We start from the raw sequence: 55,885 nt of genomic DNA on the forward strand, positions 1-55,885 counted from the left end.
AAGGCTGCCAATCGGCAGCCTTATTACTTTTAACTCTGTGCTTGATGAGCGATAAGCAAATTAAGCGAATACGTATTTATCCATCATATTCACCATACGACCAATTTCTGGCTTGGTAATGGTGTCATTAGCGCCAAGCGACAGCGCTTTTGCTCGGTTATCTTCACTCATTAGTGACGAGAACATGATAATTGGCATTTGGCGGAACGCTTCGGTTTCACGCAACCTTTTCACTAAATGCATTCCATCCATTCGAGGCATTTCTACGTCCGTCACAACCGCATCCAGCAGTTCTCGTACTGGTAGCTGTTCTTCTTTCGCAACTTCAATCAGGCTCATCAATTTCTCATGCGCTTCACCACCATCTTTACAGGTGATAACGTTGTAACCTGACGACGCCAAAGTATCTTGAATCAGAGAACGGATGAACGCGGAGTCGTCCACAACCATGATGGTTTTCGCGTTACGCTTACCAACCATGCGCTGGTTCAAATCAACAGATTTATCCACTTTCACGTCGTATTTTTCCATACTCAGCTCAGGGTTAATGTCTGCAATGATCTTTTCAAAGTCGAGGATCATAATCAGGTTGCCATCTTTGCGAACGACCGCCACAACACAATCCTGCTCACCGGCTTCTAAAAACTGACTTGGCGATTCCACATCATTCCATGAAATACGGTGAATACGTGAAATGCTGTCGATTAGGAAGCCATTGGTCATCTTGTTGAAATCGGTAACGATAACAAACTTGCGCTCAAGGTCTTGTCGCGTAGGGACACCTAACCAACCAGCCAAATCGACTAAAGGCGTTAGGACATCGCGAGATGAGAACACACCAATCATATGAGGTTGCGCGTTCGGATAATCTGTCGTCTCTGGCACGCGAATCACTTCACGTACTTTGGCAACGTTAATACCGTAATAACAGGTTTTGGTGCTGCCGTCTGGCAATTGTTTTTCTAGGTGAAACTCAATAATTTCGAGCTCATTGGTACCACTTTCAGTCAAAATGGTGCTGGTTACGTTACTCATAGACCCAATATCCAAAAAACGCGTCAAGAAAAGGCTTGATGCAATACCGTAAAGAACTTCTTCCTACGGCAAAAAATCCAAGCGTCCTTTTTAGTCTTTACGACTGTGTTTGTAAACCTTCAAAAGGACGATTACTGCACACTTCCATCTCAAACAGTGAAAATATATCTCAATTTTGAACAAGACTTCGGTAGAGATTACACTCTCCCGCCTTCGTTACGTTCTATAGCGGCCATAACACTGAAAAGTTTAGGAATAATTTGAGCGAATGCTTTATGCCACAAGCAAAGTTACAACTCAGAAGATAGCAATAAAATGCCACTCATTTCTAACATGAAGAAATTTGAAACGTAGCTATCGAGTGTAGTGCAGCAACCTCTCCCTTATTGGCTTCCTATTTTGATGTAGGAAAAGCCTCACAACCACAACAAAACATTAGATATCAATAATTTAGAATTAGTTTAAAAACAGTCCTATACTTGACCCGTTTCTTAAAATTAATAACTATTTATCTGTTCTTAATCAATAACAAACGATGCTCCACTTATATGAATTCAGACTCTTCTCTACATACTCAATGGTTAACTCACTTTCCAGCCGATATGCAACACCACATGGCAACGGTGTATCTGGAAACCATGACAGAAGATCTCGAAGCGTTAAAAGCGCATCTACACGAACCAAAACATTTACTCCAGACCGTGCACAAGATTAAAGGCGGGCTCGCACAAATAGGCTTGGAGCATATTCATCAATCCGCTTTATTGACCGAACAATTGGGCCGATCTGATTCCCCCCTTTATCAAACGGCGTTAGAGAAACTCATCACCGATCTAGAGCTAAGCATTGAAGACGTTCATCATTGGGTTAGTCAACATACGTAAAGCGATTCTCTTCCCTCAAAATAACCTCAAGAGAAGCATTTAAGCTTCCGCTGCATTGAATTTTCTTACACGCTTTGACTGCACAAGGATTGACCCATGAGTTTTGACCGTAATCTGTGTAGAGTTCTGGTCGCTGACGATTCCAGACTGGTTACGAGCAGCGTGACCGCGATACTTCGACAACTCGATTTAAGTGACATCTATTACGCTTATAAACCTTTTGAGGTCATCAATCTTTGTAAGCAAATGCATTTTGATTTGGTGATTTGTGACTACAACTTTCAAACTCAGCTCAATGGCTTTCAGTTGTTAGAAGAGTTAAAGCACGCGCAAATTCTGCCTGCACATACAACGTTCGTCTTTTTGACCAGAGAAAATGATCACAAAATCGTTCGTTCAATAGTGGACTGCGACCCTGATGACTACTTGCTAAAACCGTTTAATCACACCTTTTTTCGCAACCGACTGCTGTCAGCCATGAAACGCAGAAGCGTGCTACTACCGATTTACGAAAAACTGCGTGAGATGGACTTTGAAGGCGTGATTGAAGCCACTGATACCCTTCTTCCCTTTCATCCCGAATATTCAAAACTGATCAGACGTTACCGTGCGCATGCAATGGTGCAAAACAAACAGTTTTCTAGCGCCCGTAGCGAATACGAAAAGCTACTCAAAGAAGACAATTTTGACTGGATTAAAACTGCACTCGCCAACACGCTAATTGAGACCGATAACTTAGAAAAAGCACAAGAAGTTCTGGAAAGCTTGAGCAGTAAAAAAGAGAACCCCTACTATCACGATGAAATGTCTAACATGGCGGTGCTCAGTGAAGACATTCCTAAAGCGATCAAACACCTTAAGCAATCGACTATGTTGTTGGATGCTGGTTCTGAGCGTGAACTGGTGATCACCAACCTCTCTTTAGCCAGCGAATCTTACGATGACGCGGTCACTTACATTAAGCGCTACTACGAAAAGAACGAAAATACCTTCCGAGGTGGCATCTTCACCAAACTGAATTTTGTACGCTGCCACTTATATAGAGCGCTCAATACACCTTCAAATCAATGCTTTGAAAACCTTCTGTTTGGATTAAACCCACTGATTGGTGAAATAGAGAAGAGCTCACAATTCAAAGCCCAATTTGCATTGATTGACGCGCACATCGCGCTGATTCGTGGTGATTTAAAAGCCGCTATTTCTCAAGTCAGAGCGGTACTAGCCAGCAATCAACTGTCACACTTCTATGATCTTTACCATCTGTGCGTACTGCTCGAACGTTGTTCATTTTTAAGTGAAATGAAATCGATGTTGCCACGTGCTCGCCGAGCCATTGCCGAGGCGCAACATCCAAGTATTTTCCGAAGCCAAGTGCACATGCTCAAAAGCCTTGAAGTGCGCTTGCAAGAATCGCAGACCAAAATCGAGCAAATCAGAAGACAAATTACCGCTCAGAAATCGATTTCTACCTCTGCAATCACACCGCACTTTGATCGCTACTTTCAACTGCACGACCTTCTTCCTCACTCCAAGAAAATCTGTTTAGCGATTGTGAGGTTAGCGTCACTTCGCCCATTTGAGTATCGCGGCGAATACGCGATTTATCGTAAGCTCGAGCATTGTGACCGCGTAATACGAAACTTGTGTGATAACCGAGAATTACAATCCATTAAATACAACAACATGTATCAATATGCGAAACAGAACATCACGGTCAGCAATGGATGAATTAACGTTTTCTGTTTGTTAGTTTTCTGTCAGAGCGTGTTTTTACACAATTTTCTCATCGTTAAGTGTTTCAATGGCTGCCGCCAACATTCCAAAAAATAAGACACTGATTTTCATTTTTGGAAAGAGTCATTTTCCTTCCTCTCAGCAAGGTTTTTCCTACAATCCTACTCATCCAATCGAGCTGTTGCCTGACAGCGTACTAGTTGAAATATTAGATGAGGTTCACTTTGAATAACGTTCTTATTATCGACGACCAGCCATTGTACAGCGAAGCGCTTGCTTCTCTTGTTGAAAATGCAATCAACACAGCTGAAGTAATCCAAACCACTGACAGTGCGGAAGTAATGGAGCTCGTTCGAAGTCAAAGGATTGATTTGATTATATTAGACGTAGTGCTTGGCGACCGAGATGGTATGCGTTTAGCCAAAAACATTTTAGCGACGGGCTATCGTGGACGACTGTTGTTTGTCTCTTCACGAGACTACTCTAGCCTTTCTAAAGCCGCTTACGAAATGGGCGCTAACGGCTTCTTAAACAAGAATGAAGCAAGAGAAACTATCACCGATGCGATTGTGAGTGTGTCTCGCGGTTACTCGATGTTTAAGTCGACTCACACGCCATCATCGGGTGATGTGACGCTATCAAACCGCGAAGCTATGGTGTTCCATTACTTAGCGCAAGGCTACTCAAATAAGAAGATTTCTGAGCAGCTTTCACTGAGCGCTAAAACGATCAGTACCTACAAAACACGTATCTTGAAGAAGTACCACGCAGACTCATTGATTGAGCTGCTGCATACTATCCCTCAGTCAGAAAACATTCAGTTTTGCCGCTAAGCACTGAGAATTAAGCACTCATGTATTTTGCAATGGCGCCAGTTAACAGCTGGTGCATTGCATCATGCCGGTGACTTTGCTTCATTTGCACCACAATCTTGGGCCAACCATTCGGGTAGTAAGATTCCGGTACTCGTATAAAGTTGTATCCTTCTATTGGCGCTTGATACTCAAGCAACACCGTTGCCGCACTCTTTTTCTTAATTAGCTTCAACACGCTGCTGACATTATCTAACGCTGCAATTCGGTTGATCACCATACCGTGACTCTCCATTGCGCGCTTGGCAAGCTGCTCTTTCTCTTTCCAGCCGATGATTTCTAACATGATGAATGGTAATTGTGCAGCTTCTTCAAGAGTTGTAATCCCCAACTCTTCAGGAACCACAACCACTGCGGGTGCATAACCAATGAATTTCTGATGGACAGATTTCGGTAAGTCATCGTTAAAGTAATGAAGCTGCGCATCCACCTTGCCTAGGATGATCTCTTCAACCGTGTACTCAGTAATGGTGGCCACTGAAATGTGCGCTTTAGGGAACAGCTCCATCAAATCCATTGCGAGCAAGTGACCAAATGAGTATTGAGCGGTTTGCGGTAAACAGACTGTGATGTCTTTTTCGTAGTTTTCTGGCTCAAACTCACCACTGATTAAGCAGGTTTCAAGCTTTTCCAACGCGTCGGCAATTTTGGGCAGTTGACGCTTTAAATAGTCTGTCGGCTCCATGTGGTGAGGATGTCGGATAAACAGCTCATCGTTAAGCTGAAGTCGTAATCGGGCAAGGTATTTACTGATGGACGCTTCACTTTTCCCCATCGCTTTTGCAACGGGCTTGAGTTGGCGGTGCTTATCCAATAAGACAAGAATTTTGAGTAGGTTTAAGTCGAGATCTTTGTTCACACGCGACACCAGATGTAAGGTCAGAAAATAATTAGAGCAGCCATTGTTTGCTGGCTGCTCTAATATAAAAGACCACTCTTTCTGTTTGGTCAAATTAATCAAACAGTTATGTCATGGTTATGTCCAATCACTTGGCATTTTCATCAATAAAACTATTACTTACTGTGATTGTTGTCTGCGTTTTTTCATCTCATAGAGATCTTCATCCGCTCGAACGATAACATCTTGCAGTGATTCGTGTGATTCGTTTGCCGCAACGCCAGTGCTTACGCTGACTTCAATGTCTAACGTTTTAAGTCGGTTGTCTTTGACAACGCTACGTAACTTTTTCGCCAACATCGAAGACTGACTGATGCTGCACCCCGGCAAGATTGCGATAAACTCATCGCCCCCAGTTCGGACGAGATAATCGCTGGTTCTGAACACTTTACGCATCGCATCGGCAATGATCTCGATAACCTCGTCCCCAACGTGATGACCATAGCGATCATTGATTCGCTTGATCCTGTCGCCATCAATGGCAATGACGGAATAAGGGGCCGTTTTCAATCGGCGTTTGAATTCGCTATCTTTGAAGACCCTGCGGTTAAGTAACCCAGTTAAATCGTCTTTTGTCACATTCGTCAGTGCCGTCGCCAGACGAAGTTTGCTCTCTTTGGATTCATGCGCTTTGTTGTAATACGCCAAGGTTGCCAAAAAGAAAATAACAAACAGAAAGCTGTAATCCACCATCACTTTACTAAACGGGTACATGTAGACAATCAAGTTATTGTTGTCTGCCACAAAAGATTGGGTGTACGCGAATGATGGCCACGGATAACCTGAAAAATAGATCACCATTTGTTTGTTACCATTGGAGATCTGTACGTCGACGGCTTTCCCTTCGTTATAAAGTGATGAAAGATAGAGCTGTTCTGAAAACTCGCCGACTAACTCACCTTGGAAATAAACCGGGCTCATGATGCTTATTGCCATGTCATCCGAGTAGGTGGTTTTAAACGGCAGAGAAAACAACACGCGATCAGTCAATTGTTCTTTCCACGCAGCCAGAACGCAAGAGTAGTTGCTCTTGCACCAATCGACATCGAATGTGGCCTTCACACCTTCTAACGCTTTGATTGGGCACTCTAAAATCAACTTGCTCCCAGTATAAGAGCGAAAATACATAATGGCACTTTGTCGATTAAACGCATTCGACAAATACGCTTCGGCTTGATGCAGCGATTTACGCGCGACGGCTTCAACGTAATTCAGCTTTTCGTACGGTGACAGCGAGTAAATAGCGTCTTGGAAGCTGAACTCGGTTTGAGCTTCCACTTCATCCACGCTCAAGCCTTTGTATTGTTCGAGCTGCGCTTCCGTCAGCAGCCCCATTAAAATGACTTTTTGCTTTATTTTGGATAAGTTATTTGCGTAGGTGTTGAACTGCTTTACTTCATAAGAAATCAACACAGCGCTAATCATCATTGTTGAAGTCACAAACAGTAACGTCGCCACAAAGAAAGACAGCGCGATGCTTTTAAATGTCATGGTGTCTCCTTAAGTCCCTGCTACTCTCGTTAGCTCGATAATGTTCTTTACGTTAAATTTATCCAGTACGCGGCGTTTATAAGTGCTGACAGTTTTATCGCTAATCGACAACACAGACGCGATATCTCGATTGGACTTGCCTTGCAGCAAATACTTCATCACGGCACTTTCTCTGCTTGAAAGTTGCGGCATTTCTCTGACTTCGTTCGCGACTTGCTTAAATTTAAAGAAGGTATAACCCTTCACCACCGCTTCTATAGCGTCTTTCAGAATGTCGTGATTTTCCGATTTGCACACATAGCCATCTGCGCCAGATCGAAACGCCATTTGACTGTACATTTGGCTGGTTTCCGCCGAGAAGAAAATGACCTTGCCTTCATAACCGTGGGATTTGATGCGTTTGTAGAAATCAAAGCCGTCGCAATCGGCTAAGTTCACATCCAAAATCAGCAGTTCAATGTTGCTCTCTTTTAATGTCTTAAATGCAGACTTTGCAGACGTTGCGGTAAACACTTCATTGGTCATCCCCAGCTCTTTCAGTAAGGATTTGATTGCAACGCAAACAAGAGGGTGATCATCAAAGATCAAACAATTCATTTTATTCATATCTTTCATTCAGTATGGTTATTGCTTCTAAAGGCATGGGTTTGTCGATGTAGAAACCTTGGCAAAGGTCAATTCCGTATTCACGCATCACTTGAAGCGTGACTTCATCTTCAATTCCTTCCGCGACAAGCCGTATGTTCAAACTTTTCGCCAGCGCACAGATGGCGACAACGATGTTGCGTTTTTTCATATCGCTCTCGACACCTTGCACAAACGAGCGATCTATTTTGAGCTCGTTGAACGGCAGTTGAGCCAGTTTTTCAAACGTCGACGAGCCGGTGCCAAAGTCATCAATTGAGACGGTGACACCGTTCATTCTTAGCTTGAGTAAGTTCTTGTACAGAGATGCACTGGTTTGGAACGTGTCGCGCTCTGTAATTTCAATGGTGATTTGAGAGGGTTCAATCTCGTTCTCAAGGCATTGCTGCAAAAAACGATGTGAAAATTCCGGATCTTCCAAGTTTTCATGATCAACATTGATGGATACTTTTTGCGTCAAACCACGATGCTTGATGTCATAAATCGCGTTATTCAAGACGGCTTGGAACAACTCGGCAGAGAGATGACAACGTTCAACAATCGGCAGAAAGTGGTAAGGCGACAACACGCCATAAATCGGATGACTCCAACGCGCGAGCGCTTCATACCCAAGCACCTCTCCACTTTGCGCATCCACCAGCGGTTGGTAATAGTTTTTCACTCGCCCTTCACCCAACGCGAATAAGAACTCTTGATCTTGCACTTCGATGGGTTGAATAAACGTCGCCTTTTTGGTTTTTTCACCTTTCATTAGGCTCAGCAGTTCAACCACTTCGTTTTCGTCATACGGCTTAGGCAGCTTCCCTAACACCTCAAAGCTAAACCCTTCGCACATGGCTCGCACCGCAGAGATGATGGTCAGCTCCATCGCACTGACTAACACAACTTGTCCTTGGTATTGAATCTGATCGAGCATTTCCATCATGTCGATGCCGTCTTTTCCTGGCATCTGGATATCGCAAAAAATCACATCAAAATGCTGACGTTGCGCACATTGAATCGCATCATCGACACCGTTGAAGGACGTTACTTGCGCGCAATAGCGATTCAATATCTGCGTAAGTATTGTGGTTTGTAGTGGATGGTCATCAATCACCATCACATTAAGCTGTGTATTCATTCATCTCTGCCCAATAGTCTATATTGTCGATCTCCTGCTCGATTCGTAAAATTAACTCCGCGGCTCGCCTGTCAAACTCCGCCGCGGTGACTCGCTCTGCCTCAATGCAAAGCTCAGTCAGCATGCTGATTCCAATTGCCCCAACTGCACCTTTGATGCCGTGGATAACCCGTTTTTTATCTCGCTCAGTCGAGGCAGCTTGTAGGTTTTCAATATCCGTTGCCATAGATTGGCTAAACACACGCGCAATTTCTTTTGCGTCTTGCGTTTTAAAACGCTTAATCCAATCCGGTAATCGGGTCTTTTCTTTCTTGCCAATAAATGGCACCAAAACGGTTTTCAATTTGTTGAGGTCGTAAGGCTTGTAAAGTACATCATCAATACCGATGTCTTGTGTTCGCTCATTGGCAAGGCGAGCATCCTCTGCCGTCACACCGATGATTGGCAGCGATTTGAAACCAGACGCCCTCACATGTTTGATCAGTTCATAGCCATCCATTTCTGGCATGTGAAAATCGGTCAGCAGCAACACGACGTTTTCATCTTGGTTGATGTACTCCCAAGCCTCACGGCCGTTGTTCACAATCACAGGTTCGATACCAAGCTCACGCAGCTGCATTGAAATCACGCTTTGGTTGATTGGGTTATCTTCCGCAACTAATACCGTTCCGAGAATCCACGAAACTTCTTCGGACTTAAGATCGTCCAACTTCGTCTCTTGCTGCGTCTGGCTAAGCAAATTGAACAGCGCGTCTGGGTATTGAAGCTCTCGCAACGTGAGGCTACCGAGAATTTCTCGATCATCGCGCAGCATCACACCATCAAAGCCCGCTTCCTTGTCTTGTGCGGCGTAAAGGTTCGCCATGCTTATTGCGAGTGTTGCTGGCTGCATTTTCCATGCGTCACACCACTGACGAATGCTGAGTGGCAATGCCTCGCTGTAAGTCCAGTTCAAACACACTTCTGGTTCTGAATCACAACGCTCAATTGGCAATTTGACGGTGATCGTCGTACCCAAGCCGAATTGTGAATCGATGCAGAGCACGCCGCCCATACAGTCGATCAATCGGTCAACGATGCTCAGCCCTAACCCTGTGCCGCCATATTTGCGCGTAATGCTGTCATCCGCTTGAACAAACGGGTTGAGAATGCCTTCGAGTTGGCCATCCGTCATGCCAATGCCCGTATCTGCAACTTTCAAAATAAGCTGCTTTTCGTGCAGGATGACACTGATTCCGATCTCGCCTTCTGCTGTGAATTTCACGGCATTTGAGAGCAGATTGGTGGTGATTTGCACTAATCTCAGTGCATCGATTTCAATGAACGCATCCGAAAACGGCTTGATCGTAACTTTGTAATCCAAACCTTTCGCAAGCGCTCTTGGCTCGAAGCTTCTAAACACATCGCACAAGGTTTTGAGTAAGTCGGTTTTAGCGGGAGCAACGGTTAACTGCCCTGCTTCCAGCTTTGAGTAATCCAACACTTCGTCTACTAACACATTCAAATGATTGAGTGATCGCATGGCCTGAGCGATCAACTCGCGATTTGAATCGGCCGTCACTTGGCGATTCAGCAAATCGAGGATGCCGTGCGCCGCCGATAATGGGGTTCTTAACTCGTGACTCATGGTCGCTAAAAAGTTTTCACGGGCGCGCACTGCAGTTTGTGCTTCTTTTTGCGCATCAATTAACGCCTGCTCACGCTCTTTTTGCTGAGTAATGTCTTGGATCACAGTCAGCACAAACTTCTTCTTCCCACTTGGAGACGCGATGGTTTTTCGCTCACGATACACATGTTTAATACCGAGTTCGCACCCCGCAGACGCGACCTCTTCCGAGATGCGTTGTCCGCCAACTACAGTGGCCAATTCATCCGAGTTGTTCACGAGAGGCGCATTAGTCGAGCAGCTTTTCAGCTTACATTCTTGGCATTGCTTGCTCTTGTAGTTGGCACAGTTGCTCATTTCCAACTGGTTATCTTCACCGTGAATAAACACCAAGCTGTTAATTTCTTGAATGATGCCCATCAGCCATTGTTTTTCCGCTTCTTCATTGTTGGCATTCAGCTCAGCTAATTTCACCTTTAGACGTAGGTGCGCAAGAATGAAATACGCGGCAGCAAACATCAGAGAAAAAGCGACCGCACCTGCCAAGAAAAATTTTGCCATTTGCTCATCGTCGTAGCCATAAACTAGATTGAAGCTTCGGTGCGAGCGCAGAAGTTTTTCTATCTCATTTGAGTCAATGGTTTCGATGATGCTGTTGAGCATGTGTTGGAGCTGCGTATTGTGTTTTGCAACTGCAAACGCATTCGAGAACGTCAGAACGTCTTGCTCATTGATCACCAAACCATCGACCTGATCTTGCGCAATCATGCTATGAACAACGTCATCAGGAATGTAAGCCACGTCCAAAGCGCCCGATTTCAAATCCGCAAGCAACTGTTTTAAATCGTCATAACGTTCAAAACGGTCCTGTTGCCACACACCTAAGTGCACCAACCCTTGCTTCTTTAAACTCAGTAGAATGCCCGCTTTTTCTGGCGAAGACTTGTCGCGTTCGCTCTCTTCTGCTTGGATAGAAACGTAATTGCTGTGCATGAATGGTTTAGTAATCAGCCAGTCTGACTTAGGCACTGGGCCCACATAAGATACCGGGACAATATCGGCATCAAACGCCGTCAACCCATTAGAAAGACTCGACGTCGGTTTCACATAACTAAAGGCCAAACCCGTACGCGACTGAATTAAGTCGATAAAGTCTGGGAAGAATCCGTCCAGCTTACCCGTGTGCGAATCTCGATAGAGAAATGGATACGCTTCATCACTGCTGCTGTACGTGATCGTTAAGTTACTTTTATGATTACGACGGTACGCCACCAGCAACTTGTCGTTGATGTGATACGGGTTTTTTGATGCCACAGAACGAACGTTTTTACCGCTCTGCTCCCATTCAAGAATTTTGTCGATGTTGTCGATCAGTTTCTGGTTGTCTAGTGAGGCGATAAAACTCACCTCTTCTTCCTGCAGCCAATTCGGAATATCGACAATTCCTTTCACAATATCATTAGCATCAAGGTATTCGGTAATGCCCACATAGGTGTAAATCAACGCGTTAGCTTTACCACGTCGAACGTCATCAAAGGCTTCTAAACGCGTTTTCACATAGATAATGTTGTCGATGCCCTGCGAGGTTAGATTGTCGCAGTACACGCTACCTTCCACACACACCCATTTGATATCGCGAATACCACGATCTTTATAGCTAGCATCGCGATACCAAGCAGCGATGGTGCTGAAGAAAAAGGGTTTCGAAAACAGAAAACGCTTCTCTCTTTCTGGCGTTTTGCTAAAACCCACAGCGCCATCAATCACACCGTTTTCAACATCGTCAAGCAATGGCGGAATGTGTTGATAAGCGCGCAGTTCTAGGTTGAGCCCAAGAACCTTCGCGATGTTAGAGAGATAATCGAGGTTGATGCCGTAAAATGGACCGACACTGTCTACAACGGAATTTGAAGAGTCGTTTTGTGTGATAACGCCGACTACGATGCTATCTTTTGTATTTTCTTTCGCAAGCGCATTAAAGGAAACCGCAAGACTGGTTACGGTTGCGGTAAGTATGATTATTTTTCTTAGAATGCTGAACATAAATGCTTCCTCTAATTGGAAAGCCAGACTAAATTGATCAGCAAAAATGTCAAATTTCGAACTTTAACGAAATGACAATTAACTATATGTTTTTAATTGACTAATTGAAAATAAGTAAGGACATTCTGACAAGACATTCCACCTTTGACTACACGATATTTGCGTTCAATATCTCAACAGTAAATGTTCTGTGTTTCAGCCAATAAACAACTGGAAAGTTGGAAAACGCGCCATCAGATTATTCTCAAGACTTAGCCAGTTGATAAGTCTTGTTTATTTAGTAAAAAGCTCAGCCACAGGAAAAAACAGTCCTGTAGCCGAGCTTAATTTTACAACAGACAATCTCAGTTTTGAGGTGCCGTGTTATAACTCAGGGAGACGCGTGTTTCCCTATATTCATACCAACGTTCTTATTTGACGAGTTCGATATCACCCATCGTCCAGCTCTTATCGAACATTTTCTCTGTTGGGCCGTAGAAGCGGAAATACGTAAACCAACCTTCTCCTGGGTTCGTTTGTACCCAGTTGTTCTCATAACCTTTCAGTGGCTTTGGACCGTAGTAAACGTCAATCGAACCGTCAGAGTTAACTTTTAAATTCTTACGAGAAGAAATGTCTGGTGAGCCTGCATCGTTGATGATCATCAGACGATTGTTTTCATCGTAAACCGTCGTCGACCAGAAGTTTTACGCAGGGATATTCGCTGGAACATGCAGTTTGTAGGTATGTTCACCTGAAAGCCAATTACCATCACTATCTTGATACGTTACTAAGTAACGCTAACCAAAGCCTGGAATACGACCCACTATTTGTGCGAACGAGGTATGGATTAAAGCCGACGGACAAAGGACAACTTTTATCCGATAGCTTACCTAAAATAATGGATGATTTATCGAATCTCATTTTAGAGCTTGATGAATTTTCGCCAGAAAGCAGTTCCGCGAATATAAAAATCGCAATTAATGGATTTTTTGGCGTCTCTTTCCCTGCGAAATTACATTTAAAGTTATTAGATATCGCTCCTAATATCACAATAGAAACAGAAAGCTGGAGCTCAAATACCATTAGTAAACTGATTAATGGTGAGTTAGATTTGGGAATCAACTACCCTCTAAACAATGTCCCAAAAGAACTACAAACCAAGCACCTTGCCACCGATGAATTTCAGATATTAGCGAGAGATGCACACCCTTTATCGAATCAAGCGATCGATTGCAATGACTTAAGTCTATATCCAATTGTCACTGCCATCGTCCCAGATTGGAATGAGAACAGAACGCTTATTGAGTGCTGGGCAGAGCGTGAAAACATTGAAACCGAAACCGCTTTTAGGTCCAGTTCCATTTTGTCTCTATTAGAAGTGATTTCGGAGACAGATGCTCTATTCCCCACATCTGCGTTTCTGTCAAGAAAGCATCTTTCCGGACTCAAAAGTTTGTCACTCTCTCCACAACTAAAAGCCTCCTTCAAAGGCGAGTCTCAAGATATTTACCTATACATGCACTATCGCCATCGCAATAGTCCTATTTATAAATGGCTGATTCCAATAATTGAAAGCACACTTTCATCTATTAACGATAACTAGTTGTTTTTTAAAGCCTTTTGATTCTTCTCAATGGTAACGTTTCATTTACCGGTGAGATATTAATATTTGATATATTCTGTATAACATCAACGAAGTTAATTGATCTTTGTTTTAGAGGTATATTGATTAAGCAATCAATATTAAAATAACAACAGACCATAACTTTAATGACTAATAAAAAACTGGATTTAAACTTAATCCAAACATTTTTAATTGCTGCAGAATATCAATCATACACCAAAGCGGCTGAGCACCTTGGCGTGACGCAACCAGCAGTAAGCGCTTCCATTAGGCGCTTGGAAGCACTAATTGAATACCAACTCTTCACCAAGGTAGGACGTTCAATTTCCCTGACTTCTAGAAGGCAGAACTTGCTCCCCAAACTAAGGCAAGCACTGTGTATGGTAGAGAATGCATTGTCCATTTCGCCTCAATTTAAGGTTTACTGCTCAGAGGTATTTTCGGGTAGTTTCTCGTCGATTAACAACGTTTCTGTTCACGAAGCTGCCGCGACAAAAAACTTGTTACTGGAACTGCTTCATCAGCAGAAAATTGCGTTAGTCATTGATTCAATCAAGTCTGATGATTCTACACTGGTCAATGAGGTGATTCACGAAGAGCCAAATGTCGTCGTATGCCGCAAAACACATCCGAGAATTAATGGACAACTCAATACCAAGCAGTTTTTTTAAAGAGAAACACTGCGTGCTGACTGATGAATGGGCTGTGAGCCAAACGACCAATCACAACCAATACCTAAATAACGTACAAGTCGAAACCGTGGCATCTTCTCTTTCTGGCGTCGTGTTAAATGTGATTAAGAGTGACAATATCGCGATAATCCCCCAGTCTTTTGCAATGAAATGGAAGGAACAACTAGACTTACAAGTGATTGACTTGCCCATTGAGTCAAACCTTGTCACCTACCATTTCATTTATCACAAAAGAGAAAAAAACAACCTGCACCACAAGCGTATTCGAAACAACATCAAAGAAACGCTAAAACCATTTTACAAATCTTAGCTCTTTGCTTGTTCCCGATGCCAAGAACCATACAGTTGTATCGGTAAGCTAGGCGCGGGTATCTAGCGGCTTTACCTCATGTACTGATAATAATTGTATAGACAGAACAAAAGCGATGGTGGCTAAATTCGTTTTTAAATAACAGAGCTTTTTAAATGGCAAAGATATCTCGATTAAACTTGATGATATTTTTTGTTTTTACAATCATAGCTTAGCAACTCGTATGTATTTCTAATATCCAAATACTTTTCATAATGTAGATAGGCAATGATTCTAGCGTCTGTATTGAACATCAATACGTTTAATGCATTTATTGAATCATATAAATCTTTACCATCAACACCTGACTCTTTATAGCAGCTATTTATATAATTGAGTTCTTTGTAGAGTTCGCTAGCAATCAGCGGATTTTCTAACCTATCTTTTGCGAAATCATAACTTAATATACTTGTTGCATATTGGATATAACGTAACATAAACTCTTTATCAGCTTCTGTTACTTCTAGGTGGTTAACGACTTTATCGACATCATCTCTGATATTATTTTTATTTAAGTCGATGCCTAATAAAGTGTCAGAAACATCTTTGAGTATACGAGGGTTATATACATATTCCTCTAGTTGGGCGCTCATCGCTGGTTTTTCTACTTCAGCATAGGAATGGCAAGCGTTACCAAAAAACAAAAATATCGACACGAAAATATGTTTACATTTCATTGATTGAGACAACTAATTTATACATTACAGAAATAATATTCACAAAAATAAAAGCTTAGTAAAAACTAAGCTTTTAAATACCACATAAGATTGAGCACATGAATATTAAAATTACAACAGCAAATAGTGGATTGCTCATTACTCTATAGTTAATACAACTCGACGGTTACAGCCTGACAGCTTATTCTCGTTCACCTTACATATAGGCGCAGACTCCCCAAAGGCCTTTTCCACGATTCTGTTGCCAAGCCCCAGATCTTTCTTTAAATACTTTGAGGCAGTGCTTGCACGTCGAAGGGATAAACTTTTGTTGTAAGCCTGGCTTCCGACATCATCCGTGTGCCCTTCAACGAGAATACGTTTGTCTTCGTTAACCAGTTCTAAATACTTTGATATAGCTTGTTTATGTACGTTTGTTAGATAGTGCTCATTAGTATCATAGTGTAGAACTAACGACATTGAGTTCTTATCAAATGTGCAACTTTCCGTGACGTTTGTCGCTTCAACCTTTTCAATTTTTTCATCTTGCACAATGGAAAGATCCTCATTAATTACTGATGCGAGTTTTCCATCCACCTGAGTAATTTTTGTATCAGAGCTTTTCAAAACTTTTGAAGTAACATAGTTTTCAGTTTGGTTGATACAATTAGCGAGCGCGACATTTGAAGTAAAAATAATCGCAAATGGTATTAACTTTTTCATTTTAATCTTTTAATCGTCCTGTTTCTTCGTTAATCAGATTTAATATATATTTGTAAACGTCTTTACCACTTTTCGCATGATAAATGTTTTTCTCACCAACGCACTCACCGAAACCATCATCTTTTTGTACGTTGTAGTTAACACCTATTACGCCCATGGTGACCTTGGTTTTTTCACCCTCTAGCTTCGCATGTTCACTTTGAAACTTATTTTCTTTACTAGATATTCTTTTCTTAAGGCTTTCACACAAACCATGCTCACCCACTAATGACTTTAAGAATTTGTCATAAACCTGATAATAATAAGTTCGCCCATCATACTGGTCTACGTAATATTTAGTCACGACGTCATACTTATCTCTATAATATCTATTTCTATTCAGTCCCATCGGAAATTGCACATCTGTATCTGCACCATCAGAAAGAATAATAAACACTTGCTCTGGGTTTCGATCTTCCTTTTTAACTTTATCCGCTTCTTTCGCCGCAGCAATTAAACCGAGCCATGATTGAGTACCACCACCTCTTGCTGGCATCACTTTGTGGGAGTTTAGAATATCAATAAATTCCTGATATTTATCAGTCAGAGGGATATCCTGCGACTTATTATAATCACTAGCATAGTGCGGCTTTTGCTCTACTACAGACTTATCAAACATCTTATCGACGATGCTTTCAAATGACGCTTCAGTGTGAGAAAACTCACTTGCATAATCGTATAACTTCACTCGACCAGCGCCTTTATCGAACTTTGCGTTGTAGGCGTTATACGTTAAAAGCGCAACTCGACTTTTCTTATCCGGACCGGTTTTGAAGTTCTCCAACTCTTTAACGACTCTGGTAATCGTATCTTTTACGACCTGCATTTGAGTCTTGTTTCTTTCACCATACCATGGGTTACTCATCGATTGACTGGTATCCAATATGAAGTAGATATCAACGGGCTGAGGTAGGTATTTTCTCGTAATCGAGTCACCAGAGACCTTGAACTTGGGTTCTACACCAATTTCGTTGTGTGAGATCCACGAGTCATGCTCCGCAGTCGCGACAACGGTGAAGTCAGCAAATGGTGATAGCTCATTATTCCGTTGAACACAGCCATCTTTGTATTCACACTTTTTAGTGGATACGCTGATTTCGATATCGCTGATGTTGTCAGTAATGTATAAATCAACAATTCTCTGCGCATAGTCCTGATCGTCTTTATTGTCTTTACCAGGGCTTGCGATCAAAGCAAGACTTGCTACTTCCGCCGCTTCTTCGATTTTTGAGTGCGCAAGTAAACGTTGTGTGTAACCGACAGAAAATGAGAAAGTGATGATTAATATAGGGAGAAACGAAACAAATATGATTCCAGCCACTCCTTTCTGCTTAGTGAAGCCCTTCATATTAAATCCTTGCAAATGAGTATGAACTGGTCACAACCTTGATCGGCTCACCACGCATTACACCGATGATATTGAAAGGTGTTTTGTAGCATAGAGATACGTGATAAAGCGGAAGACGTCGGTTCTGTGTCGTCAGTGGTAATAGCTTCTTCGCTTCTGCCACCGTGATTTCCTTCAGATCTGGAAAATTACAATCTTCTGTTTTGCCTTTGAAGTGGGTAAACGTAACGAGCTTAGTGTCCTTTTCTTCTAACGAGAGCTCCGTGATTCTCATGCCTAATTCGCTGGCATCAAAATCTGGTAACGTACGTTTCAGCATGCCTTTCGCCATGTAAAACGCGTTATTTACTTGTGCCTCACAATGTCTACCGTTCTCACCACATATATTGAGTTCGTTGGCGAACAACTGTCGACGCTCGCTTATGACGCTTACGATGGAATAAACCACTCTATCCAACTGCCCTTTCTTGTTTACTGCGATCGTGTAGTTGATATGCATGGCAATGATTGAACCAAAAAAGAGTAATACCAATGCAAGTTCAACGATAAAGGCTCCGGTTTGTTTCGACTTAGCCACCACAAGTGATCTCCTCACCTAATTTGAAAGTGCATCGTTCATATTCTTGAACTGCGACCATCTCTCGATTAATGCTCATGCTTGGCATAACAAAGTTAAACAAAGGGTGATAAGTGAAACTCAATTGATAGATGGCTATCGGCATATTGACTGAGTTCGCCACTGCATCGCCTTTTTTAACATTGGGGCAATCATCTAAGGCTTGGCCACTACGGTTACATTGAACAAAATCAGACAAATTTTTAAAGTAATAGACCGATGCAGATACCGATGAATGGTCGACAACCTTCGACCATAAGGCACCACCGCTAGATTCTAGTTTGGTTTTGACCACATCTTGATAGTCCACTTTTTCCGAGTTGCTAGAACTACCTTGTTTTTTACTACTCATCACAGCTGTCGTCAGCGCATGGTCGGTTACCCCCATCGAATACGTAAGTACAGACAAGTCAAACCAGGTAAATAGCACCATGATCAAAACGGGTAAGCCCATCGCAACTTCGACCGTCAAACTTCCTTTTTGAAACTTGATCATAATTCAACGTACCTTTTCTTCGTGTAATCAACGACAAAAGCACCTTTGATATTCATGTTTTCAAGAAACTTCTTTGCATCATCTATATCGCTAAACTCACCAACGCAATAACGCTTCCATAAGCCGTGAGTGTAGGAATACACTTTGCCATAGTTGCCTTTCAGATAATTTAGGTAATCTGACGGAATGACTTTATAGGTTGCTAATACTTGAATTCGATAAATTGACGGCGCTTTAGGACGTAAGTTTTGCGGGTCTAATACTGAGCGCGCTACGTACTTTGGTTTCAAATCGACAGATTTCGTATCCATTTCCATATTTTTCTTTTCCTTTGACTTCGCGACCTGTTTGGGTGGAACTTTTGTATCTATTTTTTTATTCAGAGGTTTAACGCTCTTCATGAGCTTTTTCAGTTTGACTCGTGCGTCTTGCTCGCTACTGTCGTGTTTCAAAACCTCTAACGCCACATCCGGACGATTCGACCGAGTCGACGCCAAAAGGAGATTTGAACGTACCTTTTCATCATTTGGATTGGCAGCAAACAAGCCATAGAGCAGTTCCATTGCGGGCTCTGGTCTGCCTTGCAACATCATCACTACCGCAATATTGTTGTTTGCCTCACGGTCTGATGCGCCATTCTTCTTACTGTCATTGAAGTGAGAAATTGCACCGTCGTAGTCTTTTTTACGCGCAAGTATTTTGCCTTTTAGAAGGTAGTAATCACCCTCTGGACCGCCATTATCTAAATACTCTTCTAAGTAACGTTCACTCGCATCGTAATTGGATTTTAAATATTCAAGCTTAGCTAAGATATAAATAATATCTGGGTCTTTAAGATCCTTTTTCTCTAGAGTGTTTATGTATAACTCAGCAGATTTTTGGTCTTTATTATCCAAATATAAATTGATCAGTTTTATCTTATAACTCGGGACTTCGACTAAGTTCGCTTTATAAAATTCAATAAGCTGTTCAGTTTGCCCAGAGTTAGTCAGTAATTTTTCTTTTGTTACTAATTCTTGATTGATAGTTGAACAACCACTTAAAAAAAGTAACACCAAAAGAGAGAAATAGTTTTTTATATTCATTATCCTAGCATCCTCATTATCCCTGGCGCTGCGATTAGAACAACAATAGGAATCATGATAAAAGCGATCATTGGGATCGACATTTTTGCCCCCATCTTGCCGATTTTCTCTTCCAGTTCGAGCATGTTTATTTCTCGAATATCAGAAGCAAGAGAGGCTAACACTGCACCCACGGATGACCCGTACTTTAAGCTTTGAGTAAGCGTCATGACGAAGCTTTGTGCTTCCGTCGTTGGGACTAAGTCGTAAAACTCGGTGAGAGCTCGGTCTAACCCAACAATTTTGGCCCGTTCTGACGTTTTCTTAACGACATAAGCAAGGTTTTCATCGACCGTTTTTAGCTCGTTCGACAAGTAATCCAAGCTCGCTTCTAACGTCATCCCCGTGTGTACACAAACGTTCATCAAATCCAGTAAGAAAGGCAGCCGACTACTTACATGTCTCACGTTTGCATTCCCTCGCGATGAGATATACATATCCGGCGCGATCAAACAAACAAGCATAGAAAGCGAGAATGAAATAAACGCGGAGGAAAACTCCATCTCTCCTTGAATGTAGGAGTAGCCAATAAACGCCAAACAAAAAACCAAGGGTATAATTTTCAACAGATAATAGGCTTGAGCAATAAACTCGCTATGAATACCTGCTCTAACTAGATTATTTTTTGTTTCTTCTTTATTAAAAGATAATCGAGAAAGATGTAACGATAATTTGTCAACAAAAGGCGTTTTTTCTTGGGTTGAATCAATAATCTTTTTTGTTGAAATATTTGCTTTGGTTTTATCAAACACCTTTAACGAGTAATACGCGGTAGATAACGAGATAATTAAACCAAGCGCTAAGAAGATTAACTTAATATCAACCATTACCTAACTCCTCTTAATATCATGTAGATAAAGAAAAACCCAATAGCTTCACTAACCAAGACATAATAAAAGATGGGTTTTCCCCCTTCTTCAAACATTACGAAGTTATAGTTTTCCGGGCTGGTCACTTTCAAAATCATGATAAAGATAACTGGCAACGCCGCGATGATTTTTGCTGATGCACGCGCTTCCGACGTCAACGCATTTTTCTTTTTCTCGATTGCCCTCGCTTCAAACATGATTCGGTTGATGCGGTTAATCACGTCTTTTAGCTGCCCACCTCGACTCAAGTTGATTCGAATTGTTGCGGCAAAGAAAAAGTACTCAACGTAAGGAAACGAAGCTGCACTTCGTGCCAATACATCGTCTGGGTCTTCACCAATCAGAAGTCGTTCTGACATCTTTTTGAACTCTTCGCCAACTTCATTATCAAGCTGAGTTCCTACGTATTCGAAGGCATGAACAATACTTTGTCCCGAAGAGAGTGCACCCGACAATATGTTTAGTGCATCTGGAAAGTTGTCCTTGAATCGCTGCGCTTGGATACCACTTAATTTGAGGATAAACATCACAAATAATATTGGTTCTAACGCCAGCAGCACTTTCCAGTACTCAAACATAAAAAACCAATCATTAACGCAGTAAACCGCTATCGAAGACGCAGCGAAAAAGCCGATCAGTTTTAGTCCTGCATTTGGGCTCAGCAGCTTTTTCAGCTGCTTAAATTTGTCCTTTACTTTCTTTTTATAGCTAACATCAAAACTCTCCGAGTCGATAACCGCCCGGGAGCCAGTAACGCCCTCGAATGTATTGGACTGTTCAATGATAGACGTGATTTCTTTTTGTCTTTTCACATGACCAATAAACAGGAATAACGCGACAGCAACCCATAGTGAAATGATGATCAGCATCATGAGAACAACTCCTGAAGTGCCCCATCTAAGCCGAAGAACTTAGCTCTCTCATAAATCACAGAACGCTTAGAAAGACCTGGCGTTCGGAACTCACCTGAGATTTTTCCTTCATCGCCTACGCCATTGTTCTCAAAGCGGAAAATATCTTCCATCACCACGCTGTCCCCTTCGAGGCCAACGATCTCACTGATGAACAATATTTTACGACTACCATCATGCAGTCTTCGTACTTGGACGATAAGATCGACCGCACTTACAATAGTGCGACGAATCGCCTCAAGCGGCAGGCTTGCTGTAGCCATCATTACCATACTCTCGACACGCGCAATTGCATCACGAGGGGTGTTCGCGTGCAGTGTTGACATAGATCCATCGTGACCGGTGTTCATCGCTTGAAGCATTTCAAATGCCTCACCGCCACGACACTCACCGACGATGATTCTGTCTGGTCGCATACGAAGGGCGTTAATCACCAAATCTCGGGCGGTAATTTCACCAGTACCTTCGACACTTGCTTGGCGCGTTTCCAAACGCACAATGTGCGGCTGCTGCAACTGAAGTTCGGCAGCATCTTCAATGGTGACAATACGTTCACCACTGCCGATAAAGCCTGACAAAGCGTTCAGTAGTGTTGTCTTACCAGAACCAGTACCACCTGAAATAAGAATGTTGCACTTGCAGTGGCTCGCAATGGAAAGTAGCTTCGCCATTTCAACGGACAGCGCGCCAAACTGAACCAAGTTTTCCAACTTAATTTTTTGCTCTTTAAACTTACGAATTGAGATTGAAGTACCATCAATCGCAAGAGGTGGTATTACGATGTTTACACGACTACCATCTTCTAAACGTGCATCACAAAGCGGTTTCGATTCATCAATTCGACGCCCTACATTGGATGCAATGCGCTTGGCGATAGTATTGAGCTGCTTTTCATTGACGAACTGGATTGGCGACTTCTCTACCTTGCCGTTGATTTCGATGAAAATATCTGACGGGCCATTGATCATAATGTCCGAGATATCATCGTTATCAACCAACGCTTGAAGCGGTCCTAAACCTTTAAGTTCATCCAGTAGTGCTTTGACGAGATCTAAACGCTTCAAACTGCTGATTTGCAGTTGCTTTTTCTCGATAAGAATATTGACGGAATCTTTTAGTTGGCTTTCAAGCTCCAATGGCTCGACATCGACTAAAGAAGCGGCATCAAGCGCGTCAAAGATTTCGTCTCTTATGTCAATATAAACTTCTTTTAGGTGATTCATTTCTTAAACCACGCGAACTTTTTCTGCACTTTGACTTTTTTACCAGTCAGCGAATTCACCATATTTGCAATAGCTGGGGTGAACTTAATTTTCGCCGTATTGTGAATGCCCTGTTGGATGATCAACTTTTCCAAATTGGCTTCATAAACGAAATCAATGGTGTCTTTCGCTTTAATTTTTTCTTTGGCGCCTTGGAGAGGCATCATGTAATCCTTCTGCGATCGAGTCATAGAAAAAATGATTCGATGCTCGGCCTTTCCTAATTTTTTCTTTATCGAGTGGTAAGCGCGTAACGAGGCAACAGAAGGTTCACAAACAACAAAAATGCGGTTGTATCTTTCATTGATGTCTTCTGAAGTCAGTTCGTTTATCGCATTTAAAGGCAATGAATCTATGATGAAGTTGTACTGATCCACCAGCTCATTAGAAATTCTAAATAGAGAGTCTGCATGGTCACTAATGCATGCAATGTTCTTTTCAAGGGCAAGGAAATCAAGCTTGTCTTTGATCGGGTGTACATAACTCCCAGCAATTGCGGCATCGAGCTCAGATTGGTTTAAATCGATACTATTTTGTTGCGCCTTTAGTCCTTTTAAACCCAAAAAAATATCCGAATTTAATGCCAGCGTATCGTGTTCAACAAGCAACGTTTTTAAGCTCGCTTGCTGGCTCAAGCTATGGGATAAAAAAGCACTGATGGTTGACACGCCAACACCGCCTTTACTACCAAGCATCAAGACTCTTTTAGCGATTCGCGACTTTTTCTTCACCGTTGGCGAAAATGTGTCTTTACCAGACTCTTTTAATGCCCCCAACAAGCCATCAAGTTCCGGATCCCAAAGAATGTAGTTCGCACCTAACGACAGCACTTTGTCACGCATCAAGATTGAGTCCGTGTTGCTCAACACAATCAGAGAAATGCTCACATCTAATCTTGAAGATATTTCCGCCACTTCCGAAACAAGCTCGCCACAATCTCGCAAATCAAGAACGACATGCTTTATTTCTGCGCTTGTTTTGTGCCAACTCTCATCATCGATATCATCTACTTTAAGAGGTGATGCGAAACCTTCGATCGCATAGAGCTCATCGATCGCTTGCAGAAAAGCCATATCATCTGAAACAACCAGATCAATGGTGTTATTCTTTTTGTCTTTACTCGATGAAGTCGTTTTGAATAGGTTATCTAAATCCATTTTTTACTCCACGACAGGATTCGTCATACTCAAACGTCTGTTGTATTCCAAGCTGCATCCAAATGGATGATTTTTAAGAGTATTGAATGAAACAGCACCACAGGTTTGTTCTTGAATCTTGTGATACTTCGCGACGATTTTTACACCTTTGCCCTCACTGTTTGCGTTCAGTGTGTATCGCAGTTTATTTACGCCTTTGGCTTTGATTTCTTTTACAAAACCATCAACAAATTGACTCTCTTCGGTGTCGTAATTGATTGCAAACGTAGACTTTGGGTATTGGCTATTGATTTGATTAACAAAGTTAACCGACTTATCCATTGCCACGTCTTTGTTGGTGACTCGAAACTCAAAGGTTTCCACAATGGTGTCTACCGTCGTTTTATTTGGGGTTACCGATACCGAGCAACCGGTCAGTAAAACGGAAACGACCAATAATAGGTTTGCCTTCATTAGTTAAAGCCTCCCGCCTTTATCGTATTTTCCAACTCTTCGTCATCAACTTTCGAAAGATCGAGCTTCAGCAAGCGCTCAAGGTCACTCGTTCGCTTGAACTTCGGCAGCTTGATGTCGGTTTCTTTGACAGGGTCAACAAGATTAACTGTCGCGACGATGATCAGCTCCGTCTTTCTTCTTTCGGTATTGGTCTTACTGAATAACGCACCAAGAATTGGGATGTCGCCTAGATAAGGAATTTTTGCCAATGACTCCTGCTCTTCCGACGTTAAAAGACCAGCTAACACGAAGCTTTGGCCGTCTTTCAGTTGAACCGTTGTCTGAGCTTTTCGAGTTCGTAGCGAAGGGACGCTAACTAGACCGGAGTTCACACCATTGGTTTTATCAATCGAGCTCACTTCTGGTAGCAGTGACAGGCGGATGTTTTCTGAATCTGTCACCTTAGCAACCATAGACAGCTTTACCCCGTATTCTTTATAAGTCACGGAAATACCATCGTTGTCTCGGACGGTGATTGGGATTTCACCACCGACAAGAAAGCTCGCCGATTCGCCAGAAATTACCGACAAGTTTGGCTCAGCCAGCACTTGGCCGATACTGTCGTTGCCACTCGCTGAGATAACCGCGACGATATCTTCTGCCGTAAAGTCCAGAATTTTGTTGACGAACTGACCAGCACCGCCAATCGACTTACCATTCGTCTCTGCGTATGACACGCCGAGTTCTGTTAAGAATGAGCTCGAAACCTCTGCAACCGTCAACTTCACATTGATTTGATCGGTAGTGAGCACTTTTAGGTTGTTGATGATATCTTCGAAAACGTAAGTAGCTGTATAGTCAAGCGGATCAACGGATTCTCCATTTGCGCCAGACAGCTCAAAAGTGTTTCTTTGCTTACTCTTTTTCAGCATCTCGCCAACATGGCGGTAAACTTTGTCTTTGATCTCTTCGCTGCTAACAACACCATCAATGACTATTTGCTCACCAATATTGGTCAGCTTAATGTCTTCATCTGGATATCTCGCAATAATGGTTTGCTTTAAAAGTCTTAGACTCTTGTTGACTACCACTTCTGCGTTATAAATTTCGTTTCCGGCTCGGTCATAAGCAATGATCGACGTTGCACCACGACCGATACCGTAAATCACGAGCTTCCCATTTGCGATTACCTTGTAGTCCGCAATTTGAGTGTCTGCGACAAATACGGTGTCGATGTTACGTTTTACGTTAATGGTTTTTGCTGCGCCTTTATCTAAGCTCAATAGCTCCCCTGCAGAGACTGAAGCTGGGAGTAATAGCGCCACTCCTAATGTGACTAATAGTATATTTTTATTGAACACCCTTAATTCCCTCTCAGCTGTCGAACGCCAAATCGATGCTCAATTAAATCGCTACTTTTCACAGATAAGTATTTATGAACCATCTTTGCAGGAACCAACGTAATAGCTCCGATCTTTTGTGCCATTTCAAGCTTAAGTACTTGTTTAACGGTCAACGCGATGATCAAGCCATAGTCTTCGTTTGACGAATCATCATCTTCAGACACATTCATCGCCTGTAAAACTAATGCACCATCAATAATGACGTTGCTTGTTAAGCTATCGATATCGGAATAACCGCTTTCTAATAAATTCGATTGAGATGAGGTTGTAGCGACAAAGCTGACGCGGTCGCCAGGTTGTATTGGTAACGCCTCAACAATGCTACTGCCTTGAGAAAGGTAGTAATAAGGGACCTGATCTTTTTTAAGCGAAAGATACATGTAATCTTTTTCGCCTGGGTTAGAAACCAAGTTTGACGTTAGTTGAGTTCCTTCGGTGACATCTTTTGCCCATAGAGCGCCAGATTCAATCTTGATACTCGTATAAGGGGTATAAGAATGCTGTTTTGCTTCTGACTCTGAGAACTCACGAATATCAATTGCATCAATATTGACGGGATCAGCTTTGTTCACAGTTCGATTAACAAATGCGACTTGTACAAACACTTCATTTTCCACGACGGCTACAGGCTCTGGCTGGTCAAAGAAATCACTGACGTAAAAAAAGGCCAAAAACATAGTGATGGCAACAAATACAAAAATTAATGCTCTACTCATAGAATAAAAACCTTAAAAGAGAGGGTTTCCCCTCTCTCTAAATTTATAACGGGTTAACTTATCCTTGTTTACCGTCGGCAGTACCGCCTTTACTACCACTGCCACCGGCTGAATTAGCACTATCCATCGACGTAGAGATCTTACCCATTGCATCATTTAACGTTGTTTTCAAAGTGCCATCTTTGAATACAAATAGAATAATTGAAGACATTGCTACAGCGATGATTGCGTATTCCACAGCAGTCACACCACGTTTGTCAGACTTAAATTTGTTGCGGATATTACGAAGTTTAGAATTGATATTTAAAAGCATGTTTACCTCTATTTCCCTTGAATTAATCACTCATTTCGTGAACGAATAAAATTTACATCAACAGAAACAATCACACCAATTAAGCTTTTTTATTTACATATAAGATGTTGTTATAAAAATAATGAAATCCATTACATAATTTTTTATTATCCAAAAAGATTTGAATTTAGAAGCAACACATTTAAAATGGGAAAATGAATTATATAAATTTTGCTTTGTGGCTAACTTGCCTGATCAACGTCTTGCTCATATTTTATGATGACATTCGTTATAGAATTGTAAAACATCGATTTCTTCTTATTATCTTTATTACTTCTCTACTTAGTTTGTTCTTTACTCCAGAACCACTGACTCAGCTCGCAGTGAGTACCTCTGTTTTTATTTGTTTCTTTATACTTTGGTTGATAAATATTGTAGGCGGCGGAGATGTAAAACTCATTGGCGCACTTTTCTTAGGAGTGAACGATGAATATATGTTAGCGGCAATAGTAGCGATAGGATTACTGGGTGGGATTCAAATATTGGTTATGTGGTTAATGTCTGTTTATCGAAAAAAAACACCTTTTGAGAATGGTATCCCTTACACAATACCAATTGGTATAAGTGGGCTCATTTTCTTCTACATGTCATTAATTTAATCATTATTAAAACAAACGCCATGTCTATTTATTCAATAGCCATGGCGTTTTTCTACATCACTTCACAACTGGTTAGCAAGCGACCCGTAGGTGGTCTACCAACCACGCCTTTAGAAGTAAGTCGGAATGTTTCGGTAATCAAACTTCTCAAACGTTCTTGGTCAATTTTCTTCGCAGCAGAGTCATTACACCATACGTACATCTCGATATACTTGGATAGCGGATATTGGCTACACTTGTAATCACCTAATGTCCAACTTGGACAGATAACAAAAGTATTTGCCGCTTGCAGTTCATTGATCATCAATCGAGAGGAAGAAGTGGTAAGCCAATGTTTTACCTTAGAAATATCCACTCCAGAAGAATCGAGCAATACCTCGGCATCTCGCCTAGTCAAAGTATTACAAAAGACGATTCGCTCAGGGTAGCACTCCTCAGGTTTGACGGCACAGTCGCAAGCTAAAATGTATTGCTCTCTATTTAGGGGGAAAACGCGACCTTCCACGGAAGTGGTGTCACCAATAGCGAAGACTAAATCGTGGTTATCTTTATCAACACAGTTCATGTCGCTATAACTTGTAATAGCCAACTCGACGTCGTTATACACTCTAAAAGAGCTAATTACCTTCGCGACCAATTCAGGGGCAAATGAATCAGATATCGCAATAGAGTACCGATCAAACATATCTACTTGAGCCAATTCGTCAAATAATTGGTCATATAAAGACATTGTTCTGTCTGTATAACTAAGCAATATTTGGCCATGTTTAGTCAGATTGAATCCATCTTTTCGATCGAAGACTTCAGCCCCTATAGTACATTCAAGTTTTTTAATATGTTGTGAAACGGCTGGTTGGGTTAAATATAGACTTTCTGCTGCCGCAGTAAAACTTCTATGCCTTGCAACATGTGAAAAAGTGCGCAAGTACTTTACATCGATGGTACGTTTATTAGCTTTCATTTAAATAACACCAAGACCCAATAATTTTCCGATAGTTATAATTTTTATAAATCCATAAAGCTACAGATGAAGCCAGTTAATAAATAGCTCCCCTCTATAACTCAGTGTCTTATTTTACGTCTAAGCATTAAACAGTTGTATAAGAAACCAATTGCTTACCCATTGAGTTTGCCACTGATCCGACAAGATAAAAAACATTGTAAATATCTGTTTTAACTATTATTTCATGTTGCAAAATAATTAATTAAAAAAAGATAACTTTATAATATTGTGTCTTAATCACCCCCTTTATAAGGTCTAAATCCCCCTTTAATTTTAAGTAATTACTTAATAATATTCATATTGTTTTATTTCATAACAAACAGTATACATTATATGAACGACAATATTATTAATAGAAATTAAGTAATTATAAGAATACGTATATATAAGTATAAGTTACCGTTATTAAAAATCAATTCAAGACTAACTCATTTATACTCGAACGAAAATAGCAAACGTTTGCCATTTTCGTTCGAACCATAATATGGATTTAAAACGAATGTAAATGCGACTATTCAATTAATAATGTTGCATATCTCATGATTCTGGCCATGAGATATGCTTATCATTAAGCTTTAATTTGGTTTCTTTTGCGATATTCAAGCGGAGAACAATCATTTTCTCGTTTGAATATCTGCCTGAAAAACTGTGTATCAACATAACCAGATCGACTTGCAACTTCATCTATTGACAACTTTGTTGACCTCAACAGTTCTTTTGCAAAAGATAAACGCCCTAACTGAATAAACTTTAGCGGACTGATGGATGTTGCCTCTTTAAATCGGCGTTTTAACTGCCGTTCTGATAAGCAAGCTTCATTCGCTAAATCACTGATAGATACGATGTCTAGATCCGTGGTGAGAATCCATTTTTGGATTTTTAGAATCAGCTCATCTCTGTGTTGCATGTAACGGAAAACATCACAGTATGAATGAGAGTTTCCACTGCTCTCTATTGTACTTAAAAACTGGTTACCAAGGTTTCGAGTGTGCTTTCCAAAATACTCTTCTACTATTTCCAGCATCACACTTGAGTGAGAGTAAGGTCCAGACGAAAGATAGACGTTTCCGTCAATGAGTGCTTTCTGCTCAGTCATGAGCATTATCTCAGGGAACAGTTCGCCAAAGAGGTGGGCGAAGTAAGAATGCATTACAGCTTTGTTTTGCTGCAAAAGACCGGCTTTCGCGACGACAAAAATACCAGTGTCAATTGCAACTATTTTGCTGCCTTTTAGGTGTAACTCTCTGATCCAATCGAACAATGCAGGATCGATATTATCTAACGATTCTAAAGGATCGCCAATTGAGCCAATGATTAATATGTTTGTAAAATCAAATGATTGCCATTGTGCGGTGGGTTGAACGCTGACCCCCCCTCGACCAATTAACGGCCGATTGTTTGGCGTAACGACGTGTGTCATGAAACCTTGGAACTCTGCAAATTCAGCTGCTGTTTCCAAGATCTCTAATGAGCTTATTATTGATGCAAAATACCTCCCTGTCGGAGCAAGCGCTACGACACGGAGGTTTTTCTTATTGGTTTCCTTCAATCTTCATTCATCCTGCGAATATAAGACGATGAATTATAATATCTTTCTACCAAATATCATTTCTTATTACGAATCTATACAAATTATTAACCTTTGTTCTTAGGCTAATCAGCATCATACATAGAGTGACCCACAGCCCCATAGAGCCGCCTTCTTCACTCTTGCCAGGATCATTTTCCACAACGACTTCTTGCTTAACGACCATAACAACGCTCTTAGTAATAATTGCACCATCGTTGTCGTTTACCGTCACTTCAAACGTCAGCTTTTCACTTTTCTCACTCACTTTTGGTAACGTCACTTCTACACTTGCCGTATCCGTGGTGGCAAACTGAGCTTTAGTCCCAGAAACTTGACGCCATTTGAATGAGTGATCCGTTGAATCAACGTCTTTTAAGCCAAGTACAGATAGTGTGACTTTTTCGTTTGATAGGCCTTCTTTACGACTCGCTTCAACAGCGAAGATCGGCTCATCATTAACCGCTTCGACCGTAATTACAGCCATAGCTGTATTAGATTCACGTCCGTTTTCTTTCACAATAGAAAACTCAAACTGGTCATTACCAAAGTAGTTTTCCTTACTTTGGTAGGTATTCCCATCAATCTTGCCGTGCATCGGCGGCTTTTTAATGACGATGGTGTCCCCTTTCTCTAGTCCTTGTTGCTGATGTAAGTTAAGTTCCAGTGGCGTATCTTCTAGCGCTTTGTATTGAAGACTATTGGCGGTGATTACTGGAGAATTGATCGTGATGACCACCTCACCTTCTGCTGTCGTCCCAAAATCGTCAGACACTTGATACTTCATTACTGCTCGTTGTTCTGGAATGTCCGAAACAGGAACAGAATAGTGGATTTTTTGTCCTGAGATTTCAGCGCTACCAATCGAAGGCTTTGATGTAATCTTATCTAGCTTCAATGTGCTATTCGCATCCGATGAGTGGTCATTCGCCAGTACATCAATCGTAATACTTTCACCGCTTAATACGGTGACGGAATCCGTTTCAACCGTAATACTAGGTTTCGCCTGAGGTTTTTCTAACAAAGCAGCAAAAGGATAATTACGGCCACGCCCTTCGCTTAATCCGCTCGTCTTGTACGAACTGGCATTTCCATAGAACTGCTTCTTTTTCTCTCCGTTAGACAAATAAGCGTCCAAGAATGAATAGCTGTATTCTGGCTTAGCGTTTTCTAGCTCAATGACCAACAACTGCTCACCTTCATCGATATCAAATGGCGATGCAAACATAACTCGACCACCAAACATAGGAATCACCCCCGATGACACTTCAACTTGAGTGTCAACGTTAATAGACGCATTCCCCCAACGGTTTGTAGTCAGGTCATATTTAAACATGCGATAACGCATCTCGGAGTTTGGTAGGATTGGCTTAGCAAATAAGTAGAAACCAACCAAAGATTGGTAACCGTCGTTGTTTTCTAACCCAAACCCTATCGTATTGTTGCGGCTGTCTTCATACACGTACGTTCTTGAAAGTGACGTTATCCAAGCCGATTTATTCGTCGATGAAGGAATAGACGCTCGTAACGTGCCGCTTTGATCTGTACTGGCGATATCATTAATCGAGATATTGGTTTCCCGGCCACCGGTGATGAGTTTCAAAGAAGGAGTTGTATCATCCGAAATAGTTACCACATTGCTTGAACCCGGGAACACATCACCTTGATCTGACCAGCCACGAGTTTGTAGTTCATCCAGACCGTCCGCTTGGAATACCTGAACTTGCATTGGCCCTGTGTCATTAAAACGGTTGTCGATACTTACGGCCGTGATCAAAAGACCTTCACCTGACAACGCACGGTCGTATTCCGTTTTTCTTCTGTTTTCGAAGTAAGCTCTTGGACCTTGCTGTTTCAAGTACGGATCGAGATACACCACACCCTCGCCTTGACGAGTCTCGATTGTGCTAGAACCAGACGCTTCAATCACTTTCGGCTTGATGAAACCAGCAGCTTCCTTACTCCATGCCAACATATTGACCGGCGTTTCCCCTGCATACGTATCACCTTGTTTACTTGCCCAGCTTCCGCCACCCATTAATCCCCATTGGCCAACAGAGCCGGAATGTTTGTAGGAGTACAAATCAGGTAGACCAAGCATCAAGTGTCCAAGTTCATGGGCAATCACGCCCATCGTAGATTGATGGTCACCTTGGAAGTCAGCAAACAAACAGTAATCTCGAATGGTCTTTCCATCGATCTCAATCGCATTATGACTATAACGATGAGGCCAAATGTACGGCGTATTTACCGAACCGGCAGATTTGTCATACCCCGCAAATACAAACATCACAGACAATTCGTCAGGTGTGATTTTGTCGTCGTTATTCAAATCGTAAGTAGACAAATCCACATAACGGTCTAACTTGTCGTAAGCAGCTTTAAAAGCCTCATTTAGCTTACTGTCACAAGTCGCATCATTTTTTGAGTGGCAGTTCGGGTGAGCGATATCCAACGTAAGGTCGATGACACCATCGTTCGCCGTACCTTCCGTTTCTTTCGCAGGCTCTACAATGTAACGTCCGTAACTATTCTTACTGAAGTAGTCTTTTACACTTTGCTGATTATCACCAAAAATCACATTGGTGAAGTCATTCACAAAATCTTGGTTGTTAAAGCTCACCTGAACAACGAGCAAAGGTTGGTGCGTGGGCTCATTTGTTGCGTTTAGTGCTCGGATGGGAGTTTGCTCAAGATATGGCTCATTCATTGGATAAACGTGCTCAGAAGGCAATAAAGAAGACGTCGGGGTGACGCGCTCTTTTAACAACTCTCTCACTGCTTGTGGCATTTCTAATTTGGCTTCAACCCCAAGAGAAGTGACGACAAAACGCCCATCAACAATTTCATGATTACCATAAAACCACCCTGTCTCTTCATCGTAGACATAAATAATGCCTTCTCTATCTTGATACCAGAAAGATTCTTGATCGCCATAAAGTTTTAATTCTTTCTTTGAACCATCATTTAACTGAAATTGATGCCAAGTTGGCGCAGGCAGCGTATTGGCATGAGCAAAGGAAACCATCAAAGTGCTGATGATTGGAAAATATATTTTTTTCATATACCCGTCGACTAAAATAAAAACCAAGCGTTATGTATATCAAAATCAATTTTTCCTTCCCAATTAACATTTCTACTGAATTTATAAATAATAGTTATTTGTTCAATATCACATAAAAATAGGCGTGTTGAGCATAATACACTTTTATCTAGCCATTAAATTCTATTATTTAACTATGCATCAGTAAAAATATATATTTGACTCCCATTTCAAATACAATACTAATTCTATGAAAAATATTAAAACTGCATGTCTTCTATTATCCATGCTTGGTGTTTTAACTGGATGTGGTGGTGATGATTCTTCCGGTGGAGTCAAGACTGTTCCCGTCGCTGGCGTAGATTCTGGCGACAAAAACGATGACAACGCTGACAACGCTGACGTAGATTCAACTGTGGATGACGATACAGATACAGATACAGATGATGACAGTACCGTCGATGATGATTCCACGAAAGATGACGATACCGAGCTTTTCCCACACAAAGGAAAATGTACTGTTGAAGATTTTACGGTTGACCGAGTCAATATCGAATCAAGAGTCGCAAACAGTGACTACGAGTGCATGAGAACGTGGTTTTCTCCATCGTTAGAGCAAGCAGACGTCGTCTTCAGTACCATGAGCGTGAGTCGAATTACTGGCGGATTAAAAAAGGCAATTGAAGCTTATAAAGGAACAAAAGAGCAAGCTCAGCAAATATACTATTTAGGTGAGTTCATTAAGGCAGCTTATAAAAACCGACACGATACCTTTGCCAAAAAGTTACAACCTTTCCCATCTGAATTAAGCGTAGATATTGCCAATACCATTCAACAATTTTTGCGCTCGCCATACGCTCTAACTGAAGGTCGCGAACAACAAGAAGCGCTCGCATCCATGTTGATTGTTGTTGATAGTATTCGTCAACTCGCCATCGCCGCACCCGATGTTTTCGCTATTCTTGATAGCTTTTCAGCGGACAAAAGCGACAGCTATTACTACCGTAAAGCCATCAACAATATCTTTGTCGCTATGGCTGGACACTCACAAACCAAAGCGTTTTACGATGTGATTGAATCTGACTCAAGTTATATCCATCGTTTGAGTAGTTTTATTACCAACAACGAATGGGCGATAGGCACGGATTCTGAACAACTACTTGGCAATGCCGCACGAGAGCTCGCTAGGCTGGTAAAAACTGAAGATGCAGAGACAAAAAAAGTCGTTGTCGACACTTTAGATTCTTTGTTAAAGCGCTACCCGCTAGGCGGTAAGTCAGACAGAATTTGGGTTGGCATCGCCGAAATGGTTGACGCTTATGCATCAGATTATCTTGAGCAGCTAGGGCTAAGTAACTCAAAATCCGTATTAAAACAGCGAATAATGACATTCAGTTATGATTGTCGCGGACCCGCGCGAATTCTTGCTCAAGAGATAACAGAAGCTCAAGCAATTACAAGCTGCGAAACATTAAACCTCAAAGAAGATGACTTCCACCAAACTGTTAACACCGGATATCAGCCTGTCGCTGATGATCATAGCGATAGTGTCGATGTTATTGTTTTTAAAACCAAAAGTGACTACTCGACCTACTCCAGCTTCCTTTTTGATAACACAACCAACAACGGCGGACAGTTCCTTGAGCGAGATCCATCAAAACAAGGAAATGTGCCTCGATTCGTCGCTTATCAAAACGGATGGGACGACGACTTTTCGATTCTAAACTTAGAGCACGAATATGTGCATTATTTAGATGGTCGATTCAACCAATACGGTGACTTCCACGACACAATGCGCGAAGGCAGTATCGTGTGGTGGTTGGAAGGTTTTGCTGAATACATGCATTACAAAGAGGGCTACAATGCTGCTCTAGTACTTGGCAAAGAAAAGACGCACACATTGGCAGACGTGTTCAGTACGAATTACAGCGACGGTTTAAACCGTGTGTATCGCTGGGGCTACTTAGCTGTGCGCTTCATGATAGAGAAGCATCCTGAAGACGTTACTGAACTGTTAGGTTACTCGCGTACCGGCCAATACAAAGAGTGGGTAAAACTGCTTGAACGATTAGGGCCTGCTTACAATACTGAGTTTCATTCGTGGCTGGATGAGGTGACGAAAGACATTGACGATTCGGATATTTCTCAACCAAAACCGAAAGAGAAGCCAAAGAAAATCGAACTCAATACCAGCATCCAAGTAAACGGTAAAAAGTTCTCTGAAACGCTCTTCTTTGTCGATGTTTCAGAAAGTTATAATCAACTAGAAGTGTCTATCTCCGGCACTGGTGATGCCGATCTATACGCTTGTTACGACAAAGTATGCCACTACTTCGAGTACGAATGGTCGAACTACACCCATGGCAGTAACGAAACGATTTCAATCCCAAAAAATGAAGACGGGTCGATCAAAATGGGACAATACTATTTCAGCATCAGTGGTCGTGAAGAATTCGACGTAGAACTGTCTGTTGTTGCGAAATAAATTTCTATCATCGTTCATTAGGCACCTGTTTTCTCGATGGTGCTTAATGAACATTAAATATTATTTATAAAGGTATTATAATTCTTAATTTCCTGACGTAATAACTTTAGATATAGAATATGAAACGATGTTTAAGTGTGAGTCAAACATAGTAATAGTAAACGGATAAAGTGGATAATATGAAAAGGAATATGCCTTACCTACCTAGCTTCAAATTGACTGACTTTGACATAAAAACGTTAGTACAACCTATCCTCTGTCCTAGAAGCCAAGAGATTCAATATTACGAAACTTTGTCTAAGATAAGCACTTTTGCTCAAAGCAACATAAACAACGACGTATTCTTTTCCATTATAGACAACACGTTTATTCAAACTCTCGCTTTACAACAAATTCGATTTTCTCTTGAAAAATACCCTCACCAACTACACTCTTTTAATATTAAACTCTCTTGCTTAGCTGACGAAGATTTTGTCCGTGAGCTTTTAAGCTTCAATGGTGCTAAGTTTGCTCTTGAGATAAGCGAGCTTGATTGTTATACCGAATCAAAAGAAATACGCGAAAACTTATCAGTGTTACAAGCGAACAATATCGAGATTTGGCTGGATGACTATCACCGTAACAACAAGCTGGCTAACATGTCACTTGGCAAAATACTTTGGGATCGTATCAAGATTGACAAAAGCTTTCTAAAACACGCCGACCAAGAGTCTATACAAGCACTAGAGTACTTCTTAGCCCCTTTCTGCTTACACGGATTGATCTTCGAGGGTGCTGAGTACATCGAACATCATAAGATGTTAAAGACAAGCCACTCATTAACTCAAGGTTACTATTACTTTAGACCGTCCCCAATAAACTCTCTCGACTCAAAACCGCGCGTTGCCGAGTCAATCAAGCTCTCCTATGCGGGTTAAATAAAGCAAAGCAATTTGAACAGTGATCCGCACCACCAGTTTTGGACACCGAGTTAAGTGAGTACAATCACTAACGAGGTGAACCATGACAAACAAAAAGAAACGTATTATTCATTCTCCTGAATTTAAAGCCGAAGCCCTGAAGCTAGCAGAGAAAGTGGGAGTGGCTGCGGCAGCAAGACAGCTCTCCTTGCATGAATCTCAGATCTACGGTTGGCGTAAGGCTGTAAAGAAAGACACCACGACCAGTCAGCGAGAGCAAGAGCTAGCCGCTGAAGTAGCCAAGCTCAAAAGGCAGTTAGCAGAACAAGCAGAAGAGCTAGATATCGTAAAAAAGGCCGCCACCTACTTCGCGAAAAATCTAAAATAGATTGCTATGAATTTATGCTCGAACACCTGCTGTACTTCAGTGTTGTCCGTATGGCTAAGGTGTTCAGGGTTTCTCTAAGTGGGTTTTATTATTGGATTAAGCATCGTCACAAGGCCATCCAGCGCGAGACAATTCGTCAAGAGCTTGATACAAAGGTCAAAGATGCTTTTGACAACAGTAAAGGTCGAGATGGTTCAAGACCTATCCAGAAAGAACTCGCTGAGAACGGTAATAGCCATAATGTAAAAACCATTGCAGCCAGCATGAAGCGTCAGGATTTAACGCCGAAAGCGGCACGCAAGTTTAAGTGTACAACGGACAGCAAGCATAAGATGCCTGTAGCTCCGAACTTGCTAGCTCAGGACTTTAATGCAACGGCCCCGAATCAGAAATGGGCGGGAGATATCACGTATCTTGCCACAAGTGAAGGCTGGTTGTATTTGGCTGTGATCATTGACCTTTACTCACGGTAAGTAATTGGTTGGTCAATGGATACGAAGATGATGGCAACACTGGTCTGCGATGCATTATCAATGGCTTTGTTCCGTCGAGGGTTCCCTGAGCAGGTTATTCTTCATAGTGATAGAGGTAGCCAGTATTGCTCGAAAGATTATCGAGACCTCATAACTGCTTATAATCTAAAGCAAAGTATGAGTAGAAAAGGAAACTGCTGGGATAATGCGTGTGTTGAGAGCTTCTTCCATTCGATGAATGGTTGAAGCGATCCAGTACGAACCGATCATGACCAGAGATGAGATGCACCAAACAGTCTTCGAGTACATTGAGGTTGATTATAATCGGACGAGAAGGCACAGTGCTCTTGGGTATCTAAGCCCAGTTAACTTTGAACAGAAAAATGTCGCTTAATGAAGTGTCCAGTCTGGCTGGAGCAGATCATCAAGACTCTTTGGGTGAAAGAACGGATTGTATTAAGTTATGTAGATGCTGCGTAAATGGTTCTCGACTATAACTTTGTTTAAAAAAAGACGAGAGCGAGTAATCAATATTGTCATCTAATTTTATGGCTTTCACTTTTGAACTGTCATAGATAAACTCAGGTAGAAATGAAACCGACGGCACGGTTTGAACAACTTCGTAAGCCGTAGATAATGAATCAACATAGGCAACTTTTTTAGGTTTAAGCTTTAGCTTCTCTAAAAGGCGATAACGATGTTCATTCCAAGAAGGTAACCTAGACATAATCAGTAAATTATCATGCACATCATCTAATTGGGTAATTTGCACATCGGGATGGCACGCTAAGTAGACATGGTATTTGCAAATATGCCTTTGAGTGATGCTTTTATTGGTTTCAAAGTCGCTAAAGTGCACACCAATATCTATATCTCCCGCAGTAATCGCATCGACGGTGTTCTTCCCCCAGCGCTGAACATAAAATGTCGCCTGAGGAAAGTGTTGCAGCAGCACACTGGTCAATTTTGCCGCTGCATACTGATAAATATAAGAGTTAAGCGCAATAACAATGGGCTGTGTATATTGTGAAAAATCAGTACGCGAAGTTGTGGCTTTCTTCAATATATTCGCAATTTGATTGTAGTTCTGCTCTATCTGTGGGGCGAGTTGATGTACTAAAGGGGTTAGTTCCATTCCTTGAGCGCTGCGAATGAAAATTGGATCATTCAACCTTTCACGCAGCTTGGTTATATCGCGGCTAACGGCGCTTTCAGACTTCTTTAGAATATCTCCAACTTTTTTAAGATTAGGATTGTGATAGAGCAACACCATCGTTTTCATTAGCTCTAATGGCAAATCTAAATAGCGATTCTGTAAATCCATGCACATGCACCTTCTTGCAATATTCGCAAGATAGTCTTAACTATCATTACTATTTTTACAATAGCAAAATGGTCTTTATTTGGTCCAAACAAAAGAGTATAGATATGAAAATGAAAGCTCTGAACATCGCCTTAATTTCTGCATTGACATTAACAACCACCACTACATTTGCAGCAAATAATCCTGACTTTAGCTCTCCTTACATGAATGCTAAAGATACCCCACTTACTCATCTTCCAGAAAATGGCAATAAAGCGAAGGTCAATCAAGAAACCGCATCATTCTGGAATTTGGGGACACATAGTGAACAGCGAGCTTCTTATGATGACCCAACTACTTTAAAAATTGCCGACGGTATCTGGACTTTTGGCTCACGCTCAATTGTTAACATGAGTGCCATCGAAGCTCCTGAAGGTCTAATTATCTACGACACTGGCGACAACGGTCATGACGCAGAAGAGTTCTATACTATGCTGCGTAAAGAAACGAATAAACCTATTGCAGCCATCGTGTATTCGCATGAACACTACACTTTCGGCGCACGCTACATGTTAGAACAAGAAGCGGCCCGTGGTAATACTGATATTAAGATTATTGGACACCCTAACACCAATGCATCTATTGCCAAAAATGGTGGTGTATCGTCAATACATCCTGAGACTAGCGGCATCACCATGGCTCGTAGTATCGAGCAGTTTAACGCTTACCTGCCTAATAAAGGGGATAATGCCGCCTATAAAAATACCGTAATGCCAGACCAAAGTGGTTTCGTACCCGTGAATTTATCGCCAACTCATGATGGTCAAACCATCAATGTGGCAGGCTTGGATATGGTGTTCTACATAGACGGAATTGGTACTGATACCTCAAACCAGTTGATGGTCTATGTTCCAAGCAAAAAAGCGGTATTGAATAATGTTGTTTGGGGTTGGTTCCCTAATATCTATAGTGCCCGTGGTGGTCGTTACCGCAACCCAAATGATTGGATGGGCGCATTAAACAAGATAAAAGAACTAAAGCCTGAAATCTTACTTTCAACTCATTCCACTTCACTTGTGGGGAAAGATAAAATCGATGCTCGCTTGAAAAGTTACCACGATGGTTTAGCGTTTGTTCTTGATCAGTCATTAAAAAATATTGCTTTGGGTCAGGGGCCAGACGAACTTCGCTATAGCGTAAAACTGCCTAAATATCTGAAAGAATCACCGATTCTAGTTCAAAACTATGGTGAAATTTCGATTATGCCGCCGCGTATTTATACCGCGTTGTTTGGTCAATATGACCGCAATGCCGCTCACTTAAATAAGTTACATCCAAAAGATGAAGCGATGCGTATGGTTAGCGCGATGGGAGGGGAAGATAAAACCTACAACCTAGCCAAACAAGCATTTGATAACGGTGATTACTTGTGGTCAGCACAAGTGTCTGATTACTTAGTGCAAAGTAACCCTAATAAGAAAAACAAAGAGTTAAAAGCCGATGCATTGGAACAAATGGGCTACCGTGCCACATCAACCAACTCACGTTCTTTCTATTTAGCACAAGCTGCTGAACTTCGCGGTCAAGTAAATATTATTAAGAATGTTCCAGCGGCCCCTGCTTCAATCGTACAAAACATCAATGATTACGTTAACTATTACCGTATTCGTATTAACCCTGAACGCTCAGATAATACTGAAGCAACAATTAAATTTGATTTTGGGGGAGACCATGTTTATGGATTGGAAATCAGCCGAGCAGTAGTAAATTACCTTGATAACGCTGAAGTAAGCAAAGCTAAATCAGATGTGACCGTACAAATGAAACCAGAAGTTTGGGCTGAAATTTACAACAACATTGCGACTTTTGATGAGCTGCTAAAAGCAGGAAAAGTTAAAGTCATTCAAGGTAGTAATGCTAAAGCCTCTCAGCTAATGGGATTGTTTGACCCAATTTATGATTGGAAAAACGATAAAGGCTTACAAGATCTAGCAAAAATGCTTGGTCAGTCTGACAAATAATTCGTTGTCACTTATTCAGTAGTCGCTACCAGCGACTACTGATTATAAGAAGGAAAAAATATGAATACAGATATGTCACATCTAGGTCGTGAATTCCAAGTAATAAATGGTGATATTACCATTCAGGCTTATGAAAAAGGTCAAGGTGAACCGATTATTTTCGTTCATGGTTTCCCTGACTCAGCGAATGCTTGGCGTCACCAAGTTGACCCGTTTGTCAGTGCTGGCTACCGTGTCATTACTTTGGACATGCGTGGCTACGGTAAAACGTCCAAGCCAATGGAAAAAGAGCATTATCACATCACGATGCTTGCTTCAGATGTGAAAGCTGTTCTCGATCACCTTAATATAGAGAAGGCTCATGTTGTCGGTCATGACTGGGGTGCGGTTGTATCTTGGGCTTTTGCGGGCATTTACCCACAAGCTACAAAATCTCTGACTGCAATTTCAGTTGGTCATCCACTGGTACTACTCAGTATGCCTGATATCCAACAGCGTGAAATGTCGTGGTATTTCTTCTTTTTCCAATTGCCAATGGCGCAAGACTTACTTGCTGCCGATGATTGGAAACTATTCAAAGAATGGATCCGAAACCACCCCGAATGGGAACACTGGAAAGAAAGCTTTAAAGAAGGTAAAGATATCGTTCCAGCGATTAACTGGTATCGCAACGCATTAAACCTAGAGAGCCCGATGAACGCTGAAGACCTTGGTCTGGTTCAAGCACCTTGTTTGGGTATTTGGTCAGAACATGACTACTATTTAGGTGAGAAACAAATGAAGGACTCTGTGCATTTCATCGGTGAAAATGCCAGTTTTGAATTTGCTCGTGTGAATGACGCGACTCACTGGGTGCAACTCGATAAACCTCAAGAAATCAATGAGGTTGTGCTGCAATTTACCTCTAAACACGGTTGAAAATCAGAATAATTTAATGAGTTAATGAAGCCAGCAAAGTTATGTTGCTGGCTTTGTACGTTTATAGGAGTCGGGACCATTAGAATAATTATGACGAAATCCTGAAAGCGATACTAATGGAAACACTAAGTAAACAAGAAAAGGGGCAAAGGTGTGTTTGCTATGATCGGCGCTGGCACACCTCTGATAACAACATACTATCAACTTAACCACGGCGCTTTTTGGCATTGATCTTTTAATAGAGATAAAAAGCCAGTGACTCGCGCTGACCTCTCATGCGCAGCAGAACTCACGAGGGCAACAATATCGGCATTTGGAAGCTCATAATCTGGCAATAATCGCACTAATTTACCACTATCAATCTGTGATTGAATATCCCATTCAGATCGCATGATGATCCCTAAGTCTCTTAAGGCCCAGTCTTTAATCACTCTGCCCTCATTACTTGCAAGAGAAGGACGAATACGAACACTTTCTATGGCCCCTGTTACTGCATGAGTAAAACTCCACAACGTGACATCTTCATTATTTTCTCTCAACGCAATACATTGATGCTTCTTAAGATCTTGCGGAGTCTTAGGCTGTCCATGACGAGATAAATACTCCGGCGAAGCGCAAACAAAGCGCTTGTTTGGGGCTAAACTCACCATCTTAAGGCTGGAGTCCGCCAGGTGACCAATGTAGATGATAATGTCCCATTTATGATGGTTGGCCCAGTTTGGCTTATCTGATAACTCTAGCTCCACCTCTAGGCGAGGATGAGCTTTTTTATACTCACCTAATAAAGGGGCTATCACATCGTTGCCAAAGCCAAGGGGCGCCAATACTCTTAGACAACCACTGACATCCCCTCTGCTTTCATTGAGTTTATCGGTGAGCTCGTCCAAATCTTCAAGGATCGAAATACCAGTATCAACTAAAACGCGCCCTTCTTCTGTTAAGCTAACCACGCGCGAAGGCCGTTGAAGTAACTTAAGCGATAGCTTCTTTTCGATATGTTGAATACGCTGAGTGACTGATGGCGGCGTTATATTGAGCGTACGAGCCGCATCTGCCAATGTTCTATGGTTAGAAACTACCACAAGAAATCGAATATCTTCTGTCGTTAACATTAACTTCCAACCTAATGTATAAGTAGATTTTTGTTAATATAATTCAACTTCTTCCTACTTCATAATCATTTCATCAATAGTTAATTTCACTTTGCAAGTTTAGGTAAATGAAATGATTAAGCATACGGAACACCCTGATTTAGAAAAACAATACAATGCCATCGGCACACCATTTCTCTATTTGGATAAACAAAAATTTTTGAGCAACCTTGCTCAAATGCGCAGCCATATGTCGAAACTAGGCACACCACTAAGACCCCACTTTAAAACAGTAAAGTCGTTAGATGCGCTTCCTTACTTAATTGACTCTCTAGAGGCTCCAATCACTGTATCCACTCTTGAGGAAGCAGAACAGCTTGCCAGTTATGGCTGTAAAAATATTCTCTATGCAGTTGGCATATCACAAGAAAAACTATTACGAGTCGAGCAGTTACTGAAACGTGGCATGAGTATTGTGGTTTTACTTGATAGCATGGAACAAGTCGATTTCGTTAACGCCTACTGTCAAGAACGTGGGTGTGTTATTAGCTGCCTGATAGAGATTGATTGCGACGGACACCGAGGTGGAGTAAGTGCAGATTCCGAAGCCCTGATTGCAATGGCTAAGAGCTTAGGTAAGGGTTTGGGCAATTTTAAAGGGGTGATGCTCCACGCAGGTGAGTCTTACCACTGTAAGTCTCGAGAAGCGTTAAACCAATCCGCCAGTAATGAAGTAGCGACTGCACAACTTGCGGCGAAACGCCTCGAGTCGGTTGGGATTTACTGCGAAATAGTCAGCGTGGGTTCTACCCCGACGGCATGCTCATACACAAACACAAGTGGAATCACAGAAGTCAGAGCTGGCGTCTATTCATTGTTTGACTTAGTGATGCATCGGCTTGGAGTATGTACTTTAAACGATATCGCAATCTCAGTAGTAAGTAGTGTTATTGGACACAACAAATCGAGGGGGCAAATATTTGTTGATGCTGGATGGATGGCTCTTTCTTTAGATAAAGGTCATGACGAACAATGTTATGGCGTGGTTCTCCAACCGAATGGCCAAGAGAGTCAAATACTGAAAGTAGTGCAGGTAAATCAAGAGCACGGCATACTCGAAGCGGCTTCTGGAAGCGAGATCGACTTCGAATGTTTTCCCATTGGTTCTAGAGTACACATCGTCCCAAATCATGCATGCTCTACAAGCGCGATGCACAGTAAATACTATGTCTTTGACTTGGTCGAGGGTCAAATTGAGCAATGGCAACGTGTTTCAGGGTGGTAAACATGATTTATCTAGATGAAAAAACGACAGCAGCGTTAATTTCTCACGAGCTGGCATACAAAGCGGTCAAAGCGGCATTTTCTTCAGTACAAGATCAGCACTCATCAATATTTCCGGTCGTTAACGCATCAGGCCCGATCGAAGGCTCAATGTTTTCACTCAAATCAGCATGCACAAATCAATTACTTGGTTGGAAAATGGGAAGCTATTGGCCTTGCAATAATCAGTTTGGGCGACCGAACCATGGTACTCATATCTTTCTTCTTTCACCGGATACGGGGGAAATGAAAGCCATTTTGTCAGCAAGTTTGGTCAATGCCTACCGAACTGCAGCAGCTGATGCCATCGCTGTTGATCTACTGGCGAGACAAGATTCATCTGTACTCGCGTTATTTGGCACAGGCCATCAAGCTAAATACGAAGCGCTTGCCATTTCAAAAGTTAGGAATCTATCTAAAGTCCTGATTGTTGGTAGAAATCAGACTAACGCCAACCAACTAGCGCAAGAGCTAAGCAAAGAAGGGTTAACAACAGACATCAAATCCGCTCAAGAAGCCTGTGAAAGCGCAGATATTATTGTTACCGTTACAGCGTCCACCGCTCCTTTGTTTGAATCTTCATGGGTAAAACCTGGAACTCATATTTCTGCAATGGGAGCAGATAAAATAGGAAAACAGGAACTTCCACCATCGCTATTTGAGAACGCCACCCTCTACTGTGATTATTTATCTCAGTCCAAAACAATTGGTGAGTTCCAGCATGCGCCAGATAAAGAGATCTATCAGATCGGTGACAATCTTCAATTAAAAGAAAGGAACAAAAACGACATTACTATTTTTGATAGCTCAGGAATTGCCTATCAAGATCTTTATATTGCGCAAATAGTTTTAGATAAATACCTATCCAAGGGAGATTACCATGAATAACGTTGGCTTTTTAAAAATAAACGGTAACACCATCGATGACATTATCGACCTCTCCGTGGAAGAGTCCCAAAAACACCTCATTGCTAATAACGCAGAATGGCTTGCAGAGGCGAGTTTCAACGACGATAGCGTCAGTTACGGCATTTATTTAGACGACAAACCAGCAGGGCTCATCTCTCTTATCGATCCAAGACTACTCGACAAGTTCGATGATCACTTTCAAAAGGATCATTTGTACGTGTGGCGCGTCATGATTGACCATCGTTTTCAAGGAAAGGGATTGGGAAATCAAGCGATTAACTTTAGTAAGCGATACGCTTCCATTATCGGTTTACAAGGCGTGTCCCTGACCACAATGGATAAAGATGAAGGGAATGCTCTCCATATTTACCAAAAGCTCGGATTTATACCAACGGGTAGAAGACTTGATGATGAAATTGAATTAATTTTTAGCTTCAAGATATGATTTAATAATCGGTCTAGATGGTTAAATAAATTACTAATAATTAAACCCTATGGTAAAACATGAAGTGATTATTTTAATCTTACAATCACTCATTAATTAACACGTAAAAATAAATTTTGATTTATCAATTTGGAGATATAGTGAAAAATATACTTGTATATACCATTTTTATTATTTTATTTTCAGGGTGTGATTATAAGTATGAATCATACTCGGAATCATATACCTCAAAGATTATTAAAAATGTTGTTCTAGATATAGAATGTGTTAAATCTTCTCTTGATAAAAAATTAGAATTTAATACAGTGACTGAAAGTAAAAACTCTCTTCGAACCAGCATTTCGGATATTGAAGTGCAAGTAAACGTGACTGAGAATGAATTAGTCATCGTGTCTAAATACAAAACAGAGACTAAACAGGACAAGAATATTTATATTGTAAGTGCTGTTGGAAAGAGAGTTGAAAGAATCATTTTTAATGATTGTGATTATTAAAAATGAACATCACCGTCTAAATAATTGCATCCTTGCTTATAAAATTTATTAGCTCCATCAGCTTGTAAATTTATAGTTAACCCTGTTTATTGATAACATTTTCTAGACAAGCTAATAGATTCGAATTTATATGCATACGGGCAAGTAAAGAGTGTTATTGCTGATAACTTGGCATTAGCCAAATTCAAGTAAAATAAATGTATTACTCCCATTCGATTTCAAAAGGCTAACAAGCTTTGGGGCACTTCTGTGCTACGAAGTGCCAATTGTGAAGTATCTGGACAAAAGTTGGTTAGGAAATTTACTCTATTTAGACTATTAGGTATTAGGAAAAGTATGGGTGTTGCACCATTCCCCTTAAGGCATGCTCAATATTTGCCCATTGAAAGACCGTGCTCTTCAATAGATAATCTCTAAGCATCATTAGCACCCACGACATGTCTGGGAGGTACATCATAGCGGGAGCGGCGTTATGTTGCTTAAACAATGGTGGGCGATGATAAATGTCAGTCATAGTGTGCGTTAGTTTGTGGATTTGGAGCGTACAGCGAGAGTCGAACTCGCATCATCATATTGGAAGGCAGAGAAGTAGGCTTTGCGTTCATATTTCTTGATAATCAGTGATTTGACGAGTCAATTTTAATCAAGAAGGCTAAGTCAGTTAGAATGCTATAGCATGAAAAAGTGCTATATTGAAAGCATCACATCTTCACGCCCCCACAGAAGGAATAATACTATGCCGACCTACCAGGTCACTTACTTCAACGTGAGACACGCCGTGATGGATAGCGAAGCTATCTTCATGAAAAACCTAACGAACGCAAAGCGCTCAGCAGAGCATCATGCGCCAGAGGGTACTGATCAAATTGAAATCAAAGATTTAATGGATCAAGTTCTGACTCGATTGACGCTTGAGCAAGGCTGGGTTGATAACATCGAAGACTGACATTGCCTAGCAATCACGGTTCGTTTGGAGTGTCATCAATAAATACACAGGCTTGATTAGTTTTTCGTATTAGCCTTTGACACAGTTTAATTTGTTTGTCTGTCAAAGTCTGTTCACAGTAGAGTTGGTCGAGTAAACCTGCAAGCATGTCTCTTTCCAAGTTACTCAGTTTTTCAGAATGCATGAGGAGTGTCATATTGATAAGTTCAGAGAGGTTTCTTGAACTCACAATCCCCATTCCTTATCCCACTTCTTTTGTTCCTCAATATCTTCTATTCGTTTGTGGACATCCTTTCTCTTCAACTCTTCTGGTATCCGCCCAATCCTTTTTCCTTTCGGATTAAGACCAAGTTGTTTCTGCTTTTGTGTCGGTTTAGGTAACTTGCTCACATATAATCCTATTTTGATGGTTGACTGAATTTCGCACCACGTCCACGTTGGCTATGAAAGAAACAATGATACTACACAAGTCAGCATAAAATAGACAAAAGTGAGTAACAGCACTAGTTAAATTAGCATTGTAAGCATCGCAAATACCAGCGTGTTGCAACTTCGGCTATTTGCTCGCAATCGGCATAAAGTCATTTTTTGTTAGCTAACGCGTTAGAAACTTACTAATATTTTTAAAATCATAACCTTACAGTCAAATTAAAATATGACCGAAGACTAAACTAACTATTTTCAATTTAAGGCTTATACTTAAAGTAGCTCCGCGAATTTGAGTTATTTTTTCATTATAAAACAAGTTTCCTTTCACAGTTATTTTCGAAATTTTTCGTTTAACTTCTGAGACAGCCCTCTTGAGTGACTATGAAATAGCTCTAGTTACCAGAGCCTTAACCTATAGGATTAGTCGAGGTATATATGTCTGACAGAGAAACTGGATCAGTAAAATGGTTTAACGAGAATAAAGGCTTTGGATTTATCACCAAAGATAGTGATGGCAAGGATATTTTTGTCCATTTCCGTTCGATTTCGTCTGATGGGTTTAAGACCCTGTTGGAAGGGCAAAAAGTAAGTTTTGAAGTTGAACCAGGTGAGAAAGGGCCGCACGCAACAAACGTGGCTCTCATCTAGATACGGCTGAAGGCATAGTAATCAAATGCTTTGCCTTCATTTTTTGTCTAGTTATTGTTTGATGGTAAAAGTCCATTCCAACTTCTTCCTTCTTTTCGAAATTCAACTCTGATCCTTTCAGGTTATAGATTTTCAGCTGATCAAAGCTATTTGGATATGGGAAATATAAAAGTGTCCCAGAAAACATGTCTATGACAAGGAGGTGCCTTTTATAAAGGTCAACCATCATTGAAAGGAAACAAATCATGATACCCACCAACGAGAAAGCATGGCGCCAAACATATCTAAGGTCACTGAATGTAAAAGGCACAGAATATAGATACTGGTCATTAAAAAAACTTGCCCAATATTATCAAGTAAACCTGTCCAAAATTCCCGTAACTAAACGTCTGCTTATTGAAAATGTAATGCGACAAACCTCTGATTTAAAAGAGTCATCTCAAATTATTGAAGAATTGCTCTTTAAAAATAAGGCTCTCGACTCAGAGAGCAATGGTAATTCATCAGAATTAAGTTTCTATCCTAGTAGAGTACTGATGCAGGACTATACTGGGATACCTGCTTTAGTCGATTTAGCCGCAATAAGAGATGCAGTAGCTCAAGAAGGCGGAGATCCGAGTTATGTAACACCCAAATGTCCGGTTGATCTTGTCATAGACCATTCGTTAATTGTTTATCAATCAGGTTCAGAATCTTCGATACAAACAAATCGCGCACATGAAATGGCACGAAATAGAGAGCGTTATACATTTCTAAAATGGGCACAAAAAAACTTCCGTAACTTGACAGTGATCCCTCCCGGTAAGGGGATATGCCATCAAGTCAATCTGGAATATCTATCTCAAGTTGTGCGCGAAGACGAAAAAAGAGTGTTAACACCAGACACGGTAATAGGAACCGATAGCCACACCACTATGATAAACGGATTAGGCGTGTTGGGTTGGGGAGTGGGAGGCATAGAAGCCGAAGCTGCAATGCTTGGTCAGCCACTAAATATCGCTATCCCACGAGTTGTCGGAGTACGTCTTGATGGGCAATTGCGTCCCGGTGTGACTGCGACCGATTTGGTTTTGACGATCACAGAAAGGTTAAGGTCTCATGGCGTGGTTGGTAAGTTCGTTGAGTACTATGGTGACGGCTTAGCCACTCTATCGGTGGCAGACCGAGCAACGCTTGCCAATATGGCACCAGAGTATGGAGCCACTTGCGGATTTTTCCCAATTGATGAAAATACTATCGCCTATTTAACCATGACAAACCGCCCTTCTTCACTGATTGATAGAGTGCGGGCATACGCCCTAGAGCAAGATCTATGGTGGGATACAAACCGCCCTTCACCAGAGTATGACGAAAATGTTGTAGTCGATTTATCTGCCATCGGTACCTCAATAGCAGGGCCCAAACGACCTCAAGACAGACTTAACATCAGCGCCATTAAGCAAGCGACTCTTGACCAATGTGCTATTGAAGGTGCCGCAAACTCAAGCCAGCCAGGATCATCCAGACCCTTACATCATGGTGATGTCGTCATTGCAGCTATCACCTCGTGCACTAACACGTCAAACCCCGCTGTTATGCTGACTGCGGGTTTAGTGGCTAAGGCAGCAGTTAAAAAAGGGTTGACCGTTCCTAGCTACGTCAAAACTTCTCTCGCCCCCGGTTCATTAGCTGTCGCTCGATATCTCAATGATACGGGTTTGCAAGACTACCTCGACCTATTGGGATTTCATCGAGTTGGATACGGTTGCACAACATGCATTGGTAACTCTGGCCCATTAAAAAACAATCTTGAAACTGAGATCTCGGAAAACAGCCTGAATGTATCGGCGGTATTATCAGGTAATCGCAACTTTGAAGGTAGAGTACACCCCTCTGTTAGCCTAAACTGGCTTGCCTCGCCACCTTTAGTCGTCGCATTTGCGTTAGCGGGTACGACCTGTATTGACTTAGAAAAAGACCCAATTGCGCTCAATAGTAACAACGAGCCCGTCTATCTAAAAGATCTGTGGCCAAGCCAAGCCATGCTGGATGAAATGCTAAATCAAGTCCATGAGAGCCACTTTAGATTGAGCTACAGCGACATTACTGAAGGTGATGAAGAGTGGGAACAATTGTCAATGAAAGATAGCCCCTGCTACCCTTGGGACGAAGGCTCTACTTACATACAACGCCCTCCTTTTTTGGAAATACCACCGCCGACTTTTCCTGTTGAATCAGCGCGTATATTAGCCATTTTGGGGGATTCAATTACGACCGACCATATTTCACCAGCAGGCCGCATTTCAGAACATAGCCCGGCGGGTCAATATCTACTTTCAAAAAACATCACACCTGAAGAGTTTAATAGCTATGGTTCACGCCGAGGAAATCATCACATCATGGTTCGTGGGACTTTTTCAAATGTACGTTTGGAAAACAAAATCGCCTCCCCGACGATAGGCGGTGTCACGCGATGTTACGGCGATACCAAACTGGATGACTGTAACATGTCAACCACTGAGAAAGCGCCTCCCATCATTCCTATTTACGACGCCAGCAGGAGGTCAATCGAACTTAACGTTCCGTTGGTAATATTTGCTGGCAAAGACTATGGTTCAGGCTCTAGTCGTGACTGGGCGGCAAAAGGTTGTTTGTTATTGAATGTGAAAGCGGTCATCGCGGAATCGTTTGAGCGAATTCATCGTAGTAATTTAGTCGGTATGGGCATACTGCCTCTTCAACTGATGCGACCAGATGAATTAAATTCACTGACTTTAGAGGGTAATGAGACTGTTTTTATTGCCCCCCACGAACCTATAAAGCCGTTATTGGAGCTCAATATTATCGTAGTAACAGCGCAAGGTGCTGAGCTCACCATACCTGTTACTGCTCGTATAGATAACCCTAAGGAACTAGAGTATTTTAACTCGGGGGGTATTCTTCAATATGTTCTGAAGCAACTGACAGCTAATATTCCTAAAATGTCATAGTGAAGTCTCGCGTCTTAGATTACGGGGTAGCAGTCTGCGGTAGTTTTTCACCGCAGACTGTCTATACATTTCAGATTCAGATGTTGTTCTGTTTTTCTCTTACAGAGAAATACCGTAAAAAAGTGAGACCGAGTAAAGCTGAACAGATGGAAGCTGAGAAAATTCCAAGTTTTGCTGCATTAATTTGATCAGTGCTATAGGCTAACTCTGAGATAAACAATGCCATCGTAAAACCAATGCCAGCTAGCATCCCCCCCCAAAAAATCATTCCCCAATTCATATTTTCTGGAAGCATGGCTACCCGGAGTCTTACGGATATCCAACTGAACAGCACAATACCTATAGGCTTGCCAAAAACAAAACCCAAAAAGACAGCAAAAGTAATTGGAGAAGTTGCGTTCGTACTGGTTAGTGAAATCCCAGCATTAGCAAAGGCGAATAGTGGTAAGATGATAAACCCGACCCAAGGATGAAGTAACATTTCTAAGCGCTCGACCGGTGAAAGCGTTTCACGGGCCGCCGCCGCAGCTGTCCTTAAAGTCTCTCCTTCAATCTTATCTCCGCTCCATTGCTTCATAGGTGATGATGCCACTATTGAGTTCACAATAGTGGAGAGGTGTTGCTTGCTGACCCACTTATTTGTGGGGGTTAATAAGCCTAGAATCACACCAGTAATTGTCGGATGTATACCAGACATGTCGACCGACAACCATATCATTCCTCCAACAAGAGAGAAGAGTACAATACTGCGAACTCCCAAGAAGCTCATACCTTGAACAATAATAAAACCTATTAATGCATAAACGACGGGCCGCCATTCAATGTCATTACCATAACCAATAGCCACAACAAAGATTGCGCCAATATCATCGACTACGGCCATTGATAACATGAATATTCGTAAGCTACTCGGAATACTTCGTCCTAAGAGCGCTAGGCACCCGATCACAAATGCGGTATCCGTCGCCATCACAGTCCCCCAACCATGATGCCCTGGTTCACCAAATTGGATAAATAAATAGAAAAGAGGAGGTAAAAACATCCCACCAAGAGCGGCAGCAATGGAAAGTACAGCTAATTTAGGATTACGAAGTTCACCCAGCACCAACTCACGCTTAAGTTCTAAGGCAATGAGAAAGAAAAACAAAGTCATTCCTGCATCGTTTATCCATTTGTGTAAAGAACGCTCAAAGACTAAATCACCGAAAGTAATCCCTACCGAAATCTGCCAAAAATGAGCAAACTCTTCACTTAGATTTGAATTGGCAATTAAAACAGCAAGTACTGCTGAAACAAATAGAACAATGCCTGCTGCGGATTCAATATGTATAAAACGGTTTACTGGTTGAGCAACCCAATCAATGTACTCTTTTGGTAATCGAGTCGGATTAGTTGGTACTATTGGGACTTTTTTACTCATTATTTTCAACTGTAGGTATTAAGTTACCTTCAATGCTATTGAGAAACCTGAATATGTCACTGTTAGTAGATAAAACAAGCGTTGTATTTTCTGAAATGATAGTTGAGTAAGACTGCATTGTTCGCGTGAACTCATAAAGGTCTCTCGCTTGAGGGCTTTTATTGTAAGCTAACGAATAAATTTCGGCGGCTTTGGCATCAGCTTGTCCGCGAATCTCTTCGACTTCACGATAGGCTTCAGACTGGATTTTATTCAAATCTCTGATTCGGTCACCACGAATCCTCGCAGCTTCCCCATTCCCTTCGGATAAAAAACGTTCCGCGATTTGCCGACGCTCACTAATCATTCGCTCGTAAATTTTAGGGCGAACACTTTCATTGTAATTAATACGTTTGAAGCGAATATCGAGCAATTCAATACCAAATATCTTTATTTTTTCTGACGCAGCAGAGAATATTTCTTGTTCTACTAGTTGACGCCCTTTTTTAATAGGAACAAGGGTGCCAATTTTTAACTCTCCTTCAGTGTCACTTAATAAGGCATCTCGTAACGGTTTTCTGTTTTTGTTGGTACGAATTATTTCGATTAGTTCATGCTTTGCGACAGCATTTCGCGTCTCACTTCCCAAAATATCGTCAAGACGAGATTGTGCACTACGCTCATCTTTGATTCTTAAAAAGTATTGAAGTGGGTCGGTTATTCGCCACCGAGCGAATAAATCAACTGAAATATACAGCTTATCTTTTGTGGGCATATCGGAAGGGTTGCCATCCCACTCTAACACTCTTTTGTCTATAGTGTTAATTTCATGAATGAATGGCATTTTTATCTTTAACCCTGCATCCACAACAGGTTCTCCTATTGGTTTCCCAAACTGAGTAATAATGACCTGTTGTACTTCACTCACGGTGTAAAGTGCGTTGTATATACCAAGAGAGACACATAAAACTAATGCGGTTATGACTCCTATTTTTTTCGGTTTCATTGTGCACCTCCTTGTGTCTTATTGAGATTAAGTAAAGGTAAGATATTGTTTGCTCGCTCATCAATGATAATTTTGGCCCGAATATTCGGTAATACAGCTTGCATGGTTTCTAAGTAGATTCTTCGTTTGGTCACTTCTGGAGCTTTAACGTACTCAATCAATAGTGCATTAAATCGCGCTGTATCCCCCTCGGCTTCATTCACTCTTTTTAAACGATAACCATCAGCCTCTCTGATCCTTTGATCTTTTTCTCCTAAAGCTAAAGGGATCACTTTGTTGTAATCTCGACGAGCTTCATTAATAAGCTTTTCTTTTTCCTGTTGGGCTTGGTTCACTTCGTTAAATGATGCCTGAACAGGTTGAGGAGGGTTGATGTTTTTCAATTGCACTTGGTCAATACTTATCCCTAAGGCATATTTTGTTGAGAGCGCCTGCATTTTTGAAAGCGCTTCATATTCAATTTCTTGTCGGCCTATTGTGATCACTTCATCTACAGTTCTATCCCCGACAACTTCACGCATTACGGACTCAGAAACATATCGAAGCGTTTCACTAGGTTCCCGGACTTCGAACAAAAACTTAATAGGTTCAGAAATTCGATATTGAACTACCCACTCCACAAGGGCAGCATTTAAATCACCAGTGACCATTTGTGTCTCTTGGCGACGATCGTTCACTCTGGGACTTTGGTGAGGATCATTAGCTCCTGGCGTCGTAAAACCAAACTCTTGTTTCAGCTGACGTTTAACTGGAACTATTTTTACCGTGTCAATACCAAGTGGAACCTTGATATGGAGCCCCGCAGGAACATTATTTACATACTTACCAAAGCGTTGTATGACAGCGACAGAATCACTTGGGACGGTATAAAATGTTGACCATAAAATGAGAGCTAAAAATAAAATAATAAATGGAGAAAAAAAGCTCGACGGTCCGCCACCGATAAGAATTTTCTTGAAGTGCTGAAGAATAGTATGAAAAGCTTTTTTCAAATGTGGAGAATCTTGCTGACCTCCGCCCCAGGGGTTTCCTGAAGAATTGTTACTTGGGAGCATGAGCATGCCCTCCGGCTATAGGTAAGGAATTTGACCTATGCAAAATTGAATGAGGTAGGTAGCGCTTAATCAACTAGAGTAATTTGTGTGCAGTTTACGATTAGTTACTAAGTGTTGCCTTAGGATAGGGACGGTCTATTTAAACTTCTAATATAATCAGAAATTATTAGCTAGTATGATTTCTAACTATATCTCAAGCTCTACAGTAACCCCTAATTACTAGGCTCTTTTTATCGCTAGCGTTATGCGACGTGTAGTTATGTGAGAGCATACATCTTTAACTATTATTATAGGTTATTTATGTCCGCATAAGGATAGATTTGGCAATTTTTCTACAACGGAACAAGCCTTGTAGAAAAATATGACTCGAAAAAACTAAGAGAGCGGCCGTTCTAGCAAAAATCGGGATAAGATAAATCAGACCGAATCAATACTGGACACAGGCTTTTCAACGGTGGAGAAAAGCCTGTGCCAATGCTTCTAGCAGTCAGTTTGCTCTGAAAGTCTCAAAGCGTCTTCCCGTTCAACTCCAAGGTAACGAATCGTATTATCTAGCTTCGAATGTCCTAGTAAAGTCTGTATTGCCCTAATGTTTTTTGTTCTGGTATAGATCAAAGTAGCTTTGGTGCGACGCATTGAATGAGTCCCATAATAGTCTGCATTCAACCCCAGTTTTGCAGCCCAACACCTTATAATCGAACGATAAAATGAGTAACTGATAGGTTGTCCTTTACGGCGACAACTTGGAAACAAACAACTGCTTGCTTCTAGGGATGCAGAGTAGATCCATTGACTGATACTCTGCTGAGTTCTAGGAGTGATTTCATAGTGCACATCAGTGCCCGTTTTTTGCCGGATGCATTGACCCCTCTCATAAATCACTCCTTGCGAAGAGACATCGTATACGTGTAGCTTTAGTAAATCACTCGCTCTCAACTTACTATCAATGGCTAGGTTTAGCAGAGCTAAGTTGCATTAGGTCGTTTTCAAGCTCAAATGGCCTTTTTATGCCACTGCACTTTGTACAAGATAACTTCCTCATGATGACTGATCTGCTCCAGCCAGACTGGACACTTCATTAAGCGACATTTTTCTGTTCAAAGTTAACTGGGCTTAGATACCCAAGAGCACTGTGCCTTCTCGTCCGACTATAATCAACCTCAATGTACTCGAAGACTGTTTGGCGCATCTCATCTCTGGTCATGATCGGTTCGTACTGGATCGCTTCAACCTTCATCGAATGGAAGAAGCTCTCAACACACGCATTATCCCAGCAGTTTCCTTTTCTACTCATACTTTGCTTTAGATTATAAGCAGTTATGAGGTCTCGATAATCTTTCGAGCAATACTGGCTACCTCTATCACTATGAACAATAACTTCCTCTGGAAA

The 55,885-nt window shown here is 41.5% G+C and carries 49 protein-coding genes and 3 pseudogenes; 20 read left to right on the forward strand and 32 right to left on the reverse strand.

From position 1 onward, the window contains the following. Positions 1 to 60 precede the first annotated feature (60 nt). Positions 61 to 1,035, reverse strand: a complete 975-nt coding sequence (locus tag ACF8EG_RS00280; RefSeq protein WP_005481272.1) for a chemotaxis protein CheV — start codon at positions 1,033 to 1,035, stop codon at positions 61 to 63. 548 nt (positions 1,036 to 1,583) lie between these two features. Here ACF8EG_RS00280 and ACF8EG_RS00285 point away from each other — a divergent pair. The 4 genes from ACF8EG_RS00285 to ACF8EG_RS00300 all read left to right on the forward strand — a co-directional run bounded on the left by ACF8EG_RS00285 (position 1,584) and on the right by ACF8EG_RS00300 (position 4,486). Next, positions 1,584 to 1,919, forward strand: a complete 336-nt coding sequence (locus ACF8EG_RS00285) for an Hpt domain-containing protein (RefSeq protein ID WP_228089283.1) — start codon at positions 1,584 to 1,586, stop codon at positions 1,917 to 1,919. Positions 1,920 to 2,015: 96 nt separating this feature from the next. Continuing rightward, the gene (locus ACF8EG_RS00290; protein ID WP_069505343.1) at positions 2,016 to 3,647 is read left to right on the forward strand and encodes a response regulator; all 1,632 of its coding nucleotides are present in this window, start codon (positions 2,016 to 2,018) and stop codon (positions 3,645 to 3,647) included. 73 nt (positions 3,648 to 3,720) lie between these two features. Next, positions 3,721 to 3,885, forward strand: a complete 165-nt coding sequence (locus ACF8EG_RS00295) for a hypothetical protein (protein ID WP_005454149.1) — start codon at positions 3,721 to 3,723, stop codon at positions 3,883 to 3,885. After that, positions 3,878 to 4,486, forward strand: coding sequence for a response regulator transcription factor (locus ACF8EG_RS00300; RefSeq protein WP_025553259.1), 609 nt, complete (start codon positions 3,878 to 3,880; stop codon positions 4,484 to 4,486). Before ACF8EG_RS00295 ends, ACF8EG_RS00300 begins: the two co-directional genes overlap by 8 nt. A 10-nt stretch (positions 4,487 to 4,496) precedes the next feature. Here ACF8EG_RS00300 and ACF8EG_RS00305 read toward each other — a convergent pair whose 3' ends face one another. The 6 genes and pseudogenes from ACF8EG_RS00305 to ACF8EG_RS00330 all read right to left on the reverse strand — a co-directional run. Further along, positions 4,497 to 5,384 carry a LysR family transcriptional regulator gene (locus tag ACF8EG_RS00305; protein WP_005489294.1) on the reverse strand — a complete coding sequence of 296 codons (888 nt, stop codon included), beginning with the start codon at positions 5,382 to 5,384 and terminating at the stop codon, positions 4,497 to 4,499. A 159-nt stretch (positions 5,385 to 5,543) separates the two neighbouring features. After that, positions 5,544 to 6,914 (reverse strand): GGDEF domain-containing protein, encoded by a 1,371-nt coding sequence (locus ACF8EG_RS00310; protein ID WP_206926149.1) that lies wholly within the window; start codon positions 6,912 to 6,914, stop codon positions 5,544 to 5,546. A 9-nt stretch (positions 6,915 to 6,923) separates the two neighbouring features. Continuing rightward, the gene (locus tag ACF8EG_RS00315) at positions 6,924 to 7,520 is read right to left on the reverse strand and encodes a response regulator transcription factor (RefSeq protein ID WP_025587545.1); all 597 of its coding nucleotides are present in this window, start codon (positions 7,518 to 7,520) and stop codon (positions 6,924 to 6,926) included. Continuing rightward, positions 7,513 to 8,679, reverse strand: coding sequence for an EAL domain-containing protein (locus ACF8EG_RS00320; protein WP_069505339.1), 1,167 nt, complete (start codon positions 8,677 to 8,679; stop codon positions 7,513 to 7,515). The genes ACF8EG_RS00315 and ACF8EG_RS00320 overlap by 8 nt, the downstream gene beginning before the upstream one ends. After that, positions 8,663 to 12,328, reverse strand: a complete 3,666-nt coding sequence (locus tag ACF8EG_RS00325; RefSeq protein WP_069505337.1) for an ATP-binding protein — start codon at positions 12,326 to 12,328, stop codon at positions 8,663 to 8,665. Before ACF8EG_RS00325 ends, ACF8EG_RS00320 begins: the two co-directional genes overlap by 17 nt. A gap of 410 nt (positions 12,329 to 12,738) precedes the next feature. Beyond that, a pseudogene (locus tag ACF8EG_RS00330) lies at positions 12,739 to 13,092 on the reverse strand (DUF1214 domain-containing protein); the annotation flags it as partial. 116 nt (positions 13,093 to 13,208) lie between these two features. Here ACF8EG_RS00330 and ACF8EG_RS00335 point away from each other — a divergent pair. The 3 genes from ACF8EG_RS00335 (at position 13,209) to ACF8EG_RS00345 (ending at position 14,936) form a co-directional block, all read left to right on the forward strand. After that, positions 13,209 to 13,913, forward strand: coding sequence for a LysR substrate-binding domain-containing protein (locus tag ACF8EG_RS00335; protein WP_242536759.1), 705 nt, complete (start codon positions 13,209 to 13,211; stop codon positions 13,911 to 13,913). A 167-nt stretch (positions 13,914 to 14,080) separates the two neighbouring features. Further along, positions 14,081 to 14,605: a LysR family transcriptional regulator gene (locus ACF8EG_RS00340; RefSeq protein WP_242536758.1), complete on the forward strand. Its 525-nt coding sequence runs from the start codon at positions 14,081 to 14,083 to the stop codon at positions 14,603 to 14,605. Between the two features lie 13 nt (positions 14,606 to 14,618). After that, positions 14,619 to 14,936 carry a hypothetical protein gene (locus ACF8EG_RS00345; protein WP_242540622.1) on the forward strand — a complete coding sequence of 106 codons (318 nt, stop codon included), beginning with the start codon at positions 14,619 to 14,621 and terminating at the stop codon, positions 14,934 to 14,936. Positions 14,937 to 15,109: 173 nt separating this feature from the next. Here ACF8EG_RS00345 and ACF8EG_RS00350 read toward each other — a convergent pair whose 3' ends face one another. The 14 genes from ACF8EG_RS00350 to ACF8EG_RS00415 form a co-directional block, all read right to left on the reverse strand. Continuing rightward, a complete protein-coding gene (locus ACF8EG_RS00350) occupies positions 15,110 to 15,568 on the reverse strand; it encodes a hypothetical protein (protein ID WP_015313138.1) in 459 nt (152 codons plus the stop codon). A 222-nt stretch (positions 15,569 to 15,790) separates the two neighbouring features. Further along, positions 15,791 to 16,354, reverse strand: coding sequence for an OmpA family protein (locus ACF8EG_RS00355; RefSeq protein WP_069505335.1), 564 nt, complete (start codon positions 16,352 to 16,354; stop codon positions 15,791 to 15,793). A 1-nt stretch (position 16,355) separates the two neighbouring features. Next, positions 16,356 to 17,741 (reverse strand): VWA domain-containing protein, encoded by a 1,386-nt coding sequence (locus tag ACF8EG_RS00360; RefSeq protein ID WP_020842022.1) that lies wholly within the window; start codon positions 17,739 to 17,741, stop codon positions 16,356 to 16,358. 1 nt (position 17,742) lies between these two features. Continuing rightward, positions 17,743 to 18,321, reverse strand: coding sequence for a tight adherence pilus pseudopilin TadF (gene tadF / locus ACF8EG_RS00365; RefSeq protein ID WP_031792396.1), 579 nt, complete (start codon positions 18,319 to 18,321; stop codon positions 17,743 to 17,745). Continuing rightward, the gene (locus ACF8EG_RS00370) at positions 18,311 to 18,853 is read right to left on the reverse strand and encodes a TadE family protein (protein WP_005454147.1); all 543 of its coding nucleotides are present in this window, start codon (positions 18,851 to 18,853) and stop codon (positions 18,311 to 18,313) included. The genes tadF and ACF8EG_RS00370 overlap by 11 nt, the downstream gene beginning before the upstream one ends. Next, on the reverse strand, positions 18,850 to 19,938 hold the full coding sequence (locus ACF8EG_RS00375; protein ID WP_005454318.1) for a lipopolysaccharide assembly protein LapB: 1,089 nt from the start codon (positions 19,936 to 19,938) through the stop codon (positions 18,850 to 18,852). Before ACF8EG_RS00375 ends, ACF8EG_RS00370 begins: the two co-directional genes overlap by 4 nt. Continuing rightward, complete coding sequence (locus ACF8EG_RS00380) at positions 19,938 to 20,804, reverse strand: type II secretion system F family protein (protein ID WP_029801899.1); 867 nt, start codon at positions 20,802 to 20,804, stop codon at positions 19,938 to 19,940. Before ACF8EG_RS00380 ends, ACF8EG_RS00375 begins: the two co-directional genes overlap by 1 nt. Then, a complete protein-coding gene (locus ACF8EG_RS00385; protein WP_046268607.1) occupies positions 20,804 to 21,718 on the reverse strand; it encodes a type II secretion system F family protein in 915 nt (304 codons plus the stop codon). The genes ACF8EG_RS00380 and ACF8EG_RS00385 overlap by 1 nt, the downstream gene beginning before the upstream one ends. After that, positions 21,715 to 22,980, reverse strand: coding sequence for a CpaF family protein (locus tag ACF8EG_RS00390; RefSeq protein WP_005454188.1), 1,266 nt, complete (start codon positions 22,978 to 22,980; stop codon positions 21,715 to 21,717). The genes ACF8EG_RS00385 and ACF8EG_RS00390 overlap by 4 nt, the downstream gene beginning before the upstream one ends. Further along, positions 22,977 to 24,176: an AAA family ATPase gene (locus ACF8EG_RS00395; RefSeq protein ID WP_005454059.1), complete on the reverse strand. Its 1,200-nt coding sequence runs from the start codon at positions 24,174 to 24,176 to the stop codon at positions 22,977 to 22,979. The genes ACF8EG_RS00390 and ACF8EG_RS00395 overlap by 4 nt, the downstream gene beginning before the upstream one ends. A 3-nt stretch (positions 24,177 to 24,179) precedes the next feature. Then, positions 24,180 to 24,629 carry a hypothetical protein gene (locus ACF8EG_RS00400; RefSeq protein ID WP_005498619.1) on the reverse strand — a complete coding sequence of 150 codons (450 nt, stop codon included), beginning with the start codon at positions 24,627 to 24,629 and terminating at the stop codon, positions 24,180 to 24,182. Beyond that, positions 24,629 to 25,972, reverse strand: a complete 1,344-nt coding sequence (locus tag ACF8EG_RS00405) for a type II and III secretion system protein family protein (protein ID WP_005498618.1) — start codon at positions 25,970 to 25,972, stop codon at positions 24,629 to 24,631. The genes ACF8EG_RS00400 and ACF8EG_RS00405 overlap by 1 nt, the downstream gene beginning before the upstream one ends. 2 nt (positions 25,973 to 25,974) lie before the next feature. Then, a complete protein-coding gene (locus tag ACF8EG_RS00410) occupies positions 25,975 to 26,730 on the reverse strand; it encodes a hypothetical protein (RefSeq protein ID WP_020842019.1) in 756 nt (251 codons plus the stop codon). Positions 26,731 to 26,788: 58 nt separating this feature from the next. Then, the gene (locus ACF8EG_RS00415) at positions 26,789 to 27,043 is read right to left on the reverse strand and encodes a Flp family type IVb pilin (protein WP_005481274.1); all 255 of its coding nucleotides are present in this window, start codon (positions 27,041 to 27,043) and stop codon (positions 26,789 to 26,791) included. A gap of 194 nt (positions 27,044 to 27,237) precedes the next feature. On the opposite strand from ACF8EG_RS00415, the gene ACF8EG_RS00420 reads away from it, so the two are divergent. Then, positions 27,238 to 27,681 carry a prepilin peptidase gene (locus tag ACF8EG_RS00420; protein WP_069505333.1) on the forward strand — a complete coding sequence of 148 codons (444 nt, stop codon included), beginning with the start codon at positions 27,238 to 27,240 and terminating at the stop codon, positions 27,679 to 27,681. A gap of 52 nt (positions 27,682 to 27,733) precedes the next feature. Here the strand turns inward: ACF8EG_RS00420 and ACF8EG_RS00425 are convergent, their stop codons facing one another. From ACF8EG_RS00425 to ACF8EG_RS00435, 3 genes are all read right to left on the reverse strand, one after another. Next, positions 27,734 to 28,642 (reverse strand): LysR family transcriptional regulator, encoded by a 909-nt coding sequence (locus tag ACF8EG_RS00425; RefSeq protein WP_005454057.1) that lies wholly within the window; start codon positions 28,640 to 28,642, stop codon positions 27,734 to 27,736. A gap of 610 nt (positions 28,643 to 29,252) precedes the next feature. Then, a complete protein-coding gene (locus ACF8EG_RS00430; protein WP_069505332.1) occupies positions 29,253 to 30,233 on the reverse strand; it encodes a GlxA family transcriptional regulator in 981 nt (326 codons plus the stop codon). Between the two features lie 46 nt (positions 30,234 to 30,279). Further along, positions 30,280 to 33,315 (reverse strand): M6 family metalloprotease domain-containing protein, encoded by a 3,036-nt coding sequence (locus ACF8EG_RS00435; RefSeq protein ID WP_173670434.1) that lies wholly within the window; start codon positions 33,313 to 33,315, stop codon positions 30,280 to 30,282. A gap of 265 nt (positions 33,316 to 33,580) precedes the next feature. Between ACF8EG_RS00435 and ACF8EG_RS00440 the strand changes: the two genes are divergently transcribed. From ACF8EG_RS00440 to ACF8EG_RS00450, 3 genes and pseudogenes are all read left to right on the forward strand, one after another. After that, entirely contained in the window at positions 33,581 to 35,779 is a 2,199-nt protein-coding gene (locus ACF8EG_RS00440; RefSeq protein WP_069505330.1) for a M9 family metallopeptidase, read from the forward strand. 179 nt (positions 35,780 to 35,958) lie between these two features. Beyond that, positions 35,959 to 36,696 carry an EAL domain-containing protein gene (locus ACF8EG_RS00445; RefSeq protein WP_069505325.1) on the forward strand — a complete coding sequence of 246 codons (738 nt, stop codon included), beginning with the start codon at positions 35,959 to 35,961 and terminating at the stop codon, positions 36,694 to 36,696. 85 nt (positions 36,697 to 36,781) lie between these two features. Continuing rightward, a pseudogene (locus tag ACF8EG_RS00450) lies at positions 36,782 to 37,933 on the forward strand (IS3 family transposase). A gap of 30 nt (positions 37,934 to 37,963) precedes the next feature. Here the strand turns inward: ACF8EG_RS00450 and ACF8EG_RS00455 are convergent. Next, the gene (locus ACF8EG_RS00455) at positions 37,964 to 38,863 is read right to left on the reverse strand and encodes a LysR family transcriptional regulator (protein WP_069488167.1); all 900 of its coding nucleotides are present in this window, start codon (positions 38,861 to 38,863) and stop codon (positions 37,964 to 37,966) included. Positions 38,864 to 38,967: 104 nt separating this feature from the next. Here ACF8EG_RS00455 and ACF8EG_RS00460 point away from each other — a divergent pair, with 104 nt between their 5' ends. Continuing rightward, positions 38,968 to 40,863 (forward strand): alkyl sulfatase dimerization domain-containing protein, encoded by a 1,896-nt coding sequence (locus ACF8EG_RS00460; protein ID WP_069507417.1) that lies wholly within the window; start codon positions 38,968 to 38,970, stop codon positions 40,861 to 40,863. A 60-nt stretch (positions 40,864 to 40,923) separates the two neighbouring features. After that, positions 40,924 to 41,781: an alpha/beta fold hydrolase gene (locus ACF8EG_RS00465; RefSeq protein WP_069507418.1), complete on the forward strand. Its 858-nt coding sequence runs from the start codon at positions 40,924 to 40,926 to the stop codon at positions 41,779 to 41,781. Between the two features lie 200 nt (positions 41,782 to 41,981). Here the strand turns inward: ACF8EG_RS00465 and ACF8EG_RS00470 are convergent, their stop codons facing one another. Next, the gene (locus ACF8EG_RS00470) at positions 41,982 to 42,893 is read right to left on the reverse strand and encodes a LysR family transcriptional regulator (RefSeq protein ID WP_069491071.1); all 912 of its coding nucleotides are present in this window, start codon (positions 42,891 to 42,893) and stop codon (positions 41,982 to 41,984) included. Positions 42,894 to 43,005: 112 nt separating this feature from the next. Here ACF8EG_RS00470 and ACF8EG_RS00475 point away from each other — a divergent pair, with 112 nt between their 5' ends. The 5 genes from ACF8EG_RS00475 to ACF8EG_RS00495 all read left to right on the forward strand — a co-directional run bounded on the left by ACF8EG_RS00475 (position 43,006) and on the right by ACF8EG_RS00495 (position 46,989). Next, the gene (locus ACF8EG_RS00475) at positions 43,006 to 44,157 is read left to right on the forward strand and encodes an alanine racemase (RefSeq protein ID WP_069507419.1); all 1,152 of its coding nucleotides are present in this window, start codon (positions 43,006 to 43,008) and stop codon (positions 44,155 to 44,157) included. Between the two features lie 2 nt (positions 44,158 to 44,159). Further along, a complete protein-coding gene (locus ACF8EG_RS00480) occupies positions 44,160 to 45,083 on the forward strand; it encodes an ornithine cyclodeaminase family protein (protein ID WP_020842008.1) in 924 nt (307 codons plus the stop codon). Next, positions 45,076 to 45,549 carry a GNAT family N-acetyltransferase gene (locus ACF8EG_RS00485; protein ID WP_069507420.1) on the forward strand — a complete coding sequence of 158 codons (474 nt, stop codon included), beginning with the start codon at positions 45,076 to 45,078 and terminating at the stop codon, positions 45,547 to 45,549. Before ACF8EG_RS00480 ends, ACF8EG_RS00485 begins: the two co-directional genes overlap by 8 nt. A gap of 140 nt (positions 45,550 to 45,689) precedes the next feature. Continuing rightward, a complete protein-coding gene (locus ACF8EG_RS00490) occupies positions 45,690 to 46,043 on the forward strand; it encodes a hypothetical protein (protein WP_029803742.1) in 354 nt (117 codons plus the stop codon). Positions 46,044 to 46,779: 736 nt separating this feature from the next. Then, positions 46,780 to 46,989, forward strand: a complete 210-nt coding sequence (locus tag ACF8EG_RS00495; protein WP_005378991.1) for a hypothetical protein — start codon at positions 46,780 to 46,782, stop codon at positions 46,987 to 46,989. A gap of 225 nt (positions 46,990 to 47,214) precedes the next feature. On the opposite strand, the gene ACF8EG_RS00500 is transcribed toward ACF8EG_RS00495, so the two are convergent. Further along, positions 47,215 to 47,379, reverse strand: a complete 165-nt coding sequence (locus tag ACF8EG_RS00500; RefSeq protein ID WP_175423236.1) for a hypothetical protein — start codon at positions 47,377 to 47,379, stop codon at positions 47,215 to 47,217. A 474-nt stretch (positions 47,380 to 47,853) separates the two neighbouring features. On the opposite strand from ACF8EG_RS00500, the gene ACF8EG_RS00505 reads away from it, so the two are divergent. Together ACF8EG_RS00505 and acnA are read left to right on the forward strand one after the other, a co-directional pair. Next, complete coding sequence (locus tag ACF8EG_RS00505) at positions 47,854 to 48,066, forward strand: cold-shock protein (protein ID WP_005378997.1); 213 nt, start codon at positions 47,854 to 47,856, stop codon at positions 48,064 to 48,066. Between the two features lie 245 nt (positions 48,067 to 48,311). Continuing rightward, positions 48,312 to 51,035 carry an aconitate hydratase AcnA gene (gene acnA, locus ACF8EG_RS00510; protein ID WP_069507227.1) on the forward strand — a complete coding sequence of 908 codons (2,724 nt, stop codon included), beginning with the start codon at positions 48,312 to 48,314 and terminating at the stop codon, positions 51,033 to 51,035. A 76-nt stretch (positions 51,036 to 51,111) separates the two neighbouring features. Here acnA and nhaA read toward each other — a convergent pair whose 3' ends face one another. From nhaA to ACF8EG_RS00535, 5 genes and pseudogenes are all read right to left on the reverse strand, one after another. Next, entirely contained in the window at positions 51,112 to 52,455 is a 1,344-nt protein-coding gene (nhaA, locus tag ACF8EG_RS00515) for a Na+/H+ antiporter NhaA (protein ID WP_069507229.1), read from the reverse strand. Continuing rightward, positions 52,448 to 53,440, reverse strand: coding sequence for a protease modulator HflC (hflC, locus tag ACF8EG_RS00520; protein WP_005379003.1), 993 nt, complete (start codon positions 53,438 to 53,440; stop codon positions 52,448 to 52,450). The genes nhaA and hflC overlap by 8 nt, the downstream gene beginning before the upstream one ends. Then, a complete protein-coding gene (gene hflK / locus ACF8EG_RS00525; protein WP_069507231.1) occupies positions 53,437 to 54,495 on the reverse strand; it encodes an FtsH protease activity modulator HflK in 1,059 nt (352 codons plus the stop codon). Before hflK ends, hflC begins: the two co-directional genes overlap by 4 nt. Before the next feature lie 480 nt (positions 54,496 to 54,975). Next, positions 54,976 to 55,537, reverse strand: a pseudogene (locus ACF8EG_RS00530) (tyrosine-type recombinase/integrase). A 36-nt stretch (positions 55,538 to 55,573) separates the two neighbouring features. Next, positions 55,574 to 55,885 (reverse strand): IS3 family transposase (locus ACF8EG_RS00535; RefSeq protein ID WP_392411647.1); only part of this gene is annotated, 312 nt, incomplete at its 5' end.

The sequence above is a fragment of the Vibrio sp. YQ_11 genome (genome assembly GCF_043103065.1).
In the GTDB taxonomy this organism is placed as follows: Bacteria; Pseudomonadota; Gammaproteobacteria; order Enterobacterales; family Vibrionaceae; genus Vibrio; species Vibrio parahaemolyticus.

Coding starts and splice junctions, on each gene's coding strand:
- hflC (WP_005379003.1), bottom strand. CDS start 53,440: ATGAAACCGAAAAAAATAGGAGTCATAACCGCATTAGTTTTATGTGTC.
- ACF8EG_RS00445 (WP_069505325.1), top strand. CDS start 35,959: ATGAAAAGGAATATGCCTTACCTACCTAGCTTCAAATTGACTGACTTT.
- ACF8EG_RS00460 (WP_069507417.1), top strand. CDS start 38,968: ATGAAAATGAAAGCTCTGAACATCGCCTTAATTTCTGCATTGACATTA.
- ACF8EG_RS00455 (WP_069488167.1), bottom strand. CDS start 38,863: ATGGATTTACAGAATCGCTATTTAGATTTGCCATTAGAGCTAATGAAA.
- ACF8EG_RS00370 (WP_005454147.1), bottom strand. CDS start 18,853: ATGATCAAGTTTCAAAAAGGAAGTTTGACGGTCGAAGTTGCGATGGGC.
- ACF8EG_RS00295 (WP_005454149.1), top strand. CDS start 3,721: ATGGCTGCCGCCAACATTCCAAAAAATAAGACACTGATTTTCATTTTT.
- acnA (WP_069507227.1), top strand. CDS start 48,312: ATGATACCCACCAACGAGAAAGCATGGCGCCAAACATATCTAAGGTCA.
- ACF8EG_RS00395 (WP_005454059.1), bottom strand. CDS start 24,176: ATGGATTTAGATAACCTATTCAAAACGACTTCATCGAGTAAAGACAAA.
- ACF8EG_RS00420 (WP_069505333.1), top strand. CDS start 27,238: ATGAATTATATAAATTTTGCTTTGTGGCTAACTTGCCTGATCAACGTC.
- ACF8EG_RS00465 (WP_069507418.1), top strand. CDS start 40,924: ATGAATACAGATATGTCACATCTAGGTCGTGAATTCCAAGTAATAAAT.
- ACF8EG_RS00475 (WP_069507419.1), top strand. CDS start 43,006: ATGATTAAGCATACGGAACACCCTGATTTAGAAAAACAATACAATGCC.
- ACF8EG_RS00280 (WP_005481272.1), bottom strand. CDS start 1,035: ATGAGTAACGTAACCAGCACCATTTTGACTGAAAGTGGTACCAATGAG.
- ACF8EG_RS00360 (WP_020842022.1), bottom strand. CDS start 17,741: ATGAAGGGCTTCACTAAGCAGAAAGGAGTGGCTGGAATCATATTTGTT.
- ACF8EG_RS00470 (WP_069491071.1), bottom strand. CDS start 42,893: ATGTTAACGACAGAAGATATTCGATTTCTTGTGGTAGTTTCTAACCAT.
- ACF8EG_RS00410 (WP_020842019.1), bottom strand. CDS start 26,730: ATGAGTAGAGCATTAATTTTTGTATTTGTTGCCATCACTATGTTTTTG.
- ACF8EG_RS00390 (WP_005454188.1), bottom strand. CDS start 22,980: ATGAATCACCTAAAAGAAGTTTATATTGACATAAGAGACGAAATCTTT.
- ACF8EG_RS00385 (WP_046268607.1), bottom strand. CDS start 21,718: ATGATGCTGATCATCATTTCACTATGGGTTGCTGTCGCGTTATTCCTG.
- ACF8EG_RS00380 (WP_029801899.1), bottom strand. CDS start 20,804: ATGGTTGATATTAAGTTAATCTTCTTAGCGCTTGGTTTAATTATCTCG.
- ACF8EG_RS00335 (WP_242536759.1), top strand. CDS start 13,209: ATGGATGATTTATCGAATCTCATTTTAGAGCTTGATGAATTTTCGCCA.
- ACF8EG_RS00440 (WP_069505330.1), top strand. CDS start 33,581: ATGCTTGGTGTTTTAACTGGATGTGGTGGTGATGATTCTTCCGGTGGA.
- ACF8EG_RS00425 (WP_005454057.1), bottom strand. CDS start 28,642: ATGAAAGCTAATAAACGTACCATCGATGTAAAGTACTTGCGCACTTTT.
- ACF8EG_RS00320 (WP_069505339.1), bottom strand. CDS start 8,679: ATGAATACACAGCTTAATGTGATGGTGATTGATGACCATCCACTACAA.
- ACF8EG_RS00315 (WP_025587545.1), bottom strand. CDS start 7,520: ATGAATAAAATGAATTGTTTGATCTTTGATGATCACCCTCTTGTTTGC.
- ACF8EG_RS00285 (WP_228089283.1), top strand. CDS start 1,584: ATGAATTCAGACTCTTCTCTACATACTCAATGGTTAACTCACTTTCCA.
- hflK (WP_069507231.1), bottom strand. CDS start 54,495: ATGCTCCCAAGTAACAATTCTTCAGGAAACCCCTGGGGCGGAGGTCAG.
- ACF8EG_RS00355 (WP_069505335.1), bottom strand. CDS start 16,354: ATGAAAAAGTTAATACCATTTGCGATTATTTTTACTTCAAATGTCGCG.
- ACF8EG_RS00480 (WP_020842008.1), top strand. CDS start 44,160: ATGATTTATCTAGATGAAAAAACGACAGCAGCGTTAATTTCTCACGAG.
- ACF8EG_RS00495 (WP_005378991.1), top strand. CDS start 46,780: ATGCCGACCTACCAGGTCACTTACTTCAACGTGAGACACGCCGTGATG.
- ACF8EG_RS00290 (WP_069505343.1), top strand. CDS start 2,016: ATGAGTTTTGACCGTAATCTGTGTAGAGTTCTGGTCGCTGACGATTCC.
- ACF8EG_RS00375 (WP_005454318.1), bottom strand. CDS start 19,938: ATGAATATAAAAAACTATTTCTCTCTTTTGGTGTTACTTTTTTTAAGT.
- ACF8EG_RS00350 (WP_015313138.1), bottom strand. CDS start 15,568: ATGAGCGCCCAACTAGAGGAATATGTATATAACCCTCGTATACTCAAA.
- ACF8EG_RS00505 (WP_005378997.1), top strand. CDS start 47,854: ATGTCTGACAGAGAAACTGGATCAGTAAAATGGTTTAACGAGAATAAA.
- nhaA (WP_069507229.1), bottom strand. CDS start 52,455: ATGAGTAAAAAAGTCCCAATAGTACCAACTAATCCGACTCGATTACCA.
- ACF8EG_RS00415 (WP_005481274.1), bottom strand. CDS start 27,043: ATGCTTTTAAATATCAATTCTAAACTTCGTAATATCCGCAACAAATTT.
- ACF8EG_RS00485 (WP_069507420.1), top strand. CDS start 45,076: ATGAATAACGTTGGCTTTTTAAAAATAAACGGTAACACCATCGATGAC.
- ACF8EG_RS00435 (WP_173670434.1), bottom strand. CDS start 33,315: ATGAAAAAAATATATTTTCCAATCATCAGCACTTTGATGGTTTCCTTT.
- ACF8EG_RS00340 (WP_242536758.1), top strand. CDS start 14,081: ATGACTAATAAAAAACTGGATTTAAACTTAATCCAAACATTTTTAATT.
- ACF8EG_RS00400 (WP_005498619.1), bottom strand. CDS start 24,629: ATGAAGGCAAACCTATTATTGGTCGTTTCCGTTTTACTGACCGGTTGC.
- ACF8EG_RS00310 (WP_206926149.1), bottom strand. CDS start 6,914: ATGACATTTAAAAGCATCGCGCTGTCTTTCTTTGTGGCGACGTTACTG.
- ACF8EG_RS00325 (WP_069505337.1), bottom strand. CDS start 12,328: ATGTTCAGCATTCTAAGAAAAATAATCATACTTACCGCAACCGTAACC.